Raw genomic sequence first — 56388 nt, 5'->3', positions numbered from 1 at the left:
CCACAAGCGCCGCCTTTCGGCGCTTGGCCCGGGCGGTCTGACGCGTGAGCGCGCGGGCTTTGAAGTCCGCGACGTCCACCCGACCCATTACGGCCGCATCTGCCCGATCGAAACGCCGGAAGGCCCGAACATCGGTCTGATCAACTCCCTGGCCACCCACGCCCGCGTCAACAAGTACGGCTTCATCGAGAGCCCGTACCGTCGCGTGAAGGACGGCAAGGCCCAAGGCGAGGTGGTCTACATCTCGGCCATGGAGGAGTCGAAGTACACGATCGCCCAGGCGAACATCGAGCTGAAGGACGGCGAGATCGTCGAGGACCTGGTCCCCGGCCGGATCAACGGTGAATCCCAGCTGCTGGTGAAGGCCGACGTCGACATGATGGACGTGTCGCCGAAACAGGTCGTTTCGGTCGCCGCCGCCCTGATCCCGTTCCTGGAAAACGACGACGCCAACCGCGCACTGATGGGCGCCAACATGCAACGTCAGGCCGTGCCTCTGGTGCAGTCGGACGCGCCGCTGGTCGGCACCGGCATGGAAGCGGTCGTGGCCCGTGACTCGGGCGCCGTGGTCATCGCCCGCCGTGACGGCGTGGTCGAGCAGATCGACGGCACGCGGATCGTGGTCCGCGCCACCGGCGAACTGGAAGCCGCCCGCTCGGGCGTCGACATCTACCGCCTGTCCAAGTTCCAGCGTTCGAACCAGTCGACCTGCATCAACCAGCGCCCGATCGTGCGCGTGGGCGATGAAGTGAAGACCGGGGACGTCATCGCCGACGGTCCGTCGACGGATCTGGGCGATCTGGCCCTGGGCCGTAACGCCCTCGTCGCCTTCATGCCCTGGAACGGCTACAACTTCGAAGACTCGATCCTGATCAGCGAGCGCATCGTCCGCGACGACGTGTTCACCTCGATCCACATCGACGAGTTCGAAGTGATGGCCCGCGACACCAAGCTGGGGCCGGAAGAAATCACCCGCGACATCCCCAACGTCGGCGAGGAAGCCCTGCGCAACCTCGACGAAGCGGGCATCGTGGCCATCGGCGCCGAGGTCCAGCCGGGCGACATCCTGTGCGGCAAGGTCACCCCGAAGGGCGAAAGCCCGATGACCCCGGAAGAGAAGCTGCTGCGCGCCATCTTCGGCGAGAAGGCTTCGGACGTCCGTGACACCTCCCTGCGCCTGCCGCCCGGCGTCGCCGGCACGGTCGTCGACGTGCGCGTCTTCAACCGCCACGGCGTCGACAAGGACGAGCGCGCCATGTCGATCGAACGTTCGGAAATCGAACGCCTCGGCAAGGACCGCGACGACGAGCTGGCGATCCTGGAACGCAACGTCTATGGCCGCCTGAAGCCCCTGCTGCTGGGCAAGAACGCGACCTCGGGTCCGAAGGGCCTGGGCCGCGGTGAAGTCACCGAAGACAAGCTGGGCGAGCTCTCGCGCGGCCTGTGGTGGCAGATCGCCCTCGACGACGAGAAGGCGATGGGCGAGCTGGAAGCCATGAAGGCCCAGTTCGAAGGCGCCCGCAAGGCGCTGGACCGTCGCTTCGAGGACAAGGTCGAGAAGCTGCAACGCGGCGACGAACTGCCCCCGGGCGTGATGAAGATGGTCAAGGTCTTCGTCGCCGTGAAGCGCAAGCTTCAGCCGGGCGACAAGATGGCCGGCCGTCACGGCAACAAGGGCGTCATCTCCAAGATCCTGCCGATCGAGGACATGCCGCACCTGGCCGACGGCACCTCCGTCGACGTCGTTCTGAACCCGCTGGGCGTGCCTTCGCGCATGAACATCGGCCAGATCTTCGAAACCCACCTGGGTTGGGCGGCCGCGGGCCTGGGTCGTCAGATCTCGGGTCTGCTGGAAGCCTGGCAGCACGGCGGGCAGAAGCAGGCTCTGGTCGAGCGTCTGACCGACATCTACGGCCCGGAAACCCCGCTGCCGCAGGATGAGGATGACCTGATCGAGCTGGCCAAGAACCTGTCCAAGGGCGTTCCGTTCGCCACCCCGGTGTTCGACGGCGCGCACATCTCGGACATCGAGGACCTGCTGGAATCGGCCGGTCTGGAACGTTCGGGCCAGTCGATCCTGTACGACGGTCAGACCGGCGAGCAGTTCAAGCGTCCGGTCACGGTCGGCTACATCTACATGCTGAAGCTGCACCACCTGGTCGACGACAAGATCCACGCCCGCTCCATCGGCCCGTACTCGCTCGTCACCCAGCAGCCGCTGGGCGGCAAGGCGCAGTTCGGCGGTCAGCGCTTCGGGGAAATGGAGGTCTGGGCTCTGGAAGCCTACGGCGCCGCCTACACCCTGCAGGAGATGCTGACGGTGAAGTCCGACGACGTGGCCGGCCGGACCAAGGTCTACGAGGCCATCGTCCGCGGCGACGACAGCTTCGAGGCCGGCATTCCCGAGAGCTTCAACGTTCTCATCAAGGAAATGCGTTCGCTGGGTCTGAACGTGGAGCTGGAGAACAGCTGATCGGTCCAACCCCTCCCCGTGAAAGCGGGGAGGGGGCCATCGCTCTCTCCACTTTTCGATATTTGCGCAGCTCCCCGCTGCAGAAGGAATCAAGATGAACCAGGAAGTCCTGAACATCTTCAACGCGGTCCCGGTCACTCCGACCTTCGACCAGATCAAGATCGCCCTGGCCTCGCCGGAGAAGATCCGCTCGTGGTCGTTCGGCGAGATCAAGAAGCCCGAAACCATCAACTACCGCACGTTCAAGCCCGAGCGTGACGGCCTGTTCTGCGCCCGTATCTTTGGCCCGACCAAGGACTACGAATGCCTGTGCGGCAAGTACAAGCGCATGAAATACAAGGGCATTATCTGCGAGAAGTGCGGCGTCGAAGTCACCCTGGCCCGCGTCCGCCGCGAGCGCATGGGCCACATCGAACTGGCTTCGCCGGTCGCCCACATCTGGTTCCTGAAGTCGCTGCCGTCGCGCATCTCGCTGATGCTGGACATGGCGCTGAAGGACGTGGAGCGCGTGCTCTACTTCGAGAACTACATCGTCACCGAGCCGGGCCTGACCCCGCTGAAGCAGAACCAGCTGCTGACGGAAGACGAGTTCTACCGCTACCAGGACGAGTTCGGCGATGACGGCTTCACCGCCGAGATCGGCGCCGAGGCCGTGCGCAACCTGCTGATGGGCATCGACCTGCACGCCGAGGCCGAGAAGCACCGCGGCGAACTGGCCGACAGCCCCTCGGAAATGAAGGCCAAGAAGGCCTCCAAGCGCCTGAAGCTGCTGGAAGCCTTCATCGAGAGCGGCAACAAGCCCGAGTGGATGATCCTGACGGTCGTCCCGGTCATCCCGCCGGAACTGCGCCCGCTGGTGCCGCTGGACGGCGGTCGTTTCGCGACCTCCGACCTGAACGACCTGTACCGCCGCGTGATCAACCGGAACAACCGCCTGAAGCGCCTGATGGAGCTCCGCGCGCCGGACATCATCATCCGCAACGAAAAGCGGATGCTTCAGGAATCGGTCGACGCCCTGTTCGACAACGGCCGCCGCGGCCGCGTGATCACGGGCGCCAACAAGCGTCCGCTGAAGTCGCTGGCCGACATGCTGAAGGGCAAGCAGGGCCGCTTCCGTCAGAACCTGCTCGGCAAGCGCGTCGACTACTCGGGCCGTTCGGTCATCACCGTGGGTCCGGAGCTGAAGCTGCACGAGTGCGGCCTGCCCAAGAAGATGGCGCTCGAGCTGTTCAAGCCGTTCATCTATGCGCGTCTGGACGCCAAGGGCCTGTCGGGCACCGTCAAACAGTCCAAGCGCATGGTCGAGCGTGAACAGCCCCAGGTGTGGGACATCCTCGAAGAGGTGATCCGCGAGCACCCGGTCATGCTGAACCGCGCGCCGACGCTGCACCGTCTGGGCATCCAGGCGTTCGAGCCGAAGCTGATCGAGGGCAAGGCCATCCGCCTGCACCCGCTGGTCTGTACCGCGTTCAACGCCGACTTCGACGGCGACCAGATGGCCGTGCACGTCCCGCTGAGCCTCGAGGCCCAGCTGGAAGCGCGCGTCCTGATGATGTCGACGAACAACATCCTGTCGCCCGCCAACGGCAAGCCGATCATCGTGCCGTCGCAGGACATCGTCCTGGGCCTGTACTACATCTCCCTGGTCAAGGACGGTGAGCCCGGCGAGGGCAAGCTGTTCGCCAACATGGGCGAGATCGACGCGGCCTTGGACGCCGCCGTCGTGACCCTGCACACCCGCATCAAGGCGCGCTGGACCGAGGAAGACAAGAACGGCGTGGAAGTGACCAAGGTCATCGACACGACCCCGGGCCGGATGAAGCTGGGCGCCCTGCTGCCCAAGAACCCGAACATCGGCTACCGCCTGCTCGAGAAGAATCTCACCAAGAAGGAAATCGGCAACCTGATCGACGTGGTCTATCGCCACTGCGGTCAGAAGGCGACGGTCATCTTCGCCGACCAGATGATGGGCCTGGGCTTCCGCGAAGCCGCCAAGGCCGGCATTTCGTTCGGCAAGGACGACATCGTCATCCCCGCCAAGAAGGCCCAGCTGGTCGCCGAGACCCGCACCCTGGTCGAGGAATACGAGCAGCAGTACGCCGACGGCCTGATCACCAAGGGTGAGAAGTACAACAAGGTCGTCGACGCCTGGGCCAAGGCCACGGACAAGGTCGCCGACGAGATGATGGGCGAGATCGCGCAGCCGCGCGTCCTGGCCTCGGGTCGTACCGCCGAGATCAACTCGGTCTACATGATGGCCAACTCCGGCGCCCGTGGTTCGCAGGCCCAGATGAAGCAGCTCGGCGGGATGCGCGGCCTGATGGCCAAGCCGTCCGGCGAGATCATCGAGACCCCGATCGTCTCGAACTTCAAGGAAGGCCTGACCGTTCTGGAGTACTTCAACTCCACCCACGGCGCCCGCAAGGGTCTGGCCGACACCGCGCTGAAGACCGCCAACTCGGGTTACCTGACCCGCCGTCTGGTGGACGTGGCGCAGGACTCGATCGTCACCGAGGACGATTGCGGCTCCACGCGGGGCATCACCCTGCGCGCCGTGGTCGAGGGCGGCGACGTCCTGGTCTCGCTGGGTCAACGCGTCCTGGGCCGTTACAACGCCGAGGACATCAAGGCTCCGGGCACGGACACCGTCCTGTTCCCCGCCGACACCTATCTGGTGGAGGACGTGGTCGAGGTCATCGACCGCGAGGGCGTCCAGTCGGTCAAGGTCCGTTCGGCCCTGACCTGTGAAGCCGAAGCCGGCATCTGCGGCATGTGCTACGGCCGCGACCTGGCGCGCGGCACCAACGTCAACATCGGCGAAGCGGTCGGCGTCATCGCCGCCCAGTCGATCGGCGAGCCCGGCACCCAGCTGACGATGCGGACCTTCCACATCGGCGGTACGGCCCAGGTGGCGGAAACCTCGTTCTACGAGGCGACCAACGCCGGCGTCATCAAGGTGGTCGGCCCGACCGTCACCGCCGCCCACGGCGACCTGGTGTCGATGAGCCGCAACGTCATCGTCACCGTCATGGTCGATGGCAAGGATCGCGAAAGCTACAAGATCCCCTACGGCGGCCGTCTGCGCGTCAAGGAAGGCGAAGAGGTCAAGAAGAACCAGCGTCTGGCGGAGTGGGACCCCTACACCACCCCGATCCTGACCGAAGTCGGCGGCGTCGTCCGCTTCGAGGACCTGACGGAAGGCCTGTCCTTCCGCGAGGAAACCGACGAAGCGACCGGCATCGCCCAGCGCGTGGTCATCGACTGGCGCGCCTCGCCCCGCGGTTCGGACCTGCGTCCGGCTATGGGCGTGACCGTCGGCGACGCCTACGCCAAGCTGGCTTCGGGTTCTGACGCCCGCTACCTGCTGCCCGTCGGCGCCATCCTGTCGGTGGCCAACGGCGACAACGTCAAGCCGGGCGAAATCCTGGCCCGTATCCCGACCGAAGGCGCCAAGACCCGCGACATCACCGGCGGTCTGCCGCGCGTCGCCGAACTGTTCGAAGCCCGCCGTCCGAAGGACTGCGCCGTCATCGCCGAAATGGATGGCCGCGTTGAATTCGGTCGCGACTACAAGAACAAGCGCCGCATCAAGATCACGCCGGAGCCGGATGCCGATGGCAACCAGGGCGAACCCGTCGAGTTCCTGATCCCGAAGGGCAAGCACATCTCCGTCCACGACGGCGATCTGATCCAGAAGGGCGACTACATCATCGACGGCAACCCGGATCCGCACGACCTGCTGCGCATCCAGGGCGTCGAGGCGCTGGCCGAGTACCTGGTCAACGAAGTGCAGGAGGTCTACCGACTGCAGGGCGTGCCGATCAACGACAAGCACATCGAGGTGATCGTTCGCCAGATGCTGCAGAAGGTCGAGATCATCGACTCGGGCGAAACCACCCTGATCCGTGGCGACACGGTCGAGGTGGCCGAGGCGGCCTATGAGAACGCCAAGGTCGAGAAGCGTGGCGGCCGTATCGCCACCACCCAGCCGGTCCTGCTGGGCATCACCAAGGCGTCGCTGCAAACCCGCAGCTTCATCTCGGCGGCGTCCTTCCAGGAGACCACCCGCGTTCTCACCGACGCCTCGGTCAACGGCAAGAAGGACACCCTGGAAGGCCTGAAGGAAAACGTCATCGTCGGCCGTCTGATCCCGGCCGGCACCGGCGCCTACCTGCGGTCGCTGCAGAAGGTCGCCAACGAGCGTGACGCCCTGCTGACCTCGACGCGCGAAGCCAACGTCGAGCCGCTGCCGGAAGACCTGCAGCTGGAACTGGCCGAGAGCGAGTAATCGCGCGTCCCGGGTCGAGCCCGGGATGACAAGACTGAACGAGGGCGGTCCCGGCGACGGGGCCGCCCTTTTTCTTTTTTGAAGGGCGCTATCGCTCGCTGCCTGAGCGCCGCCCTAGTTCGGCTCGTGGCCGGGGAGGGGGCGGTGCTGGTCGCTGGTGGCGCGGTTGGAGCCCTGGCGGATGGTGTTGGTCGCGCCCTCGCGCATCGAGGGGTCGAGGTAGGACCCGGCGCAGCCGATACCGAGGTTGCCGCCCGGGCATTCGCCGGAGGTCACATTGCCGCTGCCGCCCCTGAGCGGGGCGCGCAGGGCCTCGTACTGCTCGAGCGCGCGGCGGCCCTCGGCGGCGAAGGCGTCCTGGCGGCGCTGCTCCGACGGTGTCAGGGTGCGGCCGCCGGGCGGATGGCGACGCGCGCCCTCGACCGCGCCCGCGATGAAGCGTTCGTCGCAGATCGCCTGTTCGGTCTCGCCCAGATGACCGTCCATGATCCGGCAACCGCCCGGCCCGGTGCGCAGGGTCCGGCCGACGGCGGCCCCGAGGCTCTCGGGGCGGTAGGTCCAGGGATTGGCCTCGGCCGGAGGGGCGGGGGCGCCCGCCGCCGGAACGCCCGGCGCGCGCGGCGAGGGCGGGGCGGGGCGATCCTCCTCGGGCCGGGTCGCAGTCGGATCGTGGCTCGGGGACCGGGTCAGGGCCGGGGCGTTGCTGGACCGGGCAGGGGCCGAGCGGGGAATGCGGGCCGTTTCGCCGTTCAGCAGGGGGCGAGGCTCCATTTCGACATAGACGGCGCTGTCATCGGCGACGGTCTGCGCGCGCCGCGTCTCCAGCAGGCCGAGACCGATCAGGCCCAGGACAAGGGCGTGGGCGGCGACCGAGGCGGCGAGGATGGCCGCGCGCCGGGCCCGCTCGCGCGAGGTCGCGCGCGATCCGGCGCGGGGGCCCATGATGTCGCGCCAATCCGGTTTGAACGTCGCCGTCATCGGCCCTCCACTATGGGGCAGGAGAGGTGGCGAGCGTGGCGGTATTGGGGCGGGGACATGCCGCATGCTAGCCTCGGTTGCGGAACGTCGGCATGGGGCCGACCCCGGAGGAGACGGCATGGCGGTTTGGCTTCTGTTGACGCTCCTGATGGGGCAGGCGGCGACCACAACCTCGGCCCCCGCCTCGGGCCAGACCTTGGTCCCGGCTCCCGCGCCGGAAGTCACGGCGACGCCTGTGCCCGACGTCGAAGTCGTCGCCGTGGCGCGCGAAGGCTCGGTGGAACTGGAATGCACGGTCGAGCGCGACGGACGCGTCTCGAACTGCATCGTCCGGTCGGAAACGCCGCGCGGCTTCGGCTTCGGAGAAGCGGCCCTGAACGCCGCGCGGCGTGCGCGTCTGTCTCCGAGGACCGTCGACGGCGTGGCGACAGGCGGCAAGATTCGCTTCAGGACCACGTTCCGGATCCCGGACTGACGCTGCGCTTGACCTGAAACCCCTTCGCGCCTATACGCGCCGGACTTTCGAGGCATGGGGGATTCTCCCTCGCCGGGATCGTGACAATTGAACGGACGGGCTGTGCCCGCCGGAACGCCCGAAGCGCGCGTTCCGGTTTTTTCGTTTGGTTCGACCGTCTCGCCTCAAAGACCCCGGGCGAGGCCATCCGGCCCCGTTCAAAAGAAGGACATGAGGCGCCCCGGCCGACAGGCACACGCCTCCATCAGAAGTCGAAGCGAGTTCACAATGCCTACGATCAACCAGCTCATCCGCAAGCCGCGCAAGCCCAAGCCCGTCCGCAACAAGGTGCCGGCCCTGGAGGGTTCGCCCCAACGCCGCGGCGTTTGCACCCGCGTCTATACGACGACCCCGAAGAAGCCGAACTCGGCTCTGCGTAAGGTCGCCAAGGTCCGTCTGGCCAAGTCCGGCTACGAAGCCGTGTGCTACATCCCCGGCGAAGGCCACAACCTGCAGGAACACTCGGTCGTTCTGATCCGCGGCGGCCGCGTCAAGGACCTTCCCGGCGTTCGCTACCACATCCTGCGCGGCGTGCTCGATACGCAAGGCGTCAAGGACCGCAAGCAGCGCCGTTCGCACTACGGCGCCAAGCGTCCGAAGTAAGACGCGCCGCCCCATTCAATTCAGCCGGCCCGTTCCCGTCAGGGGAGGGCCGGCTCTCCGATACCGATCTAGAAGGCCACACCCATGTCCCGTCGTCACCGCGCCCAGAAACGCGAAGTCCTGCCGGATCCCAAGTACAAGGATCTGACCGTCACCAAGTTCATGAACTACGTCATGTACGAGGGCAAAAAGGCCGTCGCCGAAAACATCGTCTACGGCGCGTTCGATATCCTGGCCGACAAGAAGAAGGACGTCGAAGCCGTCGTCACCTTCCACACCGCCCTGGAAAACGTTCAGCCGGCCGTTGAAGTCCGTTCGCGTCGCGTCGGCGGCGCCACCTATCAGGTGCCCGTCGAGGTCCGTCCGGACCGCCGCCGCGCCCTGGCCATCCGCTGGCTGGTCAACGCCGCCCGCAAGCGTGGCGAGAACACCATGACCGAGAAGCTGGCCGCCGAGCTGCTGGACGCCTCGAACAACCGCGGCACCGCGGTCAAGAAGCGCGAAGACACCCACAAGATGGCCGAAGCCAACCGCGCCTTCAGCCATTACCGCTGGTAATGTCTTCAATGCGTCGCATCCCTTGCGTAAGGGCGGCCCTTCATGGGGCCGGGCCTTTCACAAGGACCGGGCGCTGACTATCTAGGACTATCCGGCGCGGGCGGTTTGAGCTAAATCGCCCGCGCCCGCTTATCCAGACACCGTACGATCTTCCCGAGGACGCTCCCCGCGTCCTGAACTCACTTCAAGGCACGTTCCATGGCTCGCACTCACAAGCTCGAGGACTACCGCAACTTCGGCATCATGGCCCACATCGATGCGGGCAAGACGACGACGACCGAGCGGATCCTGTATTACACCGGCAAGTCCCACAAGATCGGCGAAGTCCACGACGGCGCCGCGACCATGGACTGGATGGACCAGGAGCAGGAGCGCGGCATCACCATTACGTCGGCCGCGACGACCGCCTTCTGGCAGGGCAAGCGCCTGAACATCATCGACACCCCCGGCCACGTGGACTTCACCATTGAAGTCGAACGCTCGCTGCGCGTCCTCGACGGCGCCGTGACCGTTCTGGACGGCAACGCCGGCGTTGAGCCGCAGACCGAAACCGTCTGGCGCCAGGCCGACAAATACTCGGTGCCGCGCATCGTCTACGTCAACAAGATGGACAAGATCGGCGCCGACTTCGACGCCTCGGTCGAGTCGATCCGCGACCGCCTGGGCGCCAAGGCCGTGCCGATCCAGTTCCCGATCGGCGCCGAATCCTCGCTGTCGGGCCTGGTCGACCTGGTCCGCATGACCGGCGTGGTCTGGGACAACGACGGCCTGGGCGCCTCCTACAAGGACGTGCCGATCCCGGACGACCTGATGGACAAGGCCATCGCCGCTCGCCAGTACCTGATCGACAACGCCGTCGAGCTCGACGACGAGGCGATGGAAGCCTACCTCGAGGGCAACGAGCCCGACGAAGCCACCATCAAGAAGTGCATCCGCAAGGCCGTTCTGACCGGCGCCTTCTACCCGATCCTGTGCGGCTCGGCGTTCAAGAACAAGGGCGTGCAGACCCTGCTCGACGCCGTCGTCGACTACCTGCCGTCGCCGCTGGACATCCCGCCGACCCCGGGCATCGACTTCAAGACGGAAGAGCCGATCGTTCGCAAGGCGTCGGACGACGAGCCCCTGTCGGTCCTGGCCTTCAAGATCATGGACGACCCCTTCGTCGGTTCGCTGACCTTCTGCCGCCTGTACTCGGGCAAGATGGAAACCGGCATGAGCCTGCTGAACTCGTCGCGCGACAAGCGCGAGCGCGTCGGCCGCATGCTGCAGATGCACTCGAACAACCGTGAAGACGTCAAGGAAGCCTATGCCGGCGACATCGTCGCCCTGGCCGGCCTGAAGGAAACCCGCACCGGCGACACCCTGTGCGATCCCCTGAAGTCGCCCGTCATCCTCGAGAAGATGGAATTCCCGGCGCCGGTTATCGAGATCTCGGTCGAGCCGAAGTCGAAGGCCGACCAGGAGAAGCTGGGCATCGCCCTGGCCAAGCTGGCCTCGGAAGATCCCTCCTTCACCGTCTCGACCGACCACGAGTCGGGCCAGACCATCCTGAAGGGCATGGGCGAGCTGCACCTGGACATCAAGATCGACATCCTGAAGCGCACCTACAAGGTCGAGGCCAACATCGGCGCGCCGCAGGTCGCCTATCGTGAGTCCCTGGGCCGCAAGGTCGACATCGACTACACCCACAAGAAGCAGACCGGCGGTACGGGCCAGTTCGCGCGCGTGATGATCACCTTCGAACCCGGCGAGCCGGGCTCGGGCTTCATCTTCGAGAACTCGATCGTCGGCGGCGCGGTGCCCAAGGAATACATCCCGGGCGTCGAAAAGGGTCTGACCTCGGCCAAGGAAAACGGCCTGCTGGCCGGCTTCCCGCTGATCGACTTCAAGGCCACCCTGACGGACGGCAAGTTCCACGACGTCGACTCCAGCGTGCTGGCGTTCGAAATCGCGTCGCGCGCCGCCTTCCGCGAACTGCGCGAGAAGGGTTCGCCCAAGCTGCTCGAGCCGATCATGGCGGTTGAGGTCGTGACCCCCGAGGACTACCTCGGTTCGGTCATCGGCGACCTGAACGGCCGTCGCGGCATGATCCAGGGTCAGGACATGCGCGGCAACGCCACCGTCGTGAACGCCTTCGTGCCGCTGGCCAACATGTTCGGCTATGTGAACACGCTGCGCGGCATGTCGCAGGGCCGTGCGGCCTTCACCATGCAGTACGACCACTACGAACCGGTGCCGCAACACGTCGCCGACGAAGTCATCAAGAAGTACAGCGCCTAAACCCCTAGTTATCCGGCGGGCCCCGGCCCGCCGGCCCCTGAAAACCCCAAGGACTGAAGCCCCCTCATTTCAGGGGACGGAGAGAAGAGAATGGCCAAGGAAAAGTTCGAACGCACGAAGCCGCACTGCAACATCGGCACGATTGGTCACGTTGACCACGGCAAGACGACGCTGACGGCGGCGATCACGATGACGCTGGCGAAGGCCGGCGGCGCCAAGGCGATGAACTACGCCGACATCGACGCCGCGCCGGAAGAAAAGGCCCGCGGCATCACGATCAACACCGCGCACGTGGAATATGAGACGGCCAACCGTCACTACGCCCACGTCGACTGCCCCGGCCACGCCGACTATGTGAAGAACATGATCACGGGCGCCGCGCAGATGGACGGCGCGATCCTGGTGGTTTCGGCCGCTGACGGCCCGATGCCGCAGACGCGCGAGCACATCCTGCTGGCCCGTCAGGTCGGCGTGCCGGCCCTGGTGGTCTTCATGAACAAGGTCGACCTGGTCGACGACGCCGAGCTGCTCGAGCTGGTCGAGATGGAAGTGCGCGAGCTGCTGTCGTCGTACCAGTTCCCGGGCGATGACATTCCGATCACCATGGGTTCGGCCAAGGCCGCGACCGACGGCGTGAACCCGGAAATCGGCGAACAGCGCGTTCTGGCGCTGATGGAAACGGTCGACGCCTACATCCCGCAGCCGGAGCGTCCGATCGACCTGCCGTTCCTGATGCCGGTGGAAGACGTCTTCTCGATCTCGGGCCGTGGTACGGTCGTGACCGGCCGCGTCGAGCGCGGCATCGTCAAGGTCGGTGAGGAAGTCGAGATCGTCGGCATCCGTCCGGTCCAGAAGACGACCTGCACGGGCGTGGAAATGTTCCGCAAGCTGCTGGACCAGGGCCAGGCGGGCGACAACGTCGGCGTTCTGCTGCGCGGCACCAAGCGTGAAGACGTCGAGCGCGGCCAGGTGCTGTGCAAGCCGGGCTCCATCACCCCGCACACCAAGTTCGTCGCCGAAGCCTACATCCTGACCAAGGAAGAAGGCGGCCGTCACACCCCGTTCTTCACGAACTACCGCCCGCAGTTCTACTTCCGCACGACGGACGTGACCGGCATCGTTCACCTGAAGGAAGGCGTCGAGATGATCATGCCCGGCGACAACGCCGAGCTGAACGTCGAACTGATCACCCCGATCGCCATGGAAGAGAAGCTCCGCTTCGCCATCCGTGAAGGCGGCCGCACCGTCGGCGCCGGCGTCGTCGCCAAGATCATCGCCTGATCGCGATGGCGCGCTAACGCGCGGCTCCCCCGGTTCGGGATTGGGCCGCGCTGCTTGAGCGCGACGATGAGTGAGTACAGAGCGGCCGTCGGGGCAACCCGGCGGCCGTTTTGCTTTTGCGAGAGTTTGGCTAAGCTTTCCCGTCAAGCGTAACGGGGTGAGTGGGTGGCTTACGAGGGGGAAGAGTTCGCGCGGAGGGGGCTGGGCTTCGGACCGGCGCCGGCGGACTTCGACATGGCGCCGGTCGATACCGGCGATCGCGACATCGCGGCGTTGAGCGAACGGGGCAGTTGCTACCTGCTGAGTTCGGCGCGCGCCGATCTGACGGGGCCGGAGCCGGTCTATTCCTACCGGATCGTCCAGCAGGTCACCGGCGGCGACGGTCTGCAGTCGGCGGCCAGTTTCGAGCTGAACTTCGATCCGTCGTGGGAACGGCTGGTCATCCACTCCCTGCGCGTGATCAGGAACGGCCAGGTCCGCGAGGCGGCCGAGCCCGCGGCCTTCGAGCTGCTGCGCCGCGAGCTGAACCTGGAGCGCGCCATGTACGACGGGCGGACCACCGCCCATATGATCATCCCCGACGTGCGGGTGGGGGACATCGTCGACACCGCCTATTCCTTCATCGGCGCCAATCCGGTGCTCAAGGACCATCTGAGCCTGAGGTGGCGCCTGCAGTGGGCTCAGCCGACGCTGGACACCCTGTGCGTGCTGCGTCTGCCGGCGGATCGGAAACTGGTCATGCGGCCTACCGGGGCGGCGCCGGAAGCCGAGGATGTGACCGTGGACGGGGTGCGGACCCTGACCTGGCGGCTGGTCGACGCCCCGACCTGGCGGCACGAGGCGGAAACGCCCGACTGGCATCGCGGCTATGCCAGTGTGAAGGTGGTCAGCGCCGCGACCTGGGCCCAGGTCGCCGACCTGTTCCGCGAGGCCTATGCGCCACCCGTCGAACTGCCGGAGGAGCTGGAGGCACTGGTCGCCGACATCGCCGCCCGGCACGCGACCCCGGCGGCCCGGGCGCCCGAGGCCCTGAGGCTGGTGCAGGGCCAACTGCGCTATCACTCCATCGGGGTCGGCGACGGCGGCTTCCGCCCGCGCCCGGTCGAGGCGATCTGGGCGACCCGCTACGGCGACTGCAAGGACGCCTCGCGCCTGCTGGTCTCGGTGCTGCGCCGCCTGGGCGTCGACGCCGTTCCCGCTCTGGTCCACACCCAGCTGGGCGCCGATCTGGCGCGCGAGCCGGTCAATGCCCTGGCCTTCAACCACTGCATCGTCCGGATCGTCATCGACGACGAGAAGCGGTGGATGGACCCGACGCTGCAGCCCCAGGCGGGCGACCTGTATCACCTGACCCCGCCGCGTCACTTCCACGCCCTGCCGCTGATCGAGAACGCGACGCTGGAGGCTATGCCTGACCCGGCGCCGATCACCGTGTGTGGGACGCGCGAAACCTGGACCTTCGCGACGAAGGTCGCCGCGCCGGCTCGATTGGAGATCAGCACCATCTATCGCGACTGGCGCGCCGACGACATTCGCGCCTGGGCCCAGAACGACGGCCTGGCCAACGTCTCGCGCCGTTTGCGCGAGGGGCTGGAGAACGAATACGGGGGGCTGACCGAACTCGCGCCGCTGAAGATCACGGATGACCCGGTCAACAACACGGTGACGCTGGACGAGACGTATGAGGTGGAGCGGCCGCTGGAGACTGTCGACGATCAGACCTGGCGCTTCATCTCGCGCGACGATGTGGTCGGCCCCGCATTGGCCAATATCGAGACGGCGCGACGGCAGGAGCCGATCAGCCTGAACACCCCGCGCAGGGTGGTGACCGAAAGGGTCTTCAATCTGCCCAAGGCCCTGTCCCTGACGCCGTGGAACATCACGGAGACGGGGCCCGGGCTGACGCTGAAGACGCAGTTGAGCTTCAAGGGCGAGCTGCAGGCCGTGCACCGGCTGGAGCTGACGGTGCGCGAGCGGCTGGTCCAGCCGGCCGACGCCCAGACCTATTTCGCCTTCCTGCGCCGCGCCCGGGCCAACAACGGCGTCAACTTCACCGTTCCGGCCTTCAAGGGCGACTTCGGCCGGGTGAAGGAGAGCCGCAACTGGGGCCTGTGGGCCTGGATCGGCTTCGTCGGCCTGATGGTCATGGCCTCGGTGTTCGGCTGGATCCACTGACTTTCTCAGGGGCGGCTTCCCGTGGCGGGGGATAAGCAGGGTTAAGGGGCGCCTGTCCCGGAGCGGGACCTTGCGCGGGCCCGGGGCTTGCAGGCAGATGCGTTATCGGACGTTAAGAGTTTGGTAACCCTATGCGGCGCGCGCTTCACATCGGCCTGTTCATCGGCACCCTGATCGGGATGTGCGCCTGCGCCTCCGTGGACGGCGCCGATACCGGGCGCACGGGCGCCTATGGCGGGGTCGAGGCGGGCCGCACCGGCGGCTGATCCCGCTCGGGACCGGGCAGGGAAGGGCGGCGAAACCGTCCGTTCAAGGAAACCGTGGCGGAAACGGCCGACTTCGGCTAGGAAAGAACAGCGGACGCCGACTGTCGCGCCGCGCTGGTTCTCCTCCCCCTAGATGTTACTCATCGCCATTGTCGTCGTTCTGCTCCTCGTGGTGCTCAACGGCCTGTTCGCCATGACCGAACTCGCGGTCGTGTCTTCGCGCAAATCCAAGCTTCAAAGCCGGGCGGAGAAGGGGGATCGGGGCGCAAGGGCCGCGCTGGCGCTTGCCGACGAGCCGACCCATTTCCTGTCCGCGGTTCAGGTCGGAATCACCCTGATCGGGATTCTGGCGGGCGCCTACGGCCAGGCGACCATCGCCGGCGAACTGGACAAGATCCTCGAGCACGCCTTCCCGGCCCTCGTCGCCTATACCGAATTCTTCGCCACGGCCGTGGTCGTCGTCTGCATCACCTATGTCTCGCTGATCGTGGGCGAGCTGGTGCCCAAACGAATCGCCCTGATCTTCCCCGAGGCCGTCGCGTCCAAGATGGCGGCGCCCATCTCGACGCTGGCCATCATCCTGAAGCCGTTCGTGCTTCTGCTGACCGCCTCGACCTCGGGCATCCTCAAGGTGCTGGGCGTCAAGGACCGGGACGGTTCGGACGTCACCCAGGAAGAGGTCGAGACGATGATCGCCGAGGGCACCTCGGCCGGTCTGATCGAGCCTGAGGAGCAGGTGATGATCGAGGAAATCCTGCGCCTCGGCGACCGTCCGGTGCGGGTGGCGATGACGCCGCGCACCGACGTCTACTGGGTGGCGATCGACGACGATCCGGCGGTGCTGCGCGAAGAGATTCGCGTCTGCCCCTATTCGCGCATCGTGGTCGCTCGCGACAACGATCTGGATCACCCCATCGGCGTGGTTCACAAGAAGGACCTGCTGGACAGCCTGCTGACCACCGGCGAGATGGCCATCGCCGAACACGTCGCCGTGCCGGCCTTCATCCCGCAGTCGACCTCGGTCCTGAAGGCGCTGGAAATCCTGAAGGGCACGCCCGTCCACATGGCCTTCATCGTCGACGAATACGGCGCCTTCGAAGGCGTGGTGACGGCGACCGACATCCTGGAAATGATCGCCGGCGACTTCAACGAAGGTCACGACGACGACCACTCCTATGTGGTCGAGCGCGCCGACGGCAGCTGGCTGGTGGACGGCCGCACCGATCTGGACGAGCTGTGCGACGTCCTGGGCGAGGATTTCGGCGAGAACGACAGCTTCCACACCGTCGCCGGCCTGGTGCTGCACCAGCTGTCGCGCGTGCCCGACGAGGGCGAGGTGCTGCAGCTGGGCCGATTCGAGGTCGAGGTCGTCGACATGGACGATCGGCGCATCGACAAGCTGATCTTCAAGCAGGTCGTGAACGCCGAGGACGAGAAGAAGGCGGTGGCGGAGCATTACGAGGGGTGATCCCCTTCGTTGCAGCGGATTGTCCTTGAAATGGGCCGACCGCTAAGGCATACGCCCCCCTCTGGCGAATGCACACGCCGAGGGGGAACCCACGGTGTGATGCGTTTTGCTCCAGGAGTTTAGCTCAGCTGGTAGAGCACCGGTCTCCAAAACCGGGGGTCGTGGGTTCGAGTCCCCCAACTCCTGCCATTTTCCCCCTGTCGCCGCCGCATGGAAATCCCCATGTGGTGCGACAGGTTAGAAGCGTTTGAAGAGACCACTGATGGCCAAGGCCAAGACACCCGGACGTCGGCAGACGGGCGCCAAGCCCCAGACGGTTCCGGCCGTCCAGACGGTGACCGTCGACGCGCCCACGCCGAAGAAGCGCACCTCGCTGCCGCAGTTCGCCAGCCAGGTCCGGGCCGAGGCCCGCAAGATCGTCTGGCCGAGCCGCAAGGAGACCTGGATCACCTCGGTGATGGTCTTCATCATGGTGCTGATCGCGACGGTCTTCTTCTGGGTGGTCGACGCGGGCCTGACCTTCGCGTCGCGCTTCATTCTCGGCATTGGCAACAACTAAGGAGACGCGCACATGACTGATGCAGCGCCCGACGCAAAGCCCGCCAACCCGCGGCACAAGTGGTACATCATCCACGCCTATTCGAACTTCGAGAAGAAGGTCGCCCAGCACATCCGCGACCAGGCCAAGCAGCGCGGCCTGGAAGACAACTTCTCCGAAATCCTGGTTCCGACCGAGGACGTCGTCGAGATCCGCCGCGGCCGCAAGGTCAACTCGGAACGCAAATTCTTCCCGGGCTATGTCCTGGCGAAGATGGAAATGACCGACGACGCCTACCACCTGGTCAAGGACACGCCGAAGGTCACGGGCTTCCTGGGCGCCGCCGGCGGCACCAAGCCCCTGCCGGTCACCGAGCGTGAGGTCCAGGCCATCATCGGCGCCGTGGAAGAGGGCGTCGAGCGTCCGAAGCCCACCATCCGCTTCGACATCGGCGAGACCGTCAAGGTCATCGACGGCCCGTTCGCCAGCTTCGACGGCCAGGTCGAGAGCGTCGACGAGGACGCCGCCCGCCTGCGCGTCGCCGTGTCGATCTTCGGCCGCCCGACCCCGGTGGATCTGGAATACAATCAGGTCGAGAAGACCGCGGCGTAAGCCCGGTTTCACCGATAGGATTTGCGGCGGCGGCTCTTCGGGGCCGCCGTTTGCTTTTCCGCCCCGTGTTTGCTACACGCGCGCCTCCCTTGCGTAGCAGGGGCAAATCCGTGGGAGGCAGCCATGCCAGACCACGGCTCACCGGCTCCGGATCAAGTTCCGGGGTCATTCACAGGAGAGACCAATGGCCAAGAAGATCCTCGGCTATATCAAACTGCAGGTCGCGGCCGGTTCGGCTACGCCTTCGCCCCCGATCGGCCCGGCTCTGGGTCAGCGCGGCGTCAACATCATGGGCTTCGTCAAGGAGTTCAACGCGCGCACCGAGAAGGAAGTGAAGGGCACCCCCCTGCCGACCGTGATCACGGTCTATCAGGACAAGTCGTTCACCTTCGTCACCAAGACCCCGCCCGCGACCCACTACATCAAGCAGGCCGCCGGCATCACCTCGGGCTCGAAAATGACGGGCCGCGAAGTCGCCGGCAAGATCAAGCGCAGCCAGCTGCGTGAGATCGCCGAGAAGAAGATGAAGGATCTGAACGCGAACGACCTGGACGCCGCGACCAAGATCATCGAAGGCTCCGCCCGCGCGATGGGCCTCAACGTGGTGGAGGGCTAACCCATGGCCAAGCAAACCAAGGCTCAAAAGGCCCGCACCGGCGACACCCTGACCCTGATGCCGTTCTCGGACGCCATCAAGCTGGTCAAGGACAACGCCAAGGCCAAGTTCGACGAGTCGATCGAGATCGCCGTCAACCTGGGCGTCGACCCGCGTCACGCCGACCAACAGGTCCGTGGCGTCGTCAACCTGCCGTCGGGCACCGGCCGTGACGTCCGCGTCGCCGTCTTCGCCAAGGACGCCAAGGCTGACGAAGCCCGCGCCGCCGGCGCGGAATACGTCGGCGCCGAGGATCTGTACGAACAGATCAACGGCGGCCTGATGGACTTCGACCGCGTCATCGCCTCGCCCGACATGATGGCCCTCGTCGGCCGTCTGGGTAAGGTGCTGGGCCCGCGCGGCCTGATGCCGAACCCCAAGGTCGGCACCGTGACCCCGAACGTCGCCCAGGCCGTCAAGGACGCCAAGGGCGGCGCCGTGGAGTTCCGCGTCGAGAAGGCCGGTATCGCCCATGGCGGCATCGGCAAGGTCTCCTTCACCCAGGAAGCCCTCGAAGCCAACGTCAAGGCCTATGTGGACGCGCTGAACCGCGCCAAGCCCTCGGGCGCCAAGGGCACCTATGTGAAGCGCATCACCCTGTCCTCGACGATGGGCCCGGGCTTCAAGGTCGACCCGGCCTCGCTGGCGTAAGCGAACCGGGCTCAAGCAGCCCGAACGCGCGTTAGCCCAAAAGAATGACGGCGGCGGAGAGCGATCTCCGCCGCCGTTTTCGTTTGCGCCTGCGTCGCGCCTAGTAGGCGGCGGTGAAGCGCGCCTTCGGGTGTCTGTGCTGCTCGACCTCATCGACCATGGCGATGGCGTAGTCGGCGAAGCTGATGCGGCTCTCACCCTTGTCGTCGGTCACCAGTTGGTCGGTTCCCAGGCGGAAACGGCCGAGGCGCGGGCCTTCCTCGATGAAGGCGGCGGGGGAGAAGAAGGTCCAGTCGATGGCCTTCTCGGCCTTCAGGGCGTCGAGGAAGGTGATGCCGCCCTGGGCGAAGACCTTCCATTCCTCGGGAAACTCCGGCGTGTCGATCAGGCGGACGCCGGGCGCGACCTCCAGGCTGGCGGCGCCGCCGGTGACAAGCAGGCGAGGGACCCCGGCGGTGGTCAGGGCCGACAGCAGGGTGGCGGCGGGGACGTCGAAATGCAGGGCGCTGACCACGGCGTCGGAGCCCTCGATCAGGGTGGCCAAAGCGGTGGGGTCGGAGGCGTCCCCCTGAACAGGGGTGATGAGGTCGTCGATCGGAATGGCCTGGGGTTTGCGGGCGATGGCGGTGACGGAGTGGCCGCGCGAGGCCAGTTCCTTCGTGATTTCCGATCCGGCGCGACCGCTGGCGCCGAGGACTGTGATCTTCATGGAATGAACTCCGTGGTTTCCAATAGTTACCAAGTGAGATATGGAGATCGACCATGCAAGAAGGCACCGAAACCTCATCTGGTCACCCGCAGGAAACCCGCCCCCAACCCGAGCTGGCGTGGGACGTCTATGCGAAGAACTGTCCGACCCGGGTCCTGCTGGACCGGATCGCCGACAAATGGACGGTGCTGCTGCTGACCACGCTCAAGGCCGGGCCGATGCGGTTCAATGCCCTGAAGCGACGGGTCGAGGGGGTGTCGCAGAAGATGCTGAGCCAGACCCTGCGCCAGCTGGAGCGCGACGGACTGGTCAGCCGGTCGGTCGAGGCCACCGTTCCGATCTCGGTCACCTATGCGATCACGCCCCTGGGCCAGACCCTGGTGGCGGCGTTGCAGCCCATGGTCGACTGGGCGGAGAGCCGGATGCCCGAGGTCGTCGTGGCCCAAGCCGCCTTCGACAGGCGCGCCTCACTGACGTGAAACCTTCGCACTACGGCGGCGAGACCTGGGTTAGGTGAGGGAAGATTAGAGGCGAAAGGTCGCATCCGGCCTGACGCGACAGGGGATGCCGATGCTGAGCTGGTTCCAGGCGCTGATGCCGAAGGAAGACAATTTCTTCCGACTGTTCAACGCCCACGCGGCGACCCTGACCAAGGGCGCGGACGCGATGCGCCACATGCTGGACGGCGGGAACGAGGTTTCGGCCTGGACCGCGAAGATCGTTGAATACGAGGACGAGGCCGACAAGATCGCCGCCGAGGTGCTGCTGGCGGTGCGCCGCAGCTTCATCACCCCCTTCGACCGGTCGGACATTCGCGGCCTGACCGAGTCGCTGGACGACGCCATCGACCAGATGCAGAAGACCGCCAAGAGCGTGACCCTGTACGAACTGCGCGAGTTCTCGCCGCAGATGCGCGAGCTGGGCGACATCGCCGTGCGCTGCGCCGCCCTGACGGTCGAGGCCGTCTCCCTGTTGCCGACCATGCAGAAGCACCGGGACCGCGTGAACAGCCTGACCGAACAGCTGTCCCAGCTCGAGAACGAAAGCGACATCCTCTACGATCAGGGGATGAAGGCGCTCTACGCGGCGCAGAAGGCCGCGCCGACCGCCCTGGACTTCGTCATCGGCGCCGACATCTACGACCATCTGGAGAAGGTGATCGACCGCTTCGAGGACGTGGCCGACCGCATCAGCGGCATCCTGGTCGAGCACCTCTGAGGTGGACCACGCGCTCCTGATCCTGGTCTTCCTGATCGGCGTCGCCCTGCTGTTCGACTTCCTGAACGGCCTGCACGACGCGGCGAACTCGATCGCGACCATCGTCGCCACCCGCGTCCTGCCGCCGGCCTTCGCCGTGGGCTGGGCCGCCTTCTTCAACTTCATCGCCTTCCTGTTCTTCGGCCTGCATGTGGCGGGCACGATCGGCAAGGGCATCATCGATCCGCACATCATCTCCGATCAGGTCATCTTCGGCGCCCTGATGGGAGCCATCGTCTGGAACGTGGTGACCTGGCTGGCGGGGATTCCGTCGTCGAGCTCCCACGCCCTGGTCGGCGGCCTGCTGGGCGCGGGCGTGGCCAAGGCGGGACCGGGCGTCATCGTCCTTCAGGGCACGCTGAAGACCGTGGGCGCCATCTTCCTGTCGCCGGCGCTGGGCTTCCTGCTGGCCCTGCTGCTGGTGCTGATCGTGTCCTGGCTGTTCGTGCGGACCAATCCGGCGGTCGCCGACAAGGTCTTCCGCGTGCTGCAGTTCTTCTCGGCTTCCGCCTATTCGTTGGGGCACGGAGGAAATGATGCGCAAAAGACCATGGGAATCATCGCCGTCCTGTTGCTGTCGCGCGCCCCGGCGGGTACCGAGTTCAGCGTGCCGTTGTGGGTCGTCCTGGCCTGCCATTCGGCCATCGCGCTGGGCACCCTGACCGGGGGCTGGAGGATCGTTCACACCATGGGGTCCAAGATCACCCGCCTGACGCCCCAGCAGGGCTTCTGCGCCGAGACGGGCGGGGCCATCACACTGTTCCTCGCGACGGGTCTGGGCATTCCGGTGTCGACCACCCATACCATCACCGGCGCCATCATCGGCGTGGGCGCGGCCAAGCGCGTTTCGGCCGTGCGCTGGGGCGTGGCGCGCAGCATCGTCTTCGCCTGGTTCGTGACCATTCCGGCCGCCGCCGCGGTCGCCGCGGTCGCCTACCACTTCGGCGGGCTCTTCCTGACTTGAGCGGCAAGGCGGTCAAAAGGTCCGCCAGATCCGAAACCCGACAGGTCGCCGCCCTGCCGTGGCGTCTCGGCGCGAACGGCCGCGAGGTGCTGATGATCACCTCGCGCGAGACGCGGCGCTGGGTCATCCCCAAGGGCGGCCGCATGGTCGGCAAGACCGATCCCCAGGCCGCCGCCGTCGAGGCCATGGAGGAGGCGGGCGTCCAGGGCCAGATCGACCAGACCGCGCTGGGCGCCTTTCGCTACGTCAAACGGCTGCGCGGCGGGGATTCCAAGACCTGCGTCGTCGCGGTCTATCCGATGAAGGTCCTGATCCAGCTGGGCGCCTGGCCCGAGGCGGCCGAGCGCGAGCGGCGGTGGATGTCGCTGGAGGAGGCGGCGAGTTCGGTGATGGAGCCGGATCTGGCCGAGCTGATCCGGGGATTCGCTGACGTGGAGCTCGACGACTGACCTGGAAGGTCCCGGCTACTGGGCCATGAAGCGGCGCTGCGCCTGCATCATGGCGGTGATCAGGGCCTTCTCGCTTTCGGCCAGATACGGGTTCCAGAGGTCGATGATCAGGATGACCCTGAGGGCATCGGCGTCGTTCCAGGCCTCATGCTCGATGGTGTCGTCGAAGACCCAGGCCTGCCCCATCTTCCAGTCACGGACCGTATTGCCGACCCGGAACCGCGCCGGGCCGGGCAGGATCAGCGGCAGGTGGCACAGCAGGCGGACATTGGCCGATCCCGTGTGCGCCGGGATGTGGGTGTGCGGCTGAAGGGCCGAGAAGACCGCCGTAGGGGCGAAGCCGTCCTGTCGCGCCAGGGGCAGGCTTTCCAGCAAGGCCGCGGTCCCCGGACAGCGGGCGCAGACCTCTTCCTGTTTCGCGCCGTCCTTCCAGAGGAAGACCGACGTCCATTTCGGCGAATGGTTCAGCTCGGCCCACTGGTTCACCGGCGCCTCGGGCGCGTACTGGATATAGGGGGCGAAGCGGTGGAGGTCGGTCTCCAGCAGCGTCTTCAGCTCGCCCTGGATCATGTCCGTCGCCGCCTCCAGCTCTCCCAGCCAGGGGAAGAGGGCGCGGTCGTAGAAGGGGATGGCGGGCAGGCGAGGGTAGTTGAGCAGGATCGGCTCCTGCTTCGGCGCGGACTTCAGCCCGGCGTAGATCTCCAGCCCCTCGTCGAACCGGTCCAGGGTCTCGGGATCGACGTCGCCGCGTAAGGCCGCGACCTCGGCCCGCATATGGTCGCGCAGGGCCAGGGCGTGGGTCTGGACGAACTCGGAGGCATAGTCGAGTTGCTTGAGGACGGCGGGCGGGCAGCGGTCGCGCGGCGGGGCGATCTTGAGGGCGTTGCGATAGACCTCGACCGCCGCCTTGCCCTTACCGATCTTCTCCAGCAGGGCGGCCTTGGCCAGCAAGGCGATGAAATCATAGGGCTGCATCGAGAGCGCCCGGTCGATCATCCGCAGCGAGCCGATGAAGTCCCCCTGGAGTCGCAGCGCCACCGAGCGGTTCAGGACGCCGTTGTGGGTCGGGCCGATGGCGTCCGCCTGATCCAGCAGGAGCAGGGCGCCGGGCGCGTCCATCCGGGCCAGGGCCTCGCCGGCCTGACGCAGCAGATCCGCCTGCCGCCCGCCCAAATCACCACTCATCCAGCGCCCCCGCCCTGTCGGCACAACTCTACAGTCCTAAGACGTCATGCCGCCGCCGCCGCCTTATCGTTTGGGTGCGGATTGTTTCGCGAATATTTCAGGTGTGGCGCGGATGCAGACGCAAGCGGCGGATCGTGCGCGTCAATGTGTGAGGGGCGGTTGATCTTTCCCGCCATCGGCTGTAAGAGCGCGCCTTCTTCCGTCGGGGTCTCGATCCCGGCGGTCCTGTCCGAGAACTTCGGGGCGCGGGGGCCACCCATGCCGTAACTGTCAGAGAGCCCTCTGGCGCCGTGGGGAGATGGGGACGCGAAATCTGGATTGCTGTCGGCCCGCCTGTCGGGATGACGGCCTCAGTCGCATCCTTCGGACAATAAGACCGGCCAGACCGTTTCGGAGCAATCCGGCACGACCTGGTCAAACGTCGTCCGGGAATAAGCCCGGGCGGCAACACCAAGACTGGAGACCGCAATGGACCGCGCACAAAAGGCCGAGTCGATCGAAACGCTGAAGGGCGTTTTCGCTGACGCCGGCGCCGTGGTCGTGACCCACAACCTGGGTCTGACCGTTGCGGAAATGGAAGACCTGCGTGGCAAGCTGCGTACCGCCGGCGGCGCGTTCAAGGTGGTCAAGAACCGCCTGGCGCTGAAGGCCCTGAACGTCGAGGAAGGCTCCGCCTACCACGGCCTGTTCAAGGGTCCGGTCGGTATCGCCTACGCTCCCGACCCCTCGACCGCCGCCAAGGTGTCGACCGAGTTCGCCAAGGGTAACGATCGCTTCGTTATCGTCGGCGGCTTCATGGGCGAGACCGTCGTGGATCCGAAGGGCGTCGAAAGCCTCTCGAAGCTGCCGACCCTGGACGAGATCCGCAGCCAACTCATCGGCCTGCTCAACGCCCCGGCGACCAAGATCGCCGCCGTCGTTCAAGCGCCCGCCGGTCAGCTGGCCCGCGTGTTCAACGCCTACGCCACGAAGGAAGCCGCGTAAGCGGCCTCCGGCTTTCCATCTCTGCAAGAATCCAAACCAAACCCATCCTCCGAAGGAAAAACTGAAATGGCCGACCTGTCCAAGATCGTCGAAGACCTGTCCTCGCTGACCGTCCTCGAAGCCGCCGAACTGTCCAAGCTGCTGGAAGAAAAGTGGGGCGTCTCCGCCGCCGCTCCGGTCGCCATGATGGCCGCTGGTGGTGGCGCCGCCGCCGCTCCGGCTGAAGCCGCTGAAGAGCAAACCGAGTTCACCGTCGTCCTGCTGGACGGTGGCGACAAGAAGATCAACGTCATCAAGGAAGTCCGTGGCGTCCGTACCGACCTGGGTCTGAAGGAAGCCAAGGACCTGGTTGAAGCCGCTCCGGCGAACATCGTCGAGAACGTCTCCAAGCAGACCGCCGACGAAATCAAGAAGAAGCTGGAAGAAGCCGGCGCCAAGATCCAGATCAAGTAAGATCGGTTCTCGGTTCCTCCTTCGGGAGGGCTCAGACTTCAGCGGGCCCGGCGAGCGATCGCCGGGCCCGTTTGCTTTTGGGCCGCTCGACACGAACCCTCGCGCGTGGTGTGCTGCACGCAGAGGGGGAAATCATGAAACTCGGAACGTCATCGTGCGCGGCCCTGGCGGTCGTCTTCGTCCTGGCCGCCTGTGAGGCGCCGAAGCCCGCGGCGCCGCCCGCGCCTCCGGCCCCGCCGTCGCCGCCCAGCCCTGAGTTGCCCCTGACCGGAGCCAAGGCGCGCCAGATCATCGGCGACCTGCCTCTGGCATGCTCGCAGCTGGCCAGTCTGAAGATGGACATGCTGACCTGCGAGGAACGGCAGGGTCACACCGCCGACCACGCCGCCCTGCGCACCGAGCTGCGCGACCTGCGCTGGAATCTGCAGAGCCTGCCCGCCGAGGAGGCGACGAAGCAGTGCGCGGCCAGGGTCGCCGAGCTCCAGACCCATTCCAAGCCGCGGGTCTGCTATGACCTCGGCATGAGCTGAGGCGCGTCCAGCGCCTGCCTCTAGCGCCTTCTGGCCGCCCAGATGTCGGCCAGGCGGTCCGGCGTGCCCACGGTGCGCTCCAGACGCGGATAGCGCAGGCCCTCGTGGTAGTCGAAGCTGACGGTCCGGTAGCGGCTGCCGTTCTTGAGCAGCAGGACGATGGGGTCGGTGGAGGTTTTGGCGGCCGTGACGGCGTCGCGCAGCACCTCGGGCGTCGCCGCGACCTCATTGACCGCGATCAGGTCCCAGCCCGCCCCCAGAGGCGCGTTGAAGGCCGGGCTGCCCCAGCGGATGTTGGACAGGCGGTTGGTCGGCCCAGACAGGGTGAAGCCGAGCGAATACTGGAAGTCGGTCGCCCAGCCGGACATGACCTTCTTCTCCAGCGCCGTCAGCGTGTCGGTGTAGGTCAGGAAATAGCCGGCGCGGGTGATGCCGTCGGTCGGCGCCTTGGCGTCGGGTCCGACCGCGTCCAGACGGCCGCGCAGGAAGGTCGCCCAGTCGTGCGGGTAGACGCCGTTCAGGGCCGCCACGACCTCCTCGAAAGTATAGCCGCGCGGGGTGTAGCGGCCGTCCTCGACGCCGAAGAAGGCCTTGGCGAAGTCGTCCAGCGACTTCCTGTTGTCCGTGCCCTCGCGGATCAGGGTGTCGGCGTCCAGCCACATCAGCTGGCTCTCGCGGTAGTAGTCGCCGGTGCCGCGCATCCAGGACGTCCACTGGCCGGGGACGCGGTAGCCCAGAAGGTTGTGGTTGTCGGTGTCCTGAAGCGCGCGCCACTCGCGACCGGGCTGGTTCTCGTAGAAGGCGGCGACCCCGGCGAGCAGGATCTTTTCCTCCTCGATGGTGTGGATGCCCGAGCGGGCGGCCAGGACGTGGCCCCAGTACTCGGTCTGACCCTCATAGACCCACAGCAGGGTGTTCTGGGTCGGGACGTTGTAGTTGGCGGTCAGCTCGTCCGCCGGCCGCATGAACTTGCCGTTCCAGGAGTGGGTGAACTCGTGCGGGATGGTGGCGCGGCCGCCGGCGTTCTTGTCCCATTCGGTGAAGAAGCCGGGATTGCCGGTGTTCTCGGACGAGCGGTGGTGCTCCAGCCCGATGCCGCCCAACTGGTCCGACAGGGCCATCAGGACGTCGTAGTGGTCGAAGTGGCGCGCGCCGAACAGCCGGTCGGCCTGGGTGACCATGTTCTGGTAGAGGCCGATCTGCTCGTCCGTGATGGCGAGGTTGGCGGCCTTGTCGGCGACGATCTCCATGTGCACGGCCTCGCCGGTCGGATCGATGTCGACGCGGCGATGATTGGCGCCCGCATACATGGGGCTGTCGACCAGGGTGTAGAGGTCGGTCCGCTTGAAGGTGACGAGGCCGTTCTCGAAGCTCTCGGTCTCCAGCGCCGTGCCGTAGCCCCAGCCGGCGGGCAGCTGGATCGAGGGGGCGAAGGTGATCCGGCGCGAATAGTGGCCCGCCGGATAGAGCAGGGCCTTCTCCCACTGCATGTTCACGATCGAGGGCGTCATGGTCACGCGCCAGTTGGCGTTGTCCGGCTGGGTCAGCCACTGGAAGGTGACCTCGATCTCGGTGACGCCCTCGGGGATGTCGAGGTGAAAGGCGTAGGGCTGGATCGTGTCGCGCATCCACTCGATCCTCTTGCCCCCGCCCGTGACGGTGACGCCCGAGATCAGCTGGATCGGACCGGTCGCGGCATGGTTGCCCGGCAGATACTCCGGATAGAGCAGGGTCAGGGGACCAGCGGCGACCGGGATGGTCTCCGTCACCGTGACGATCTTGCGCTCGAGGTCCGTGACGTCGGCCTTGTACCGGATCACGCCGGGGTAGGGCGTATCGACCGGGGCCGGGATGGCCGGCTGGGCGCGGGGCAGGGCCAGCGGCGCCTGGGCGGCGTCGGCGATGATGGGGGTCCCGGTCTGCGGGAACTCCTGGGCGTGGGCCGAGGCGGCGAAGGCGAGAGCGGCGGCGCAGGCGGACAGGAGCAGACGCGACATAGGCAGGGATTCTCGAAACAGCCGGGGGAGGCGAACCCTCGACCGCCCCCGCCGTCCCGTCAAGCTACCCGTCCGGCGGGCGCGTCAGTGCGCCGCGTCGGGCACCGGCGTCAGGGTCAGCTTCAGGCCATCGGTCATGGCGCCTGAGGCGTCTTCGCGGCCGGTCTCGAACCGGGCCGTGCCGCCGCGCTTGATCAGCAGGCGAGGCTCCTGCGGCTGGTCGTCGGCATGGCTGATGCTGGCGTAGAGGGCCAGGACCGTGTCGTCCCCGTCGCCCTGGACCGGGCTGAGCTCGGCGTTGACCTCATAGCGCTGGTCGCCGTCGGTGATCGAGATCTCGGCCGTGCCGTCCTCGATGATCAGGGTGCGGGCGGCGACCACCTCGACCCCATCGCGCACGACCGACAGGTTGAGGGCGTAGCGTTCCGACGGCTCCGCAGCGAAGGCCAGGGCGGGAAGGGCGGCGAGAACGGCCGCGAGGGGGATGATCCGGAACGCCATGACGCCTCTCCTTGAAGTTGGGAGGCCAGCGTTCGGCGATTCTCCTGATCAGGCGAGAACGCCGTCAGCGGCGCGTCAGTCCTGGGCGGCGAAAGTCAGGCTGTGGCTGTAGCTGCGGAAGCGGACGCCAGAGTCTGCGGGCGCCTCGGCGCGATAGCGGACCAAGGTCATATAGGCGCCGGGGTCGCCGACCCGGACGCGGACATGACCCTCGGCGTCGGTGGTCAGCTCGGCCTCGACCTTCTTGCCGTCATAGAGACCGGCCTCGCGATAGACCACGAGCGGCGTGTTCGCCAACGGCTTGCCGTCGAACAGGACCTCCAGCGGCAGATCCTCGCCCGCGACGATGTCCGTCGGCTGGATCAGGGGGACGACCTCAAGGCCGTGGCCCGTCGGCTCAAGCGCATCGGCGGTGGGCTCGCCCTTCGTCACATAGACGTCGGCGGTCGTGATGCTCTGGACCGGCACGATCTCGGCGCCGGCGGGGGCGGGACCGTCCTCCTCGCCGACCATTTTCCAGCTGCCGTCGGCGGCCTTGTACATCTGGCCCATGCGGCCGGTGCGGGGGCCGGAGGAGATGCGGTAGGTCCCGTCGACCGGCGTCGCAGCCTCGAACACGGCGAGGTCGCGCAGATAGGTGACAGCGGTGATCGGCGTGTCGCCGTTGGGGCCCATGACGTGCCAGGCGTCGGAGCGCATCACCACCTCGGCGGCGAAGACGTCCTCGGTGAAGCTGGCCTCGACCGTGACGTGGTCGCGCCCGGTGGCGTCCATGACATTGGGCCGCACATAGGGGACGTGGGCCAGGGCCTGACCGGCGGTCAGGGCCATCAGGAAGGAGGTGAGGGCGGCGTTGCGCAGGGTCCGCATGGGGTGTCTCCGGTTCGGAGAGGGGATTGCACCAGTTGCGAACGATTTGCAACAGTGGAGGTCTATCGTCCGCCTGTCTTCTGCTCCAGCCCGTAGATCTGGTCCGCGACGTCCTCGGCCTTGGCCGCGAACACCGCCTGGGCGTCGCGGAGGCCGCGATTGTAGAAGAAGCTCCCGACCTCGCGACCGAAGAAGGCGATCAGCATTTCGGCGGGCAGGGCGCCCAGTTCCTGATCCAGCTCGGTGTCAAAATACGCCTGCACCCGCCGAACCATGTCGCGCATCTCTTCCTTTGAGAATTCGATGGGTTCCGGCGGTTTCATGTCAGCTCACCTCAGCCAGGGCTTCCTCGGCGGCGACCCAGGCCGCCTCGGCGGCGTCGAGGTCGGTCTGCGTCTTCGCCCGGGCGCGGGAGAGGCCTTCCAGCGCCTTGGGGTTGTTGACCGAGGCATTGGCCATGTCGTCGTCGATGCGGGCGATCTCGGCCGTCAGCTGGCTCATGCGCTCCTCGGCCTTCTTCACAGCGTGCCGCAGGGTCGAAGGCGAAGGGCCTGATTTCTTGTTGTTTCCCTTGCCGCCGGCATTTGCATTGCCAACCTGAGCCGTGGAGGCAGGAGCCGCCTCTTCCTTCTTGATCTGGCTGGGCTTTGCGATGGCGGCCTTGGCGCGGTCGAGGACGAATTTCGCATAGTCGTCCATGTCGCCCTCGAAGGGCTTCACCGTGCCGTCGGCGGCCAGCCACAGGCGGTCAGCGACCATCTCCATCAGCGACCGGTCGTGGGTGATCAGGATGACGGCGCCGTTGTAGTCGTTCAGGGCGTCCAGCAGGGCGCGGCGGCTGTCGATGTCCAGGTGGTTGGTCGGTTCGTCGAGGATCAGGACGTGGGGCGCGTCCATGGCCACCATGTTGAGCAGCAGGCGGGCGCGCTCGCCGCCCGACAGGGCCTCGACCTTGGTTTCCTGCTTCTCGAAGGCCAGGCCGAACTGGGCGAGGCGGCTGCGGCGGCTGGATTCCGAAGCGTCCGGCATCTCGCGCCGGATGATCTCCAGCGGGGTGTCGGTCGGGTCCATGGCCTCGATCTGGTGCTGGTGGAACCAGCCGACCTTCATCTTCTTGTCGCGGTGCAGTTCGCCGTCCGAGACGTTCAGGGCGCCCGCGATCATCTTGGCGAAGGTCGACTTGCCGGCGCCGTTGACGCCCAGCAGGCCGATCCGGTCGTCCAGGTCCATGCGGAGGTTGAGGTTCTTCAGGATCGACTTGCCGGCCTCATAGCCGACATTGGCGCGCTCCAGCCGGATCAGCGGCGGCGCCAGCGGACGCGGCGGCGAGGGCAGGGTGAAGGGGGCGACCCGCTCCTCGATGGTGGTGGCGACCGGCTGCATCTTCTCCAGCCGCTTCATGCGCGACTGGGCCTGGGCGGCCTTGGAGGCCTTGGCCTTGAAGCGGTCGACGAAGGCCTGCAGGTGGGCGCGCTCGGCGTCCTGCTTGGCCTTGGCCGACAGCTGCAGGCGGGCCTTCTCGGCGCGCGCCTTTTCGAACTGGTCGTAGTTGCCCGTGTAGAGGGTCAGGTTGTGGTTCGCGAGGTGCAGGATGTGGGTGCAGACCTCGTTCAGCATCTCGCGGTCGTGGGAGATGATCAGGGCGGTGTGCGGATACTTCTTCAGCCGCGCCTCGAGCCACAGGGCGCCTTCGAGGTCGAGGTAGTTGGTCGGTTCGTCGAGCAGCAGCATGTCCGGCTCGGCGAACAGGGCCGCGGCGAGCGCCACGCGCATCCGCCAGCCGCCCGAGAACTCGGACATCGGACGCTGCTGGTTCTCCTGATCGAAGCCGAGGCCGACGAGGATTTCGGCGGCGCGGGCCGGGGCGGCGTCGGCGTCGATCTCGATCAGCCGGGCCCAGATCTCGCCCATCTCCTCGGGCTCGGCGGTTTCCAGCCGGCCCAGCAGGTCGTGACGCTCGACGTCGGCCTCAAGGATGGTGTCGAGGACGCTGACCGGGGTCGCCGGGTGCTCCTGATCGACCGAGGCGATGCGCGCGGTCTTGGGCAGGCTGATCTCGTCGCCATTGCCGGCCAGCTCGCCCAGGATCAGCTTGAACAGGGTCGATTTGCCGATGCCGTTGCGGCCCACGAGGCCGACCTTGGAGCCCGGCGGCAGGCTGACGGAGGCGTCGACGAGGAATTTGCGGCCCCAGGCGCTGAACGTCAGGTCGGTGATCTGGAGCATGGTTCTGACGGACTTGAGCTGGGCGTCCTGCGACACACGCGAACGGCCCTTTTCGGGGAGGGGACCGGAAGCGGCGGGGACGCCTTGGAAATGACTGAGGGCGCGTCTATAAGCCCGCGACCCGAAACTCCCAAACAAGAAGTCTCACCATGACCGAACGCACCTTCTCGATCATCAAGCCCGACGCGACCCGCCGCAACCTGACCGGCGCCGTCAACGCCGTGATCGAAGGCGCCGGCCTGCGCATCGTCGCGCAACGCCGCATCAAGCTGACCGAAGCCCAGGCGAAGAAGTTCTACGAAGTCCACGCCGAGCGCCCGTTCTACGGCGAGCTGGTCGGACAGATGACCGCCGAGCCGGTCGTCGTTCAGGTGCTGGAAGGCCCGAACGCCGTCGCCGCCTATCGTGAAGTCATGGGCGCCACCAACCCGGAACAGGCCGCCGAAGGCACCATCCGCAAGCAGTTCGCCCTGTCGATCGGCGAGAACTCGGTCCACGGTTCGGATTCGCTGGAAAACGCCGGCATCGAAATCGCCCAGTTCTTCACCGACGACCAGATCGTCGGCTAGAGTTCTCGCGAGGCGATCCTTCGCCTCGTCTGTGCTGAACGTTACGATCGACCCGCGTCCGGAACCGGACGCGGGTCGTTTCGTTTGTTCTCCATACGTCATTCCCCCGAGACGTTCAGGAGATCAGAAAAATGAAGACCCTTCTCAAGCTCACGCCCGTCGTCGCCATCGTCGGCCTGCTGGCCGCCTGCGGCACCACCATGGAACAACGCGCCGCCACCGGCGCTCTGGGCGGCGCCGTCGCCGGTCAGGTTCTGGGCGGTAACACCACCGCCACCGTGGGCGGCGCCGTCGCCGGCGCGGCCGTTGGCGCCGCGACCACCCCGCGTCGCCCGCACTAAATCAGGCGTACGCATGAAAACGGCCCCGGATTGCTCCGGGGCCGTTTTTGATTCAGGCGGCAGGGCTCCTACCAGATCACCGCCCGGTCGGCCGGGGCGATGTACTTCTCGTCGCCGGGCTTGACCCCGAAAGCGTCGTACCAAGCCTGGATGTTGCGGATCGGCACGGTGGCGCGAACCGTGGCGGGCGAGTGCGGATCGGTCGCCAGCTGCTGCTGGATGGCTGCGTCGCGCGCCTTCTCACGCCAGACCTGGGCCCAGCCGAGGAACAGGCGCTGGTCGCCGGTCAGGCCGTTGATCACCGGCGCGGGCTTGCCGCCCAGGGCCAGGTGATAGGCGTCCAGCGCCATCAGCAGACCGCCGAAGTCGGCGATGTTCTCGCCCATGGTCAGGTCGCCATTCACATGCATGCCCGGCAGGGGGAAGGTGGCGTCGTATTCGGCGCCGAAGATCTTCGCCTGGGCCTCGAACTTCGTAGCGTCCTCGGCGGTCCACCAGTCGCGCAGCACGCCGTCGCCGTCGACCTTGCGGCCCTGGTCGTCGAAGCCGTGGGTGATCTCATGGCCGATGACAGCGCCGATGCCGCCGTAGTTGACAGCCATGTCGGCGTTCGGATCGAAGAAGGGCGCCTGCAGGATGGCGGCCGGGAAGACGATCTCGTTGCGCGGCGGGTTGTAGTAGGCGTTCAGGGTCTGGGGCGTCATGCCCCATTCCTTTGGGTTCACCGGCCTGGTCGTCTTGGACATCTGGAACGCCCATTCGAAGGCTGCGGCGCGTTCGGTGTTGCCGAAAAGGTCGTCCTTGCGGATCTCCAGCCCGTCATAGCTGCGCCATTCGTCGGGATAGCCGACCTTCACCCCGAAGTGGGCGATCTTGTACAGGGCCTGCTCCTTGGTCTCCGGGCTCATCCAGTCCAGACGCTTGAGGCGCTCGGTCATGGCGGCCAGCAGGTTCTGAACCAGGGCCTCCATCGCCGTCTTGGACGAGGCGGGGAAGTGCAGGCGGACGTATTCCTTGCCCAGCGCCTCGCCGAGCGAGCCGTTGACGGTGCGCACCGCGCGGTTCCAGCGGGGCCGGTTCTGGGCGACGCCGTTCAGGACCGTGCCGTGGAAGGCGAAGCTGGCGTCGACGAAGTCCTGCGACAGCACGCCCGCGGCCTGGTCGGTGAAGTGGAAGGCGGACCAGGCCTTCAGGGTGTCGAGGTCGGTCGCGCCGAAGATGGCGGCCAGTTCGGGCAGGGCCGTCTTCTCATTGACCACGGTGTGGGCGCCGGCGGGCAGGTTCGCCGCCTCGGCCCAGGCCGCCCAGTCGAAGCCCGGCGCATAGGCGGCGACCTCGGCCAGGGTCATGGGGTTGTAGATCTTGTCCATCTGGCGGGACTCGACCTTGGTCCAGGACTTCTCGGCGACCTTGGTCTCGAAGGCGACGATGTTCGCGGCGGCCTGTTCCGGGTTGGCCCAGCCGATTTTGCCCAGCATCTGGGCGATATAGGCCTGATAGGCGGTCTTCTTCTCGGCGAAGGAGGCTTCCAGATAGTAGTCGCGGTCGGGCAGGCCGAGGCCGCCCTGGGCGATGTAGGCGCTGTTGGTGTGCGGGTCCTTCAGGTCCTCGAAGACCACCAGATCGAACAGGCTCTTGCCGGCGCCGCCGAAGGTGCGGCCCATGATGCGGGCGATGTCGGTGCGGTCGTGGGCGGCGCGGATCGTGGCCAGGCCCGTTTCCAGCGGCTTGGCGCCGAGTGCGTTGACGCGGGCCTCGTCCATATAGCTGGCGTAGAAGTCGCCGATGCGCTGGGCCTCGGGCGAGCTTTCCGGATGGGCGGCGCTGTTCTCGATGATCGCCTTCAGCTGTTCCTGGCTCTGGTCATAGACGACGTCCCAAGGGCTCCACGACGGGCGGTCGGCGGGGATGGTGGTGGCGTCCGTCCAACCGCCCGAGGCGTAGCGGTTGAAGTCGTTCCCGGGCTTGACCGAGGTGTCCATGGTCGCCGGATCGAAGCCCCAGGCGCCGATGACGGGGCGGCCGCTCGCCCCGGGCATGGTTTGGGCGAAGGCGGGCGTGGACAGGGTCAGGGCGAGGGCCGCCGTGGCCAGGAGGGAAGCGTGTCGTTTCATGGGAGCCCCATCTGGAAATTTGGGGCGGAGACTGGTCCCGGCGGGGCGTTTTGTCGCGGCGGAATCGCCCGCATTACAAAAATCTAATGCAGATCCCGGCAGAAGTCGGCGAGGACGCGCGGATAGAGCTGGTGCTCCGCCACATGAACGCGTTCGGCCAGCGACAGGGGCGTGTCGCCCGCGACGATCGGCACCCGGGCCTGGCCGAGGATCGGACCCTCGTCGACGCCGTCGGTGACGATGTGCAGGGTGCAGCCGGCCTCGGCGTCGCCGGCCGCGATGGCCCGGGCGTGGGTGTCGAGACCCGGATAGAGAGGCAGCAGCGACGGGTGGACGTTCAGCATCCGCCCGGCCCAGCGCTCGACCAGCCAGGGCGTCAGGATGCGCATATAGCCGGCCAGGGCCACGACCTGAACGCCAGCGCCCATGAGGACGGCGTTGACCACCCGCTCGTGGGCCTCGCGGTCCTTGCCGAAGTCGCGGTGATCGACGGCGTCGGTGCGGACACCCTTGGCCTGGGCGACATGCAGGCCGCCCGCATCCGGTTTGTTGGAGACCACCATGATGACTTCATAGGGGCAGTCTTCGGCCTCGGCGGCGTCGATCAGGGCCGCCATGTTCGACCCTGCGCCGGAGATCAGGATACCAACCTTGATCCGGCCGTTTGCAGTATCTGACATCAGGAGGCGGGCGCAGCCGGGGGCGTTTCCGAGACGAAGGCGCCGGCCGGGCCGGGGAAGACGACCGGGCTCTCATAGCCGTCGGCCGAGACCGCCGAGACGCCGAAGAAATAGTCGTCGATCGGAATGTCCTTGAGCACCAGCTCCGACGCCGAACCGGCCCAGCGGCTGTTGGTCCACTGCGGGGCGGTGGTGGTGCGCCACCAGACGCGATAGCCGGCCGCACCGGGGACGGCGGTCCATTTGACAGTGGTGTCGGGCGAGACGTTGCCGGAGATGGCGACGCCGGTTGGAACGGTCGGCGCCTTGGCCAGGGCCGCCATGGTCACGATGTTCAGCCGCGCCACCTGACCCAGATAGCCGAAGTCCACGCCGTCGATGGTGTCGCCGTAGACGATGCCGTTCTCGGTGCGCAGGTTCTGGTGCTGGTGGTTGTAGTTCTCGGCGCCCTCGGTGATGCGGACCGCCGGGAAGCCGGCCCTGAGCATTTCGGTCTGGTCGCCGCCACGGCCGAAGCGGTCCGTGCGATAGATCATCTCGACGTCGAAATTGGTCAGGTAGCGGTCGGCGATGCTGTCGATGAAGCGGGCCAGGTTGCGCGAGGAGCTGTCGACCTCGCCGCCGTTATAACGGCGCTGGGCGGCCTGTTCGGGCGTTTCGACCGACTTGGTGCCTTCGGAGAAGACGCGGATGCGGGTGGTGTCGCGCACGCCCGACATGCCTTGCGAATTGCCGACGATGTCGTTGTTCAGATTGGCCTCGACGGTCCACCCTTGAGCCTTCGCATAGTCGGCCAGGATCTTGCCGCCGAGCAGGCCCTGTTCCTCGCCGGACAGGACCGCATAGACGAGGGTCGCCTCGAACTTCTGCTTCGACAGAACCCGGGCGGCCTCCAGCACGGCGGCGACGCCCGAGGCGTCGTCATTGGCGCCGGGGGCGTCGGCGGTGGCGTTCATGACGTCGGTGACGCGGCTGTCGATATGGCCGGAGATGACGATGACCCGGTTCGGATCGCCGGTCCCGCGCTGGATGGCCAGGACATCGACGACCTCGGTCGGCGTCGGGACGCGGCGGCCGGTGACGGTGTCGGCGGGCAGGGCGATCTCGAGGCAGCCGCCGCAGTCGGCGCTCATGGCGTGGAACTGGCGCTCTGTCCAGCGGCGGGCGGCGCCGATGCCGCGCGTGTCCGAGACGGTGTCGGACATCGTGTGGCGGGTGCCGAAGCCCACCAGGCTGGTGATATCGGCGCGCATCCGCTCGGGCTGGATCTGGCCCGCGACCTCATGCAGCAGCGGCTGCTCGGCCGCGACCGGGGTCTGGGCCTGAGCAGCGGCGGCGGGGAGGGCGAGGAGGGCGGCCGTCGCGGCCAGGATCAGGTTACGCATCGGGACCTCCCCAAACTTGATTGATCAGACCAGCTGGCCGCAGACGAAGGCCGTCTCTCCGGCCTCCAGCAGGCCTTCCAGCACCGTCTCGACGTTCTCCGGCGCGACGATGAGGATGAAGCCGACGCCGCAGTTGAAGGTGCGGCGCAGTTCGTGGTCGGAGATGCCCCCGACCTCGCCCAGCCACTGGAAGACCGGCGGCACGGGCCAGGCGTCCCAGTCGAACGAGGCTTCGAGGCCCTCGGCGATGCAGCGCGGCGGGTTCTCGATCAGGCCGCCGCCGGTGATGTGGGCCGCGCCCTTGATCAGACCGGCCTTCATCAGCGGCAGGACCGGCTTGATGTAGATCCGGGTCGGCTCCATCAGGGCCTGGGCCAGGGAGCGGTCCTTGGCGAAGGGGGCGTCGTCGCCCCAGGACAGGCCGGACTTCTCGACCACCTTGCGGATCAGGGAATAGCCGTTGGAGTGCGGGCCCGAGGAGGCCAGACCGATGATGACGTCGCCGGCGAACTGGCGGTCGAGATAGGGCAGGGCCTGGCCGCGCTCGACGGCGCCCAGCGAGAAGCCCGCCAGATCGTAGTCGCCGCCCGCATACATGCCGGGCATTTCGGCCGTTTCGCCGCCCACGAGGGCGCAGCCGGCCTGACGGCAGCCTTCGGCGATGCCGGCGACCACGCGGCGAGCGGCATCGATCTCGAGCTTGCCGGTGGCGTAGTAGTCGAGGAACAGCAGGGGCTCGGCGCCCTGGGCCAGCAGGTCGTTGACGCACATGGCGACCAGATCGACGCCGACGCCGTCATGACGGCCGGTTTCGATGGCGATCTTCAGCTTGGTGCCGACGCCGTCGGTGGTCGCGACGATCAGCGGGTCCTCGAAACCGGCGGCCTTGAGGTCGAACAGGGCGCCGAATCCGCCCAGCGAGGCTTCCGCGCCCGGCCGGCGAGTCGATTTCGCCAGCGGCTTGATGGCGTCGACCAGCTGTTCGCCGGCGTCGATATCCACGCCCGCGTCGGCGTAGGTCAGGCCGTTTTTCAGCGTTTCGGGGCTGTCGGTCATGATGGAAGGCCTGAATCAGTGCGGAAATGTGTTGCGGCTCTTGCCACAAAGGCGTCGCGCGGGGCTATAGCATCCGAATGACGCCAATCACCACCAATGACGCGCTCGTTGCATTCTGTGAGGCCGTAGCGCAGGCCCCGTTCATCGCCGTGGACACGGAGTTCATGCGCGAAACGACCTATTGGCCCAAGCTGTGCCTGATCCAGGCCGCGACCCCGACGCATGAGGCGATCATCGATCCGCTGGCGGACGGTCTGGATCTGACGCCCTTCCTGGACATCCTGCGCGATCCGGCCGTGATCAAGGTGTTCCACGCCGCGCGGCAGGACACCGAGATCTTCGTCAAGCTGGGCGCCATGCCCAAGCCGATGTTCGACACCCAGGTTGCCGCCATGGCCGCCGGGTTCGGCGATCAGGTCAGCTACGACTCGCTCGTGCGCCAGATGCTGAAGATCGACCTCGACAAGGGCAGCCGCTTCACCGACTGGGCGCGCCGCCCGTTGTCGGAGGCCCAGCTGACCTACGCCATCGGCGACGTGACCCATCTGGCGGCGCTGTATCCGAAGCTGCGCGACCGCCTGGCCAAGGAAGGCCGTCTGGACTGGGTGACCTCGGAGATGGAGGATCTGGTCGATCCCGCCCTCTATGACACCACCCCCGACAACGCCTGGAAGCGTCTGCGGCCCAAGAAGTATTCGGCGAAATACCTCGCGGCCTTCAAGGCGACGGCGGTGTGGCGCGAGACGGCGGCGCAGGAGCGCGACCAGCCGCGCGGCCGCATCCTCAAGGACGAGGCCATCGACGAGATCGCCACCCAGGGCCCGACCGACATCGAGGCCTTCAACCGCCTGCGTTCGGTGCCCAAGGGCTTCGGCGGCTCGCGCCTGGGTCTGGAGCTGATCGAGGAGTTGAAGCGGGTCATGGCCGATCCGGAAGCCCACGCGCCCAAGCTGGACCGCCCGTCGCACAACCAGCCGGCCCCGCCCTCGGTGGTCGAGCTGCTCAAGGTCCTGCTCAAGGCCAAGAGCGACAATGCGGGCGTGGCCTCCAAGCTGATCGCCACCGTCGCGGACCTCGAGAAGATCGCCCTGTCGGACAATGCCGAGGTCGAGGCCCTGCACGGCTGGCGCCGTCAGCTGTTCGGCGAGGACGCCCTGAAGCTCAAGCGGGGCGAGATCGCTCTTGTCCTGAACGGCCCCCGGGTCGAGGTCGTCGAGATCGAATAGGCCCGAAAGGGCCTACTTCACCGGTTCCCAGAGTTCGATCTGGTTGCCTTCGGGGTCCTGGATGCGGGCGAAGCGGCCGACCTCGGGGCTGTCCCACTCGGCCTTGGTGATGACTTCGACGCCGGCGGCGCGCAGGCTGGTCAACAGGCCGTCGAGATCGTCGACGCGCAGGTTGATCATGAACTGCTTCTCGGCCGGGAAGTAGTCGGTGTCGGCCTTGAAGGGGGCGAAGACGGTCGGGCCGGCCTGCTGGTCCCAGACGAACTGGCCCTCCGGCGCGCCGACGCCGAGATGCTCCAGATACCAGGCGCCGAGCGCCTTGGGGTCCCTGGCCCTGAAGAACAATCCGCCGATGCCGGTCACTGCCATGGTCATTCCCCCTGTTGATGGGCGCACCATGAGCCGGGCCGCGTCAGATATCCAGCTTCAGCTTCATCGCCTCGGCCAGGGCCTTGGCGCGGCGGCGGGTCTGTTCGCCCAGAAGCACGTCGGCGTAGCCCTCTGACGCCGTCAGCCGCAGGGCGCCCCGGTCGACCGTGACCGAGGCGTTGGCCAGAAGCTGGGGCGAGCGGCCCGAGAGGTCGCAGCCGAGCCGCATGGCCAGACCCAGGGCGCGGGCGCGCTGGCGGGCGGCGTCATCCAGCAGGCGCTCGACCACGTCGGGATCCGGCGTCGCCGCCGAGCCGCCGTAGCGGGCGTTGAGCACGCAGGCGAGGAAGACCCGCTCGGCGTGGCTCTGGCCCGGGATAGGGGCACGCAGGACCTGATCAAAGACCAGCTCCAGCCGGTGGTCGGGATGCAGACGCGCGCCGAGGTCGGCCAGCTGGCAGGCGGCCGAGGCCAGGATGTCGTCGCGCTTGCGACCGAAGGCCGGGGGCAGGGCGGCGATGACCTCGGCCAGCCAGGCGCGCAGGGCGCCGGGGAGGGTCGGGGAGATGCCCTGACGGCCGCCCAGGGCCGCGCAGCCGGCGATCAGGGGATCGACCTCGGCCTCATCCCGGTCCAGCGCCTCGAACAGCAGGCCCTCGCGCAGGCCCCAGGCCGAGAAATGCACGGTCTTCACGCCCAGCCGGTCGATCAGCCCCTCCAGCACGAGGGCGGAATAGGGCAGGGTCTCGGCGCGCTTCTTGGACAGGCCAGGCAGGCGGTCCAGCGAAGCGCGCGACTGCTGGGCTACGAAGCGGGCCACCCCGCGCGCGTCCTCGGCGTTCATGGCGTACTGGTGCACGATCCGGATCGGATAGCCGCTGATGGCCATGTGCAGCTGGGCCAGCGAGCGCCAGCCGCCGCCGACGGCGTGCAGGCTCTCGGTGGCGAAGGGCTTGGCCGCGGGCTTCAGTCGCTCGGCGATGGTGGCGCGCAGCCGGCCGGCGTCGAAGCCTTTCGGATCGGCCAGGCTGAAGGGGCCGAGCGGCAGGGTGACGCCGGGTTTCAGCGTCTCTCCGCCCAGACGGATCAGCTCCAGGCTGGAGCCGCCCATGTCGGCCGCCACGCCTTCGGCGGAGGGATCGCCGGCCAGCACGCCCAGCGCCGAATAGCGGGCCTCTTCCTCGCCTGACAGAACCCGGACCTGCAGCCCGGTCTCGGCGGCGACGCGCTGGCAGAACTCGGGCCCGTCCTCGGCCTCGCGCACGGCGGCGGTGGCGGCGACGTGCAGATAGGCCGGGCGAACGCTTTCCAGCACGGCCGCGAACCGGCGCAGCGCCGTCAGGGCCATCTCGACGCCGACGGGCGACAGCTTGCCGGTCGCGGGCAGGTCGCGGCCCAGACCCGCCAGAACCTTTTCGTTGAACACGGTCCAGGCGGCGCGCCCCTCCAGCCGGTACAGGACCAGACGCACGGAGTTGGAGCCGATATCGACGACCGCCGCCTCACGTGGGGCGATGTAGGATTCGATCACTTAGGTCGGGCTCAACGCGAGGGACGCACGTAGCGCAGGGCTTCGGGCTTGTTCTTCACCTTGCGGCCGCGGCCTGAGAGGCTGGGGTTGGTCATGAAGTATTTGTGCGCCGAGAAGGGCCGTTCCGGATCGGCCGGTGTGACGCGCACATAGTTCCCGTCGGCGTCCAGTGTCCAGCTTTGGGCGTCGTCCTTGAGATTGGCGACCATGATCTGGTCCAGCACCTGGTCGTGGACGGTGGCGTTGCGGATCGGGGTCATCAGCTCGACGCGGCGATTGAGGTTCCGCTCCATCCAGTCGGCGGAGGAGATGAAGACCTTGGCCTTGTCGTGCGGCAGGTCGCGGCCGTTGGCGAAACAGACGATGCGGCTATGCTCCAGGAAGCGGCCGACGATCGACTTGACCCGGATATTCTCCGACAGACCCGGCACGCCCGGACGCAGGCAGCAGATGCCGCGCACCACCAGCTCGATACGCACGCCCCATTGGCTGGCGCGATACAGGGCGTCGATGATCTCGGGATCGACCAGCGCATTGAGTTTGACCCAGATGGCCGCCGGCTTGCCCATGGCCGCCGCCGACATCTCCTTGCCGATCAGCTCGATCAGGGTCGCCTTCATATTGATGGGGGAGACGACCAGGGCCTCCAGCTCCTCCGGCTCGGCATAGCCGGTGATGTAGTTGAACACCCGGCCGGCGTCGCGGGCCAGGACGGGGTCGGAGCTGAACAGGCTGAGGTCGGTGTAAACCTTGGCCGTGACCGGGTGATAGTTGCCGGTGCCGAAGTGGCAGTAGGTCTTGAGCGCATCGCCCTCGCGCCGAACCACGACGCTGACCTTGGCGTGGGTCTTGTACTCGACGAAGCCGAAGACGACGTGGACGCCGGCGCGCTCCATGGCCCGGGCCCAGCGCAGATTGGCCTCTTCGTCGAACCGGGCCTTGATCTCGACCAGGGCGACGACGTTCTTGCCGTTCTCGGCCGCCTCGATCAGGGCCGCGACGATCGGGCTGTCCTTGGAGGTGCGGTAGAGGGTCTGTTTGATCGCGATGACGTTTGGATCGCGCGCGGCCTGACGCAGGAACTGCACCACCACGTCGAAGCTCTCGAACGGGTGGTGGATCAGGATGTCCTTTTCGCGCACGGCGGCGAAGACATCGCCGCCCTGGTCGCGGACCCGCTCGGGATAGCGGGGCTCATAGCCCGGGAACTTCAGGTCGGGGTGGCCCGGCGGGATCAGTTCGGACAACTGGGCCAGACCCAGCATGCCCTGAACCATGACCACGTCCTGCGGCGCGGCCTTTAGCTCGGTGACGATGAAGTCGCGCAGGTCGTCGGGCGTCGAGGCCTCGATCTTGACCCGCACCACCTCGCCGAGACGACGCTGCTTCAGCGCCTCCTCATATTCCAGAACCAGATCCTCGGCCTCTTCCTCGATCTCGATGTCCGAGTCGCGGATCAGACGGATCAGGCCGCGTTCCAGCACCGCGCAACCCGGGAACAGGTGGTCGATGAACAGCAGCAGCAGGCTTTCCAGCGTCACGAAGCGCCGGCGGCCCGACTTGGAGCGTCCGTCGACCGGCAGTTCCCAGAAGCGGCGGACCTGGGTCGGCACGGGCACCAGGGCGTAGAGTACCCGGTTGTCGGCGTGACGGCGCAGCTTGAGCACCAGCGAGAAGCCGAGGTTGGGCAGGAAGGGGAAGGGGTGGGCCGGGTCGATGGCCAGGGGCGTGAGAACCGCGAACAGCTGGTTCAGGAACTCCGGCTCCAGCCGGTCGCGCTCGGTCTTGGTGATCTTGGCGGAGTGGATGACCTCGATGCCCGCCTCGGTCAGCTCCTTGCGGAGCTGGGCCCAGCGCGACTGCTGCTCGGCCATCAACTCGCCGGCGGCCAGATTGACCTTTTCCAGCTGTTCCGCAGGCGTCAGGCCGTCAGAGGACAGCACCCGGACCCGCTCGCGCACCTGACCCTTCAGGCCCGCGACCCGGGTCATGAAGAACTCATCCAGGTTGTTGGCCGAGATCGACAGGAAGCGCAGGCGTTCCAGCAACGGGTGCGTCGGGTTGGCGGCCTCCTCCAGCACACGGGCGTTGAACTTCAGCCAGCTGATCTCGCGGTTGAAGAAGCGTTCGGGCGAGGCCATCAGCTCTTCGGACAGGGTCAGCTGGGGCGCGCGGGAAGAGGGGACCTCTTCTCCGGTGGTGGTGTCGGCAATCGCGGCGTCGGACATGGATCAGGTTGTGCAGCCCGTTCGTGACGGCTGCAACCTCGCTTTTCAGGTCTCTTCGTCGTCCTCGGCGCCGACGGCTTCCAGCACCTGACGGGCCAGGGCCCGCGTCACGGGGCGGTGCTGCTCGTCCAGCCGGGCGACCACGTCTTCCACGGCGGCCGCGGACCGGTCGATACGCCGCACCAGATAGTCGATGACCTCGTCGGTCGGGGTGATGCTGCGTTCAGCGAATCGGGCGCGCAGGATGGCGGCCAGGACGACGTCGTCAGGCTCCTCCATGGCCGTGACCCGGATCGAGTCGAGCCGCGAGCGCAGGTCGGGGACCTGGACCTTCCAGAAGCGCGGGGAGGGGCGCGAGACCAGCAGCAGGGCGCCGCCATCGGCCTGGGCCAGGTTGATCAGGTGGAACAGGGTCTCGTCGTCGGCGTCCTGGGCGATGTCCAGCAGCACGGGGCGGCCTTCCAGCTCCAGCGGATCGACGTGGGCGGCCTCGGCGCCGTTCAGGGCCACGGCGCCGACCCGTTCGGCCCAGATGGCGGCGACGTGGCTCTTGCCGCAGCCCGCGGGGCCGCAGATGGCCATGACCTGACCCGCCGCGTCGGGCCAGCGCTCCAGTACCCGCACCGCCTCCTCATTGGAGGCCGAGCGCACGAAGCTCGACGCGCCCCGGGGCACGTCGCTCTGCAGCGGCAGGCGCAGTTGATCGTTCATGGCGAGACGTCCCGGCATGGTGTCATCTTACCATCACGCGCGGGCAACGCGGTTAACGGCGAGGCGACGGAAACGGGGGACATCGGGGACAAGACGGTCGTTCTGTGGGTGGCTCAGACGAAGTCGGCCAGGCCGGGGTTGATCCGGCCCGCCGCGAACTCGACGACGCGGTAGTCGGCCAGGCCGTGCACGGCGAAGGGATCCTGCTTCATGATCTCGGTGACCTCATCCAGCGACTTGCCGCCGCGCGCGATCAGGAAGCCGCCGGTGCGCGGCACCTTGGGGCCGGTGAGGATCAGCAGGCCGTCGGCGATCTGCTCGTCCAGCCAGGCGCGGTGCTCTGCCGTCTTCGCCTCGATCTCGGCGATGGGGCGGGTGTAGGTGATCTCGATCAGGAACATCTGGCGCTTCCGCTGAATTGGACGCCCGTTGATATGTGGATTCGCAGGCCTGTGGACAAGCCGGTGAAATCGGCTCCGACCTTGACTTTCGAGGGCGATGATGCGCCCTTCCGCGCCTTCCAATTCCCGCCGGATTCCGGCTGATTCAAACGATATTTCCCATGCACGCCTATCGCTCCCACACCTGCGGCGCCCTCCGGTCTTCGGACGCGGGCGCCAATGTGCGTCTTTCGGGCTGGGTCCACCGCAAGCGCGACCTCGGCGGCCTTCTGTTCGTCGACCTGCGCGACCACTACGGCATCACCCAGCTGGTGCTGCACCCCTCGACCCCGGGCTTCGAGATCGTCGAGCGCCTGCGCGCCGAGAGCGTGATCAAGATCGACGGCGAAGCGGTCATGCGCGACCCCTCGACCGTGAACCCCCTTCTGCCGACCGGTGAGGTCGAGGTCCGCGTCGCCGGCCTGGAGGTCCTGTCCGAAGCCGCCGAACTACCCATGCCGGTCTTCGGCGATCAGGAATATCCGGAAGAGATCCGGCTGCAGAACCGCTTCCTCGACCTGCGTCGCGAGCGTCTGCACAAGAACATCGTCCTGCGCTCAAAGGTGATCTCCTCGATCCGCCAGCGCATGGTCGGTCAGGGCTTCCTGGAGTACCAGACCCCGATCCTGACGGCCTCTTCGCCGGAAGGCGCGCGCGACTTCCTGGTGCCGTCGCGTCTGCATCCCGGCAAGTTCTACGCCCTGCCGCAGGCCCCTCAGCAGTTCAAGCAACTGCTCATGGTCTCGGGCTTCGACCGCTATTTCCAGATCGCGCCCTGCTTCCGCGACGAGGACCTGCGCGCCGACCGCTCGCTGGAGTTCTACCAGCTCGACGTCGAGATGAGCTTCGTCACGCAGGAAGACGTCTTCGCGGCCATCGAGCCCGTCATGCACGGCGTGTTCGAGGAGTTCTCGAACGGCCTGCCGGTCTCGCCGATCGACGGCAAGCATACCTTCACCAACGACTTCGGCGAGCAGTTCGAGCACGCCGGCTTCGAACGCCTGACCTTCGCCCAGTCGATGGCCTGGTACGGCACCGACAAGCCGGACACCCGCAACCCGATCAAGATGCAGGTCGTCTCCGACCACTTCCGCGACGGCGGCTTCGGCCTGTTCGCCAAGATCCTGGGCGCCGACGACAAGAACGCCGTCTGGGCCATCCCGGCGCCGACCGGCGGCAGCCGCGCCTTCTGCGACCGCATGAACTCGTGGGCGCAAGGGGAAGGCCAGCCGGGCCTCGGCTATATCTTCTGGTCGGACGACCAGAACGCCTGGGGCGGCCCCATCGCCAAGAACCTGGGTCAGGAGCCGACCGAGGCCCTGATGGCCTCGCTGGGCCTCGGAAAGGGCGACGCCGCCTTCTTCGTCGCCGGCCTGCCGACCGCCTTCGCCAAGTTCGCGGGTCTGGCCCGTACGCGCGTCGGCACGGAGCTGAAGCTGGTCGCCGAAGACCAGTTCAAGTTCTGCTGGATCGTCGACTTCCCGATGTTCGAGTGGTCCGAGGAAGAGAAGAAGGTCGACTTCTCGCACAACCCCTTCTCGATGCCGCAGGGCGGTCTGGAAGCCCTGGAGACCCAGGATCCCCTGACCATCCGCGCCTATCAGTACGACATCGTCTGCAACGGCTATGAGCTGTGCTCGGGCGCGATCCGGAACCACAAGGCCGAGATCATGCTCAAGGCCTTCAACATCGCGGGCTATGACAGCTCGGTGGTCGAGGACCAGTTCGGCGGCATGCTGAACGCCTTCCGCTACGGCGCCCCGCCGCACGGTGGTCTGGCGCCCGGCATCGACCGCATCGTCATGCTGCTGGCCGGTGAGACCGCCATCCGCGAGGTCATCGCCTTCCCGCTGAACCAGCAGGGCGAGGATCTGCTGATGAACGCCCCGACCGAGGCGCAGGAGCGTCAACTGAAGGACGTCCACATCCGCACGGCGGTCCCGATCAAGGTCTGATCGGAAGGTCTTGTCACGAAAGAGAAAAGGCGGCCCATCGAGGCCGCCTTTTTGCTGTCGGGAGGTCGCCGCCTCAGTCGTTGGAGGCGTAGTGGCGGACGGGCGGCGTGGGGACCGCGGGCGGGCGCGGCGGAACCGGCGGCGCCACCCGGATGATCGTCCGGCTGCGGCAGCTCCCGATCTGCAGGCCGCGCGGCAGGCGGGTCGTCTCGTCGGCGCAGGCCTGGGAGACCTGATCCTGAGTCAGACCGACGGCGCGCGACAGGTCGACGCCGCGAATGTCGGTCCGCCGCAGTGAGGCGCCCGAGAAGTTGGCGCGGTTGAAGTTGCCGTTCCGGAAGCGGGCGTTGTCCAGGCTGGCGCCCGAGAAGTTGGCGCCCGAGAAGTCACCGGAGGTCATGTTCGAGGCCTGCATCTCGGCGTGCGAGAACGAGGCGTTGCGGGCGTTGACGTTGGCCAGGTTGGCGCCGAACATCTCGGCCCCGGTCAGACGGGCGTCCTGCAACACCGTCGAGTTCATGTTGACGGCGCTCAGCTCGGCGCCGGTCAGGTCGACGCGGGCCATATTGGCGTTGGTGAAGACAGCTCCGGAGGCCTCGGCGCCGTTCATCGTCACATCGACGAAGACCGCCGAGGTGAAGTTGGCGCCGTTCATCTCGGCGCCCGTCAGATTGGCGCGGCTGAAGTCGCTGTTGGTGAAGTTGCCGCCCGCCAATTCGGCGCCGCGCAGATTGGCGCCGACCAGGGTCGCGCTCATGAAGGTCGCGCCGCTCAGGGTCGCGCCCGACAGGTTCCGGCCCGACAGCTCGCAACGATTGCAGGATCCGCCCAGGGTGATGGAGCGGGAGGCCCCGCCTTCCTGAAGGCTGAAGCGAACCTCGGCGGCGGCCTGGGAAGCGCCCGCGACGAGCGCCAGCCCGAGGACGGCGGCGGAGGCGTTACGGATTTGTGCGGCGAACTGTTTCACATCGCCTCAATGACGCCGAAGCCCCTGAAAGCCTACTTAAATCGCGGTAACAGTCGGGCCGCTCAGCAGGCGGGAATATGCAGGCCGCCGGGCAGGACGGTGGCTTCGTCGCCGCAGGCCTGGTTGAGTTGGCGCTGGGTCAATCCGGTGGCGCGCGTCAGTTGAGCCCCGGAGAAGTTGGCGCCGGTCAGGGTCGCGCCCGCGAAGGACGAACCTTCGAGATAGGCGCCGACGAAACTGGCGTTGGTCAGGTTGGCGCCCGAGAAGCTGGAGCTGGAGAAGACCGCCCCATAGGCCTCGACGTCGCGCAAGTCGGTGTTGGCGAAGCGGGTGCGGTTCATGACCGCCAGGCTGAAGTCGGCCTGACGCAGGCGCGAGCCTGTCAGGTTCAGCCCGCGCTTCTCGAAGTTGGAGAAATCGCCCTGGAACAGGTTGCAGCCGCGGCAGTCGTGCCCGGCGCGGACGCTGGCGATCTGGCCGGCGTTCTGGGCCAGGACAGGGGTAGCGACGGCCGCGACGGCGGCGATCAGGACGAGGGCTTTCTTCACGGACAGGCTCCGGTCCGGCGAGGCCGGCGCTGTGATCTTTGAAGACCCATACCGCAGAGGTGTTTACGATCCGTGGCCTGCGCCGTTGGCCGCCAGCGTGGTGCGGCGCCGGATCAGTTCGGCGTGTCCCAGCAGGAAGACGGTCAGCAGCGCCATGGCCGGAATCACCATCCGGCCCGGAGGCAGGACGACATCAACGCCATGACCCGCGAGCCATCTCTCAACGAAGGGATAGGTCGGCGGCCAGAGCGAGGCCATGCCGAGAAGGAACAGGGGCCACCAGAGTATCCGTAGCAGATAGTCGATCGCGTTCGGGAACGGGCGGCCCAGTATCCGTGCGACCTGGTCGTAGAAGCCTTCGCCCGGCTTCATCCCTTCTTCGATTCCGCCGCGCCGCAGCTGTCGCAGACCCGGACGGCGCCGCGTTGCTGCAGGGTGAAGTCGCCGCAGGCCGGGCAGGCGTCGGCGTTGGCGACCGGGACGACGCGCTGTTCCGGCTCGCGCTTGCCGAAGGGCAGGACCACCAGATTGTCGGGCGCTGCGCCCCGGGCGAAGCCCTTGGAGATGAAGTGGGCCGCAGGGACCAGCTCGTCAGCCTTGCCCGCCCCCAGACCATCGGCGTCCAGCGGCTCGGCGTCGGCGTTGGCCAGCTCCGTCCGGTCAAGATACGACACGCCCAGCTCGCGGAAGATGTAGTCGAGGATCGAGGTCGCCGAGCCGACGCGGTCGTTGCCCGTGACCCGTCCGGCGGGCTCGAAGCGGGTGAAGACGAAGGCGTCCACGAACTCGTCCAGCGGCACCCCGTATTGAAGTCCGATGGAAATCGCGATGGCGAAGTTGTTCATCAGACTGCGGAAAGCGGCGCCTTCCTTGTGCATGTCGATGAAGATCTCGCCCAGCTCGCCGTCGTCGTATTCGCCGGTGTGGATATAGACCTTGTGCCCCCCGACGGCCGCCTTCTGGATATAGCCCTTGCGGCGGTCGGGCAGTTTGCGGCGGGTGCGGTCGCGCTCGACCACCCGCTCGACGATCTTCTCGGTCGGCGGGGCTTCGGCGGTGGCCTCCGGGCGACGCGGGGCGGCGTCGAGCTCGGGCAGGTCGAGCAGGGGAGCCGACGGGGCGGCGTCGGGCAGCAGGCGGATCGCGCGGCGGCCCTCGCTCGCGGCCGTGGCCAGAAGCGCCGTGGCCTCGGCGGCGGTGGCGCGCCAGCTGACGGCCTCGGGCGTGACGTCGGGCGCGTCGCTGAACGGCTCGATCGCGCGGCGCAGATCGCGTTCGATCTCCGCCGGCGCGCGGTTCAGGGTTTCGACGAGGGCGGCGGGCGCCTCGGCCCAGCGGGCCAGATCGGCGTGGCCCAGGGCATAGGCCTCGGCGGCCGCCAGAGCCTCGGCGGACAGACCCAGGCGCGGCAGCAGCGGCCCGGCGCCCTCGATGCCCAGGACATCGCGGACATAGCCGGGATCCAGCACCAGAGGCCCGAAGGCGTCCTCCAGCCGCCCGACCTGGGCCAGGGCGATCTCGACCGACTCCAGCTCGGCGTCGGTGAAGCCGAGGCCGCGCAGGACCTCGTGGTCCATGCCGGGAGCCTCGACGAGGGTGCGTCGGCCCAGCAGACGGCGCTCGGCGGCGGCGGCGTCCGTCTCGTCCATGGCGGCGATCAGGGCGGGCGACAGGTGGCGTTCCACGGCGCCGTCGGCGGTCTCGAACAGGGTGGCGTGGGCGAAGGCGGGCGAGCCCAGCCTCAGACCCAGTTCGGCGTCGTCGACCAGCAGGGAGATGGAGCCGTGGCGGCGGCCGTCGCGCTTCATCGCCTTGCGGGCGGCGGCGGTCAGCTTCGCCGCATGGGCGGCCAAAGGCGTCGACTGGCGGGCGTCGGAGGCGGCCAGCAGGCCCTGACGGCGTTGCAAGGCATCCAGCGCCTCTCCGGCCAAAGCGGGACCCTCGGGGCAGGGGCCGAGCGCCTCGGTCAGTTCGCAGGCGGTCAGGGCCGCGCTGGCCGCGACCACGCCCGCTACGGCCGCCAGCGCCGCCTGGCCGGCCTCGTCGGGAACAAGCCCCTGGCCCAGTAGCCATTCGGCCGCGCCGGACAGGCCCAGTGCGACGGGCCGCACCGCCTGACGCCGACGCGCCTGATCGACGGTGGCGGAGAAGCCGGAGGTCAGCTCGATCTCCAGCGCCGTGGTCCACAACCGGGTCAGGGCCTCCAGAGCGGGGGCGAAATCGCCGAGCGCCGCGACGGCGGGCAGGTTCAGGGCGCAGGCGGCGGCCAGCGGCTGGTCCGCCACGGCCCGGGCGTCGGCGGCGTCGAAGGTCAGGATCAGGTCGCCGGTCAGGGCCGCGCGGGCTGCGGCTGACTGGGCGGCCCCGGCGGCGACGAAGGGTTCGCGGTCCGCCACGGCGACGATGCGCTCGGCGGGCAGGGGCGGGAAGTCGATGACGATCCGCTCGCCGTCGATGGCGCGCAGGATGTCGAGGTCGCTGGCCCCGGCGCGGCGCGCGGCGGCGGCGGCGCGGGCCAGGGCGGGATTGCGGGCCGGATCGCCGCAGTCGCCGCGTGGGCCTTCGCAACGGTCCACGGCGTCGCCGACGGCCGCCAGGGCGCGGGCGGCGGCCTCAGCGGCGCTCTCGGCCAGTTTGGCGGCGCGACGGGCGTCCAGCGCCGTGCTCAGGGTCTTGAGGTCCGAGGCCTCTTCCAGATCGAGAACCGTCGCGGCGGGCGGGGCGCCGATGCTGGCGGGCAGGCGCACCCCGTCCTTCAGGCTCCGGGCGGGTGCGGCGAGGCCCAGCAGGACACTGGCGGTCAGTTCCTCGGCGAAGGTGCGGGCGTCGGCGGCCCCGGCGAAGACCCCCGTCGACCGGCCCCAGACGGCCAGCCGCGCGGCCCAGCCCGAAATCCGGCCGCCGAGCACCTCAAGACCGAGCGCGACCGTGTCCGCCGCCATGCCGGTGGGCAGGTCCTGGGGCAGGCCGTCGGCCCAGTCCATCCAGGCCTCGACCCGGGCGTCGGACCAGCCGTCCGGCGCGATCATCTCGACCACCGAATCGCTGCGCTCGACCCAGCGGGGGCCGGTCGCGATCAGGCTCGCGGGCTCGATGAAGCGGGAGGCGAAGCGCATGCGGGACTCTTTCCGCCGAAAGGTTCTCCCAGACTAGGCAGGCAGGACACAGCCATCAATAGATGTTGCGGGCCGGGCAGGGGTTACCCCCAAGATGTTGATCGCGACGAAACGCCCGTCGTGCTGGACGTGGGGCCTCCCGGTTTCTATGATCGCAGGAACGTCGCCGGACCGCCCGGCGCGACGGATTCGACGGGATTCCCACTCAGTGCTTGCTCAGATTTTCACATGGTGGAACGGCGCCACCATCGGCACGATGTTCACGATCGCCAAGCGGGCGAACCTGATCGGCACGGACGAGATGGGCAACCGCTACTACGAGAGCCGCGACAACAAGAGCTATGACGGCCGCAAGCGCCGCTGGGTCATCTACAACGGCTATGCCGAGGCCTCGAAGGTCTCGCCCGACTGGCACGGCTGGCTGCACTACACTTTCGACGAGCCGCCGACCGCCGAGCCGCTGAAGCGCCGTTCGTGGGAGCTGGACCACCAGCCCAACCTGACCGGCACGCCCCTGGCCTGGCGTCCGCCCGGTTCGCTGGCCGCGGAGGGCGTGCGCCCGGCCGCCACCGGCGACTACGAAGCCTGGAAGCCCGAATAATGACCCGCGCCCGGCTCATCGGCGTCGCTGTCGCCGCCCTGACCATCGTCGGGGCGGGGGGCGTCGTTGTCGCCGGAGGGCTGCAGAACAGCCCGCCCCAGGATGCGCGTCCGTCGAACGACCCGGTCGGCGACATCCTCAGGAACGCCCCGCCGGTCGAAACGGCCCCCGCCGGCGTGCCCGCGCCCAACGCCCCGGTCGCCATCGTCCCGACCACCCCGGTCGACATGACCGCCGGCGCGCCGCAGGAGACGGTCCCGGACGCCTCGGCCGCCAAGCCCGAGGATGCGGTTCCCGCCGACGAGAAGATCCAGGAAGCCGACACGCCCCTGCCGCGCCAGCGCCGCCGCGTGGCGATCGTCGAGGCGATCGACAAGATCACCGCCGACCGCATGCGGTTCGAGGTCGTGGTCGGCGGCCGTCCCGTGCGTTTCAACGACAGCCTGATCTTCACCGCCCGCGCCTGCGAGGTCTCGGCCGACAACGAACAGGTCTCGGACGCCATCGCCTATCTGGACATCAGCCTCCAGCCCAAGGGCACGGCCAAGGCGACCGAGCCGCGCCAGATCTTTCGCGGCTGGATGTTCGCCTCGACGCCCGGGATCAACGGGCTGCAGCACCCGATCTATGACGCCTGGGTCGTGGGCTGCAAGGCGTAGAAGACCGCCGCCTCTCCGGTCATCGGCTCGAACAGCGCCCTGGGATTGGGCCGCAGCGGCCGCGCCGCCTTCAGCAGTTTCAGATAGGCGCCCTGCGGCGTTTCCACCGCCCCGAACTGGCTGAGGTGCTCGGTCAGGAACTGGGCGTCCAGAAGCCGCCAGCCGCCGCGTTTCAGCCGCGCCACCAGATGCACCAGGGCGACCTTTGAGGCGTCCCGCTCGCGGCTGAACATGCTCTCGCCGAAGAAGGCGCCGCCGAGGGTGACGCCGTACAGGCCCCCGACCAGCCGCTCGTCTTTCCAGCATTCGATGGAATGGGCGTGGCCCATGGCCTGGAGCGCCAGATAGAGGCGTCGGATCGGGCCGTTGATCCAGGTGTCCTCACGCCCCGGCGCCGGAGCCGCGCAGGCGTCCAGCACGGCGTCGAAGGCGGTGGAGACGCGCACCTCGAACGGCTCGCCCCGCACCGTCCGCTTCAGCCGCGTCGGGATGTGGAAGCCGTCCAGCGGGACGACGCCCCGCTGGTCCGGTTCGACCAGGAAGATACGCGGATCGTCGCGCGCCTCGCCCATGGGGAAGACGCCCGTCGCATAGCAGTTCAGCAGCTCTTCGGGGCCGAAGCCGCCGAAGGGACTGGCGCTGAAGCCCGGGTCGCTCAGGCTGCCGGGGTCCGTTTGGCGGCCCACTTCTCCAGCCAGTGGATGTCGTAGTCGCCACTGAGGATGTCGGGCTCGGCCAGAAGGCGCTGGAACAGGGGGATGGTCGTGTCGACACCGCCGACCACGATCTCGCCCAGGCTCCGCTTCAGCCGCGCCACGCACTCGGCCCGGTCGCGCCCGTGCACGATCAGCTTGCCGATCAGGCTGTCGTAGTAGGGCGGGATCGAATAGCCGGCGTAGATGGCGCTATCCAGCCGCACGCCCAGGCCGCCGGGGGCGTGGAAGTCGGTGATGGCGCCCGGCGACGGGGTGAAGGTTTCCGAGTTCTCGGCGTTGATCCGCACCTCGATGGCGTGGCCCTCGAAATGGATGTCTTCCTGGGTGAAGGACAGCGGCAGGCCCGCGGCGATGCGGATCTGTTCGCGCACCAGATCGACGCCGGTGATGGCTTCGGTGACCGGGTGTTCGACCTGCAGGCGGGTGTTCATCTCGATGAAGAAGAACTCGCCGTCCTCCCACAGGAACTCGATGGTGCCGACGCCCAGATAGCCGATGGCGGCGATGGCCTTGTTGACCGTCTTGCCGATTTCGGTGCGCTGGGCCGCCGACAGGGCGGGCGAGGGGGCCTCTTCCAGCACCTTCTGGTGACGGCGCTGCAGCGAGCAGTCGCGCTCGCCCAGGTGGACGACGTTGCCGTGGCTGTCGGCGACGACCTGGATCTCGATGTGGCGCGGCTTCTGGAGGTAGCGCTCCATGTAGACCGCGCCGTTGCCGAAGGCCGCCTTGGCCTCGGTCTGGGCGGTCTGGACCGCCTCGACCAGATCGTCTGCGGTGAGCGCGACCTTCATGCCGCGTCCGCCGCCGCCGGCGGCCGCCTTGACGATCAGGGGGAAGCCGATGGTCTTCGCCGCCTCGATGGCGGCCTCGACGGTCTCGACCTCGCCGTCAGAGCCGGGGACGACCGGGATGCCGGCGTCCTTGACGGTCTGTTTGGCGCTGATCTTGTCGCCCATGACCCGGATGTGGTCCGGCTTGGGTCCGATGAAGGTCATGCCGTGGGCTTCGACGATCTCGGCGAAGCGGGCGTTTTCGGACAGGAAGCCATAGCCCGGGTGGATCGCCTGGGCGCCCGTGATCTCGGCCGCCGCGATGATCGAGGGGATGTTCAGATAGCTCTTGGCCGCCGGGGCCGGGCCGATGCAGACGCTTTCGTCGGCCAGCCGCACCCACATGGCGCCGCGGTCGGCTTCCGAGTGCACGGCGACGGTGGAAATGCCCATCTCCTTGCACGCCCGGTGGATACGCAGGGCGATTTCGCCGCGATTGGCGATCAGGACTTTGGTGAACATGGCTTACGCCTCGAGCAGGACGAGGGGTTCGCCGTATTCGACGGGCTGGGCGTCGCCGACCAGGATTTCGGCGACCACGCCGTCGCGCGGAGCCTGGATGGGGTTCATGGTCTTCATCGCCTCGACGATGACCAGGGTCTGGCCCTTCTTGACCTTGTCGCCCGGCTGGACGAACGGCGGCGCCTCGGGCGAGGCCTGCAGATAGGCGGTGCCGACCATCGGCGACTTCACCGTCTCGCCGGCCCTGGCGGCGGGAGCGGCCGGGGCGGCGGCGGCGGCCGGGGCCGGAGCGGCGACGGCGGCCGGGGCGGCGGCGTATTGCATCACGGGGGCGGAGACGACCTCACGCGCCACGCGGATGCGCAGCTCGCCGCGCTCGACCTCGATCTCCGTAAGGGAGGTGTCGTTCAGGATGTCGGCGAGCTGGCGGACCAGGGTCGCGTCGATCTCGACGTCGTTCTTGAGCTTGGCAGGGGACGATTTCGGATCGGCCATGGGTTCTCTCGAGCCTTCTTCTTGATCTCAGGACGAACGGGCGGCGGCCGCTGCGCGTTCCGCAACGAGCTTCACCGCGGCCTTGACGGCCAGTTCGTAACTTTGCGGGCCGAAGCCCGCGACGACGCCGGTCGCAACCAGCGAAACATAGGTCTTGTGCCGGAATTCCTCGCGGGACGCCGGGTTGGACAGGTGACATTCGATCACCGGGATCGACAGGGCTTTCAGCGCATCCAGCAAGGCCACGGAGGTGTGGCCGTAACCGGCCGGATTGATGACCACGGCCGAGCCTTCGGTGCGGGCCTCGTGGACCCAGTCGATCAGCTGGCCTTCGTGATTGGACTGGCGGAAGACGATCTTCGCGTCGCCCGCGGCCTTTTCACAGAGCCCCTGAACGTCCGCGAGGGTCTCGTATCCATAGATATCCGGCTCACGCACCCCGAGGAGGTTGAGATTGGGACCGTTCAGGACGTAGATGACGGGCGTTTCGGGCATTACCTGCGGTGAGGCTCCGGGCGCGGGAACGCCCATGAATCGGGCGGCCTTTTAACTGACTGACGGCGCAGGTCAAAGCGACCCGCGCGAAAGGCTGACGTAGCGGTATGCGCATTCAAGTCAACGGAGATACGAAAGAAGTCTCCGCCCGGACGATTCTGGATCTCGTCGGAGAACTGGGTCTGGACCCGCGCAAGGTCGCCGTCGAGCGCAATCTCGAGATCGTCCCCCGCTCCCTGCACGCCGAAACCGCCCTCGACGAGGGCGATCGCATTGAGATGGTGATCTTCGTCGGGGGCGGGTGACCGGCAGCGCCCCGCGGGCCGGTCACCCGGGCCGGCGCCTCAGCGAGGCTCGCAGACGCCGTCGTCGTAGTCGCCCACGCGGCGGATGATCTCATTGCTCTCGGGCTCGATCCTTCGGCCGGAGACGATGCCGTCCAGCACCCGGCGCAGCAGGGCGTCCAGTCGCGTGACGACGTAGCATTTGACCTCGGGCGCGGCGTGCGGATTGCCCACCCCGCTGTCGTCGGTCAGGAACAGGTAGCGGCTCTGGGTCACGGCGGCCATGGCGCGCATGACGAACTCGGCCTTCTCGGCCACGCCGCTGGCCGCCACCGGCACGATCTGGATGCGTTTCTCGCGCGCCTGAAGGGTGGTGGCCCAGGTGGCGCCGATGTGCTGGTCGTGGGGCGGGGCGTCGGCGACCAGGACCAGGGCCTTGGCCGCATTGTCGCGCCATGACGCGCCCACAGCCGCGGCCATCGCCTGATCGACCGCCTCGGGATAGTCGCCACCGCCGCCCGCCGACTGTTTGGACAGCAGGGTCTGGACGGCCTCCGTATTGCCGGTGAAGGCGTACTGGCGAACCACATATTCGTCGCCGATGTCGCGATAGACGATCAGGCCCAGCCGGAGGTCCAGTCCCGGGTGGCGGTCCTTCAGGGCGGTGACGATGCTGTCGAGTTCGACCTTCAGATAGTCGATCTCGTCGCCCATGCTGCCCGTGGCGTCGATGACCAGCATCAGGTCCATGGCGCGGACCGCCGCCGGGGCGCCGGGCAGGGCGATCTCCAGACGCCGATCCGAACCGACGCTGAGGGTCCGGCGGGTCGTCTGGCCGCGCGGACCGGGCACGGTGATCTCCGCCGTGCGGCCAAGGCCGTCCAGCGCGGGGAAGAGCACCACGCTGCCATTGGCCAGGGTCTCCAGCTCCAGCGTCCCGCCCTGCGGACGGCTGATGCGAACCGGAACGAAGGGCCTGGGACGGCCGTCGGCGTCCGTGATCGTGACCGTGATGGCCGCCCGGGTGTCGACATAGGGCAGGGCCGCGAACTGCTGGGCCTTCGAACCGACATAGCGGGCGTAGGCCTGGGGATTGAGCAGGTCGTCGTAGTCGCCCGCCGTCAGGATGCCCGCTTGCGATTGCG

Annotated in this window: 54 protein-coding genes and 1 tRNA gene (2 of these 55 only partly in view); 29 read left to right on the top strand and 26 right to left on the bottom strand. The window is 67.5% G+C overall.

Annotated features, from left to right (window positions below; all coding sequences use genetic code 11):
• Together rpoB and rpoC are read left to right on the top strand one after the other, a co-directional pair.
• Positions 1–2473 carry the 3' portion of a DNA-directed RNA polymerase subunit beta gene (gene rpoB / locus ACW172_RS19445; RefSeq protein ID WP_492033029.1) on the top strand. 1646 nt of this gene lie to the left of the window's left edge, so the window shows 2473 of its 4119 coding nt (coding positions 1647–4119); its start codon lies beyond the left edge, outside the window; it ends in the stop codon at positions 2471–2473.
• A 94-nt stretch (positions 2474–2567) separates the two neighbouring features.
• Complete coding sequence (rpoC, locus tag ACW172_RS19440) at positions 2568–6761, top strand: DNA-directed RNA polymerase subunit beta' (protein WP_492033028.1); 4194 nt, start codon at positions 2568–2570, stop codon at positions 6759–6761.
• Between the two features lie 114 nt (positions 6762–6875).
• Here rpoC and ACW172_RS19435 read toward each other — a convergent pair whose 3' ends face one another.
• Positions 6876–7739 (bottom strand): hypothetical protein, encoded by an 864-nt coding sequence (locus ACW172_RS19435; protein WP_492033027.1) that lies wholly within the window; start codon positions 7737–7739, stop codon positions 6876–6878.
• Between the two features lie 118 nt (positions 7740–7857).
• On the opposite strand from ACW172_RS19435, the gene ACW172_RS19430 reads away from it, so the two are divergent.
• From ACW172_RS19430 to rplA, 13 genes are all read left to right on the top strand, one after another.
• The gene (locus ACW172_RS19430) at positions 7858–8214 is read left to right on the top strand and encodes a TonB family protein (protein ID WP_492033026.1); all 357 of its coding nucleotides are present in this window, start codon (positions 7858–7860) and stop codon (positions 8212–8214) included.
• Between the two features lie 267 nt (positions 8215–8481).
• Entirely contained in the window at positions 8482–8856 is a 375-nt protein-coding gene (gene rpsL, locus ACW172_RS19425; RefSeq protein ID WP_271083702.1) for a 30S ribosomal protein S12, read from the top strand.
• An 84-nt stretch (positions 8857–8940) separates the two neighbouring features.
• The gene (gene rpsG / locus ACW172_RS19420; protein ID WP_374036882.1) at positions 8941–9414 is read left to right on the top strand and encodes a 30S ribosomal protein S7; all 474 of its coding nucleotides are present in this window, start codon (positions 8941–8943) and stop codon (positions 9412–9414) included.
• Between the two features lie 198 nt (positions 9415–9612).
• Positions 9613–11694 carry an elongation factor G gene (gene fusA, locus ACW172_RS19415; RefSeq protein WP_492033025.1) on the top strand — a complete coding sequence of 694 codons (2082 nt, stop codon included), beginning with the start codon at positions 9613–9615 and terminating at the stop codon, positions 11692–11694.
• Between the two features lie 90 nt (positions 11695–11784).
• Positions 11785–12975 carry an elongation factor Tu gene (tuf, locus tag ACW172_RS19410; RefSeq protein WP_492033024.1) on the top strand — a complete coding sequence of 397 codons (1191 nt, stop codon included), beginning with the start codon at positions 11785–11787 and terminating at the stop codon, positions 12973–12975.
• A gap of 165 nt (positions 12976–13140) precedes the next feature.
• Complete coding sequence (locus ACW172_RS19405; RefSeq protein WP_492033023.1) at positions 13141–15150, top strand: DUF3857 domain-containing transglutaminase family protein; 2010 nt, start codon at positions 13141–13143, stop codon at positions 15148–15150.
• A 131-nt stretch (positions 15151–15281) separates the two neighbouring features.
• Positions 15282–15416, top strand: a complete 135-nt coding sequence (locus ACW172_RS19400; RefSeq protein WP_492033022.1) for a hypothetical protein — start codon at positions 15282–15284, stop codon at positions 15414–15416.
• A gap of 133 nt (positions 15417–15549) precedes the next feature.
• Positions 15550–16884, top strand: a complete 1335-nt coding sequence (locus ACW172_RS19395) for a hemolysin family protein (protein ID WP_492033021.1) — start codon at positions 15550–15552, stop codon at positions 16882–16884.
• A gap of 113 nt (positions 16885–16997) precedes the next feature.
• Positions 16998–17073, top strand: a tRNA-Trp gene (locus ACW172_RS19390).
• Between the two features lie 73 nt (positions 17074–17146).
• The gene (secE, locus tag ACW172_RS19385) at positions 17147–17443 is read left to right on the top strand and encodes a preprotein translocase subunit SecE (RefSeq protein ID WP_492033020.1); all 297 of its coding nucleotides are present in this window, start codon (positions 17147–17149) and stop codon (positions 17441–17443) included.
• Positions 17444–17455: 12 nt separating this feature from the next.
• Complete coding sequence (nusG, locus tag ACW172_RS19380) at positions 17456–18034, top strand: transcription termination/antitermination protein NusG (RefSeq protein ID WP_492033019.1); 579 nt, start codon at positions 17456–17458, stop codon at positions 18032–18034.
• A 184-nt stretch (positions 18035–18218) separates the two neighbouring features.
• A complete protein-coding gene (gene rplK, locus ACW172_RS19375; RefSeq protein WP_492033018.1) occupies positions 18219–18650 on the top strand; it encodes a 50S ribosomal protein L11 in 432 nt (143 codons plus the stop codon).
• Between the two features lie 3 nt (positions 18651–18653).
• Positions 18654–19340, top strand: coding sequence for a 50S ribosomal protein L1 (gene rplA, locus ACW172_RS19370; protein WP_492033017.1), 687 nt, complete (start codon positions 18654–18656; stop codon positions 19338–19340).
• Positions 19341–19440: 100 nt separating this feature from the next.
• Here rplA and ACW172_RS19365 read toward each other — a convergent pair whose 3' ends face one another.
• Positions 19441–20049 carry an NAD(P)-dependent oxidoreductase gene (locus ACW172_RS19365; protein ID WP_492033016.1) on the bottom strand — a complete coding sequence of 203 codons (609 nt, stop codon included), beginning with the start codon at positions 20047–20049 and terminating at the stop codon, positions 19441–19443.
• A gap of 53 nt (positions 20050–20102) precedes the next feature.
• Between ACW172_RS19365 and ACW172_RS19360 the strand changes: the two genes are divergently transcribed.
• From ACW172_RS19360 to ACW172_RS19345, 4 genes are all read left to right on the top strand, one after another.
• The gene (locus ACW172_RS19360) at positions 20103–20528 is read left to right on the top strand and encodes a winged helix-turn-helix transcriptional regulator (RefSeq protein WP_492033015.1); all 426 of its coding nucleotides are present in this window, start codon (positions 20103–20105) and stop codon (positions 20526–20528) included.
• 91 nt (positions 20529–20619) lie between these two features.
• A complete protein-coding gene (locus tag ACW172_RS19355; RefSeq protein ID WP_492033014.1) occupies positions 20620–21267 on the top strand; it encodes a DUF47 domain-containing protein in 648 nt (215 codons plus the stop codon).
• Position 21268: 1 nt separating this feature from the next.
• Positions 21269–22270 (top strand): inorganic phosphate transporter, encoded by a 1002-nt coding sequence (locus ACW172_RS19350; RefSeq protein WP_492033013.1) that lies wholly within the window; start codon positions 21269–21271, stop codon positions 22268–22270.
• A gap of 92 nt (positions 22271–22362) precedes the next feature.
• Positions 22363–22719 carry an NUDIX hydrolase gene (locus tag ACW172_RS19345; RefSeq protein WP_492033012.1) on the top strand — a complete coding sequence of 119 codons (357 nt, stop codon included), beginning with the start codon at positions 22363–22365 and terminating at the stop codon, positions 22717–22719.
• Between the two features lie 15 nt (positions 22720–22734).
• Here ACW172_RS19345 and ACW172_RS19340 read toward each other — a convergent pair whose 3' ends face one another.
• Entirely contained in the window at positions 22735–23904 is a 1170-nt protein-coding gene (locus ACW172_RS19340) for an aspartyl/asparaginyl beta-hydroxylase domain-containing protein (RefSeq protein WP_492033011.1), read from the bottom strand.
• Between the two features lie 468 nt (positions 23905–24372).
• Between ACW172_RS19340 and rplJ the strand changes: the two genes are divergently transcribed.
• The 3 genes from rplJ to ACW172_RS19325 all read left to right on the top strand — a co-directional run bounded on the left by rplJ (position 24373) and on the right by ACW172_RS19325 (position 25871).
• The gene (gene rplJ, locus ACW172_RS19335) at positions 24373–24888 is read left to right on the top strand and encodes a 50S ribosomal protein L10 (protein ID WP_492033010.1); all 516 of its coding nucleotides are present in this window, start codon (positions 24373–24375) and stop codon (positions 24886–24888) included.
• A gap of 66 nt (positions 24889–24954) precedes the next feature.
• The gene (rplL, locus tag ACW172_RS19330) at positions 24955–25341 is read left to right on the top strand and encodes a 50S ribosomal protein L7/L12 (RefSeq protein WP_492033009.1); all 387 of its coding nucleotides are present in this window, start codon (positions 24955–24957) and stop codon (positions 25339–25341) included.
• A 134-nt stretch (positions 25342–25475) separates the two neighbouring features.
• Positions 25476–25871, top strand: a complete 396-nt coding sequence (locus tag ACW172_RS19325) for a hypothetical protein (RefSeq protein WP_492033008.1) — start codon at positions 25476–25478, stop codon at positions 25869–25871.
• Positions 25872–25891: 20 nt separating this feature from the next.
• Here the strand turns inward: ACW172_RS19325 and ACW172_RS19320 are convergent, their stop codons facing one another.
• The 5 genes from ACW172_RS19320 to ACW172_RS19300 form a co-directional block, all read right to left on the bottom strand.
• Positions 25892–27868: a M61 family metallopeptidase gene (locus tag ACW172_RS19320; RefSeq protein ID WP_492033007.1), complete on the bottom strand. Its 1977-nt coding sequence runs from the start codon at positions 27866–27868 to the stop codon at positions 25892–25894.
• A gap of 84 nt (positions 27869–27952) precedes the next feature.
• Positions 27953–28369 (bottom strand): hypothetical protein, encoded by a 417-nt coding sequence (locus tag ACW172_RS19315; RefSeq protein WP_492033006.1) that lies wholly within the window; start codon positions 28367–28369, stop codon positions 27953–27955.
• A gap of 75 nt (positions 28370–28444) precedes the next feature.
• Entirely contained in the window at positions 28445–29239 is a 795-nt protein-coding gene (locus ACW172_RS19310; RefSeq protein ID WP_492033005.1) for a DUF4198 domain-containing protein, read from the bottom strand.
• A 62-nt stretch (positions 29240–29301) separates the two neighbouring features.
• A complete protein-coding gene (locus ACW172_RS19305; RefSeq protein WP_492033004.1) occupies positions 29302–29562 on the bottom strand; it encodes a DUF2164 domain-containing protein in 261 nt (86 codons plus the stop codon).
• Position 29563: 1 nt separating this feature from the next.
• On the bottom strand, positions 29564–31465 hold the full coding sequence (locus ACW172_RS19300; protein ID WP_492033003.1) for an ABC-F family ATP-binding cassette domain-containing protein: 1902 nt from the start codon (positions 31463–31465) through the stop codon (positions 29564–29566).
• 149 nt (positions 31466–31614) lie between these two features.
• Between ACW172_RS19300 and ndk the strand changes: the two genes are divergently transcribed.
• Together ndk and ACW172_RS19290 are read left to right on the top strand one after the other, a co-directional pair.
• Positions 31615–32034, top strand: coding sequence for a nucleoside-diphosphate kinase (gene ndk / locus ACW172_RS19295; RefSeq protein WP_492033002.1), 420 nt, complete (start codon positions 31615–31617; stop codon positions 32032–32034).
• Positions 32035–32165: 131 nt separating this feature from the next.
• On the top strand, positions 32166–32375 hold the full coding sequence (locus ACW172_RS19290; protein WP_492033001.1) for a YMGG-like glycine zipper-containing protein: 210 nt from the start codon (positions 32166–32168) through the stop codon (positions 32373–32375).
• Positions 32376–32443: 68 nt separating this feature from the next.
• Here ACW172_RS19290 and ACW172_RS19285 read toward each other — a convergent pair whose 3' ends face one another.
• From ACW172_RS19285 to purM, 4 genes are all read right to left on the bottom strand, one after another.
• Complete coding sequence (locus tag ACW172_RS19285; protein ID WP_492033000.1) at positions 32444–34489, bottom strand: M13 family metallopeptidase; 2046 nt, start codon at positions 34487–34489, stop codon at positions 32444–32446.
• 83 nt (positions 34490–34572) lie between these two features.
• Positions 34573–35169, bottom strand: coding sequence for a phosphoribosylglycinamide formyltransferase (purN, locus tag ACW172_RS19280; RefSeq protein WP_492032999.1), 597 nt, complete (start codon positions 35167–35169; stop codon positions 34573–34575).
• The gene (locus tag ACW172_RS19275) at positions 35169–36554 is read right to left on the bottom strand and encodes a M20/M25/M40 family metallo-hydrolase (RefSeq protein ID WP_492032998.1); all 1386 of its coding nucleotides are present in this window, start codon (positions 36552–36554) and stop codon (positions 35169–35171) included. Before ACW172_RS19275 ends, purN begins: the two co-directional genes overlap by 1 nt.
• 24 nt (positions 36555–36578) lie before the next feature.
• On the bottom strand, positions 36579–37610 hold the full coding sequence (gene purM / locus ACW172_RS19270; protein ID WP_492032997.1) for a phosphoribosylformylglycinamidine cyclo-ligase: 1032 nt from the start codon (positions 37608–37610) through the stop codon (positions 36579–36581).
• Between the two features lie 77 nt (positions 37611–37687).
• Between purM and rnd the strand changes: the two genes are divergently transcribed.
• Complete coding sequence (rnd, locus tag ACW172_RS19265) at positions 37688–38836, top strand: ribonuclease D (protein WP_492032996.1); 1149 nt, start codon at positions 37688–37690, stop codon at positions 38834–38836.
• A 12-nt stretch (positions 38837–38848) separates the two neighbouring features.
• Here rnd and ACW172_RS19260 read toward each other — a convergent pair whose 3' ends face one another.
• The 5 genes from ACW172_RS19260 to ACW172_RS19240 form a co-directional block, all read right to left on the bottom strand.
• Positions 38849–39211, bottom strand: coding sequence for a VOC family protein (locus tag ACW172_RS19260; RefSeq protein WP_492032995.1), 363 nt, complete (start codon positions 39209–39211; stop codon positions 38849–38851).
• Between the two features lie 37 nt (positions 39212–39248).
• On the bottom strand, positions 39249–40736 hold the full coding sequence (locus ACW172_RS19255) for a Ppx/GppA phosphatase family protein (RefSeq protein WP_492032994.1): 1488 nt from the start codon (positions 40734–40736) through the stop codon (positions 39249–39251).
• A gap of 11 nt (positions 40737–40747) precedes the next feature.
• Positions 40748–42964 (bottom strand): RNA degradosome polyphosphate kinase, encoded by a 2217-nt coding sequence (locus ACW172_RS19250; RefSeq protein WP_492032993.1) that lies wholly within the window; start codon positions 42962–42964, stop codon positions 40748–40750.
• Between the two features lie 45 nt (positions 42965–43009).
• Positions 43010–43693 carry a P-loop NTPase family protein gene (locus tag ACW172_RS19245; RefSeq protein ID WP_492032992.1) on the bottom strand — a complete coding sequence of 228 codons (684 nt, stop codon included), beginning with the start codon at positions 43691–43693 and terminating at the stop codon, positions 43010–43012.
• 95 nt (positions 43694–43788) lie between these two features.
• Positions 43789–44076, bottom strand: a complete 288-nt coding sequence (locus ACW172_RS19240) for a YciI family protein (RefSeq protein WP_492032991.1) — start codon at positions 44074–44076, stop codon at positions 43789–43791.
• Positions 44077–44228: 152 nt separating this feature from the next.
• On the opposite strand from ACW172_RS19240, the gene aspS reads away from it, so the two are divergent.
• A complete protein-coding gene (gene aspS, locus ACW172_RS19235; RefSeq protein ID WP_492035024.1) occupies positions 44229–46070 on the top strand; it encodes an aspartate--tRNA ligase in 1842 nt (613 codons plus the stop codon).
• Between the two features lie 73 nt (positions 46071–46143).
• On the opposite strand, the gene ACW172_RS19230 is transcribed toward aspS, so the two are convergent.
• The 4 genes from ACW172_RS19230 to ACW172_RS19215 all read right to left on the bottom strand — a co-directional run bounded on the left by ACW172_RS19230 (position 46144) and on the right by ACW172_RS19215 (position 50701).
• Positions 46144–47037, bottom strand: coding sequence for a pentapeptide repeat-containing protein (locus ACW172_RS19230; RefSeq protein WP_492032990.1), 894 nt, complete (start codon positions 47035–47037; stop codon positions 46144–46146).
• Between the two features lie 62 nt (positions 47038–47099).
• Positions 47100–47585 carry a pentapeptide repeat-containing protein gene (locus ACW172_RS19225; RefSeq protein ID WP_492032989.1) on the bottom strand — a complete coding sequence of 162 codons (486 nt, stop codon included), beginning with the start codon at positions 47583–47585 and terminating at the stop codon, positions 47100–47102.
• Between the two features lie 63 nt (positions 47586–47648).
• Positions 47649–47957 (bottom strand): hypothetical protein, encoded by a 309-nt coding sequence (locus ACW172_RS19220; protein ID WP_492032988.1) that lies wholly within the window; start codon positions 47955–47957, stop codon positions 47649–47651.
• Complete coding sequence (locus tag ACW172_RS19215) at positions 47954–50701, bottom strand: TSCPD domain-containing protein (RefSeq protein WP_492032987.1); 2748 nt, start codon at positions 50699–50701, stop codon at positions 47954–47956. Before ACW172_RS19215 ends, ACW172_RS19220 begins: the two co-directional genes overlap by 4 nt.
• A 208-nt stretch (positions 50702–50909) precedes the next feature.
• Here ACW172_RS19215 and ACW172_RS19210 point away from each other — a divergent pair, with 208 nt between their 5' ends.
• Together ACW172_RS19210 and ACW172_RS19205 are read left to right on the top strand one after the other, a co-directional pair.
• Positions 50910–51302 carry an NADH:ubiquinone oxidoreductase subunit NDUFA12 gene (locus ACW172_RS19210; protein WP_492032986.1) on the top strand — a complete coding sequence of 131 codons (393 nt, stop codon included), beginning with the start codon at positions 50910–50912 and terminating at the stop codon, positions 51300–51302.
• Complete coding sequence (locus ACW172_RS19205; RefSeq protein WP_492032985.1) at positions 51302–51961, top strand: DUF2155 domain-containing protein; 660 nt, start codon at positions 51302–51304, stop codon at positions 51959–51961. Before ACW172_RS19210 ends, ACW172_RS19205 begins: the two co-directional genes overlap by 1 nt.
• Here ACW172_RS19205 and aat read toward each other — a convergent pair.
• From aat to aroQ, 4 genes are all read right to left on the bottom strand, one after another.
• On the bottom strand, positions 51928–52533 hold the full coding sequence (aat, locus tag ACW172_RS19200) for a leucyl/phenylalanyl-tRNA--protein transferase (protein WP_492035023.1): 606 nt from the start codon (positions 52531–52533) through the stop codon (positions 51928–51930). The two genes, ACW172_RS19205 and aat, sit on opposite strands and share 34 nt — an antisense overlap.
• Before the next feature lie 83 nt (positions 52534–52616).
• A complete protein-coding gene (accC, locus tag ACW172_RS19195) occupies positions 52617–53969 on the bottom strand; it encodes an acetyl-CoA carboxylase biotin carboxylase subunit (RefSeq protein WP_492032984.1) in 1353 nt (450 codons plus the stop codon).
• 3 nt (positions 53970–53972) lie between these two features.
• Positions 53973–54464 carry an acetyl-CoA carboxylase biotin carboxyl carrier protein gene (accB, locus tag ACW172_RS19190; RefSeq protein ID WP_492032983.1) on the bottom strand — a complete coding sequence of 164 codons (492 nt, stop codon included), beginning with the start codon at positions 54462–54464 and terminating at the stop codon, positions 53973–53975.
• A 27-nt stretch (positions 54465–54491) separates the two neighbouring features.
• Positions 54492–54959, bottom strand: coding sequence for a type II 3-dehydroquinate dehydratase (aroQ, locus tag ACW172_RS19185; RefSeq protein WP_492032982.1), 468 nt, complete (start codon positions 54957–54959; stop codon positions 54492–54494).
• 107 nt (positions 54960–55066) lie between these two features.
• Here aroQ and thiS point away from each other — a divergent pair, with 107 nt between their 5' ends.
• Positions 55067–55264, top strand: coding sequence for a sulfur carrier protein ThiS (gene thiS / locus ACW172_RS19180; protein WP_492032981.1), 198 nt, complete (start codon positions 55067–55069; stop codon positions 55262–55264).
• A 39-nt stretch (positions 55265–55303) separates the two neighbouring features.
• On the opposite strand, the gene ACW172_RS19175 is transcribed toward thiS, so the two are convergent.
• On the bottom strand, positions 55304–56388 hold the 3' portion of the coding sequence (locus ACW172_RS19175; protein ID WP_492032980.1) for a vWA domain-containing protein. Its footprint extends 286 nt past the window's final position; the window shows 1085 of its 1371 coding nt (coding positions 287–1371); its start codon lies beyond the right edge, outside the window; the stop codon is at positions 55304–55306.

Source organism: Brevundimonas sp. ALps5 (assembly GCF_058681645.1).
The sequence above is the reverse complement of the archived record's forward strand: the minus strand, read 5'-3'. Positions and strand labels throughout refer to the sequence as shown.

Coding starts and splice junctions, on each gene's coding strand:
- rpoC (WP_492033028.1), top strand. CDS start 2,568: ATGAACCAGGAAGTCCTGAACATCTTCAACGCGGTCCCGGTCACTCCG.
- ACW172_RS19435 (WP_492033027.1), bottom strand. CDS start 7,739: ATGACGGCGACGTTCAAACCGGATTGGCGCGACATCATGGGCCCCCGC.
- ACW172_RS19430 (WP_492033026.1), top strand. CDS start 7,858: ATGGCGGTTTGGCTTCTGTTGACGCTCCTGATGGGGCAGGCGGCGACC.
- rpsL (WP_271083702.1), top strand. CDS start 8,482: ATGCCTACGATCAACCAGCTCATCCGCAAGCCGCGCAAGCCCAAGCCC.
- rpsG (WP_374036882.1), top strand. CDS start 8,941: ATGTCCCGTCGTCACCGCGCCCAGAAACGCGAAGTCCTGCCGGATCCC.
- fusA (WP_492033025.1), top strand. CDS start 9,613: ATGGCTCGCACTCACAAGCTCGAGGACTACCGCAACTTCGGCATCATG.
- tuf (WP_492033024.1), top strand. CDS start 11,785: ATGGCCAAGGAAAAGTTCGAACGCACGAAGCCGCACTGCAACATCGGC.
- ACW172_RS19400 (WP_492033022.1), top strand. CDS start 15,282: ATGCGGCGCGCGCTTCACATCGGCCTGTTCATCGGCACCCTGATCGGG.
- ACW172_RS19395 (WP_492033021.1), top strand. CDS start 15,550: ATGTTACTCATCGCCATTGTCGTCGTTCTGCTCCTCGTGGTGCTCAAC.
- secE (WP_492033020.1), top strand. CDS start 17,147: ATGGCCAAGGCCAAGACACCCGGACGTCGGCAGACGGGCGCCAAGCCC.
- nusG (WP_492033019.1), top strand. CDS start 17,456: ATGACTGATGCAGCGCCCGACGCAAAGCCCGCCAACCCGCGGCACAAG.
- rplK (WP_492033018.1), top strand. CDS start 18,219: ATGGCCAAGAAGATCCTCGGCTATATCAAACTGCAGGTCGCGGCCGGT.
- rplA (WP_492033017.1), top strand. CDS start 18,654: ATGGCCAAGCAAACCAAGGCTCAAAAGGCCCGCACCGGCGACACCCTG.
- ACW172_RS19365 (WP_492033016.1), bottom strand. CDS start 20,049: ATGAAGATCACAGTCCTCGGCGCCAGCGGTCGCGCCGGATCGGAAATC.
- ACW172_RS19360 (WP_492033015.1), top strand. CDS start 20,103: ATGCAAGAAGGCACCGAAACCTCATCTGGTCACCCGCAGGAAACCCGC.
- ACW172_RS19355 (WP_492033014.1), top strand. CDS start 20,620: ATGCTGAGCTGGTTCCAGGCGCTGATGCCGAAGGAAGACAATTTCTTC.
- ACW172_RS19345 (WP_492033012.1), top strand. CDS start 22,363: ATGATCACCTCGCGCGAGACGCGGCGCTGGGTCATCCCCAAGGGCGGC.
- ACW172_RS19340 (WP_492033011.1), bottom strand. CDS start 23,904: ATGAGTGGTGATTTGGGCGGGCGGCAGGCGGATCTGCTGCGTCAGGCC.
- rplJ (WP_492033010.1), top strand. CDS start 24,373: ATGGACCGCGCACAAAAGGCCGAGTCGATCGAAACGCTGAAGGGCGTT.
- rplL (WP_492033009.1), top strand. CDS start 24,955: ATGGCCGACCTGTCCAAGATCGTCGAAGACCTGTCCTCGCTGACCGTC.
- ACW172_RS19325 (WP_492033008.1), top strand. CDS start 25,476: ATGAAACTCGGAACGTCATCGTGCGCGGCCCTGGCGGTCGTCTTCGTC.
- ACW172_RS19320 (WP_492033007.1), bottom strand. CDS start 27,868: ATGTCGCGTCTGCTCCTGTCCGCCTGCGCCGCCGCTCTCGCCTTCGCC.
- ACW172_RS19315 (WP_492033006.1), bottom strand. CDS start 28,369: ATGGCGTTCCGGATCATCCCCCTCGCGGCCGTTCTCGCCGCCCTTCCC.
- ACW172_RS19310 (WP_492033005.1), bottom strand. CDS start 29,239: ATGCGGACCCTGCGCAACGCCGCCCTCACCTCCTTCCTGATGGCCCTG.
- ACW172_RS19305 (WP_492033004.1), bottom strand. CDS start 29,562: ATGAAACCGCCGGAACCCATCGAATTCTCAAAGGAAGAGATGCGCGAC.
- ACW172_RS19300 (WP_492033003.1), bottom strand. CDS start 31,465: ATGCTCCAGATCACCGACCTGACGTTCAGCGCCTGGGGCCGCAAATTC.
- ndk (WP_492033002.1), top strand. CDS start 31,615: ATGACCGAACGCACCTTCTCGATCATCAAGCCCGACGCGACCCGCCGC.
- ACW172_RS19290 (WP_492033001.1), top strand. CDS start 32,166: ATGAAGACCCTTCTCAAGCTCACGCCCGTCGTCGCCATCGTCGGCCTG.
- ACW172_RS19285 (WP_492033000.1), bottom strand. CDS start 34,489: ATGAAACGACACGCTTCCCTCCTGGCCACGGCGGCCCTCGCCCTGACC.
- purN (WP_492032999.1), bottom strand. CDS start 35,169: ATGTCAGATACTGCAAACGGCCGGATCAAGGTTGGTATCCTGATCTCC.
- ACW172_RS19275 (WP_492032998.1), bottom strand. CDS start 36,554: ATGCGTAACCTGATCCTGGCCGCGACGGCCGCCCTCCTCGCCCTCCCC.
- purM (WP_492032997.1), bottom strand. CDS start 37,610: ATGACCGACAGCCCCGAAACGCTGAAAAACGGCCTGACCTACGCCGAC.
- rnd (WP_492032996.1), top strand. CDS start 37,688: ATGACGCCAATCACCACCAATGACGCGCTCGTTGCATTCTGTGAGGCC.
- ACW172_RS19260 (WP_492032995.1), bottom strand. CDS start 39,211: ATGACCATGGCAGTGACCGGCATCGGCGGATTGTTCTTCAGGGCCAGG.
- ACW172_RS19250 (WP_492032993.1), bottom strand. CDS start 42,964: ATGTCCGACGCCGCGATTGCCGACACCACCACCGGAGAAGAGGTCCCC.
- ACW172_RS19245 (WP_492032992.1), bottom strand. CDS start 43,693: ATGCCGGGACGTCTCGCCATGAACGATCAACTGCGCCTGCCGCTGCAG.
- ACW172_RS19240 (WP_492032991.1), bottom strand. CDS start 44,076: ATGTTCCTGATCGAGATCACCTACACCCGCCCCATCGCCGAGATCGAG.
- ACW172_RS19220 (WP_492032988.1), bottom strand. CDS start 47,957: ATGAAGCCGGGCGAAGGCTTCTACGACCAGGTCGCACGGATACTGGGC.
- ACW172_RS19215 (WP_492032987.1), bottom strand. CDS start 50,701: ATGCGCTTCGCCTCCCGCTTCATCGAGCCCGCGAGCCTGATCGCGACC.
- ACW172_RS19205 (WP_492032985.1), top strand. CDS start 51,302: ATGACCCGCGCCCGGCTCATCGGCGTCGCTGTCGCCGCCCTGACCATC.
- aat (WP_492035023.1), bottom strand. CDS start 52,533: ATGGGCGAGGCGCGCGACGATCCGCGTATCTTCCTGGTCGAACCGGAC.
- accC (WP_492032984.1), bottom strand. CDS start 53,969: ATGTTCACCAAAGTCCTGATCGCCAATCGCGGCGAAATCGCCCTGCGT.
- accB (WP_492032983.1), bottom strand. CDS start 54,464: ATGGCCGATCCGAAATCGTCCCCTGCCAAGCTCAAGAACGACGTCGAG.
- aroQ (WP_492032982.1), bottom strand. CDS start 54,959: ATGCCCGAAACGCCCGTCATCTACGTCCTGAACGGTCCCAATCTCAAC.
- thiS (WP_492032981.1), top strand. CDS start 55,067: ATGCGCATTCAAGTCAACGGAGATACGAAAGAAGTCTCCGCCCGGACG.